Here is a 55,217-nt window from a genome sequence, read left to right on the forward strand (position 1 = left end):
CCCACGCTCTGCGTGGGAATGCAGCCCGTGACGCTCCGCGTCACTGGACGCGGAGCGTCCCTAGAGGCATTCCCACGCAGAGCGTGGGAACGATCGGTACGAGTTAATTAAACTCATCCCCAATCGGATACCGACTGGCATTCAGGCTTTCTTTGATCTTGCGCAAATGCGGCTGGAAATCCACGCCCCGGCGCAGGGTCATGCCGGTGGCGAGCACATCGAGCACGGTCAGCTGAATGATCCGTGACGTCATCGGCATGTAGATGTCGGTGTCTTCCGGCAACGGGATGTTCAGGCTCAAGGTGCTGGCCTTGGCCAGCGGCGAACCCTCGGCCGTCAGGCCCAGCACCGAAGCACCGTTTTCCCGGGCGATGCGCGCCACTTCCACCAGTTCCCGGGTGCGGCCGGTGTAGGAAATGATCACGAACAACTCACCGGTGTGGGCCACCGAGGCAATCATGCGTTGCATCAGCACGTCGGCATGGGCGGTCACCGCCAGGTTGAAGCGGAAGAACTTGTGCTGCGCATCCAGCGCCACCGGGGCCGAGGCGCCGAGGCCGAAGAAGTGGATCTGCCGGGCCTGGATCAACAAGTCAACGGCACGGCTGATCAGGCTCGGGTCAAGCGCCTGTAACGCACTGTCCAAAGAGGCGATGGCGCTGCCGAAAATCTTTTTTGTATACGCTTCCGGATTGTCATCGGCTTCAACCGCCCGGCTGACATACGCCGCGCCACTGGCCAGGCTCTGGGCCAGCTGCAGTTTCAGTTCCGGGTAGCCGCTGACGCCGAACGAGCGGCAGAAACGGTTGACCGTCGGCTCGCTGACCTTCGAGGCCTGGGCGAGGGCGGCAATGCTGAACCGGGTGGCCTGCTCCGGGTTGAGCAGAATCACTTCGGCGACTTTGCGTTCAGCCTTGTTCAGGTCTTCAAGGCGATTCTGGATCTGTTCCAGTAAATTTCGCACGCGATCCATTTCATGTTCCTTAGGTCAGCAGCGCAAATAAGCGTTCGACTAATGCAAATTGGGCCTTTGATACGGCCCATAACGGTGGCCTATCCTACTGATGGCTCCGACCGACCACCACTCGGAATCTGTATTTTGCGAAAATGTTGTGGTTATTACTACATTTTCCCTTGAGTGATGCCTTGAAAAAAGGTATTTGTAGCTTAACTTGATAAAAGAACAAACATCATGCCTTCGATTACGGTTGAACCTTGCACCTTTGCCTTGTTCGGCGCTCTCGGCGATCTGGCCCTGCGCAAGCTGTTTCCTGCCCTTTATCAACTCGATGGCGCCGGCCTGCTTCATGAGGATACGCGCATTATCGCGCTGGCCCGTGAACCCGGCAGCGAGCAGCAGCATCTGGCATTCATCGCCACTGAACTGCGCCGCTACGTGGGCGCCAAAGAGCTGGATGAAGCGGTGCTCGAGCGCTTCCTGGCCCGTTTGAGCTACCTGCACGTCGACTTCCTCAAGGCTGACGATTACGTCGCCCTGGCCGAGCAGGCCGGCAGTGCCCAGCGTGTGATTGCCTACTTCGCCACCCCGGCGGCGGTGTATGGCGCCATTTGCGAGAACCTGTCGAAGGTCGGCCTGACCGAAAACACCCGCGTGGTGCTGGAAAAACCCATCGGTTCGGACCTGGAATCCTCGCGCAAGGTCAACGACGCCGTGGCGCAGTTCTTCCCGGAGAACCGCACCTACCGCATCGACCACTACCTGGGCAAAGAGACCGTACAAAACCTGATCGCCCTGCGTTTCGCCAACAGTCTGTTCGAAACCCAGTGGAACCAGAATTACATCTCCCACGTGGAAATCACCGTGGCCGAGAAGGTCGGGATCGAAGGCCGTTGGGGCTATTTCGACAAGGCCGGGCAGCTGCGGGACATGATCCAGAATCACCTGCTGCAATTGCTCTGCCTGATCGCCATGGACCCGCCGGCTGACCTGTCCGCCGACAGCATTCGCGATGAGAAAGTCAAAGTCCTCAAGGCGCTGGCGCCGATCAGCCCGGAAGGCCTGACCACTCAAGTGGTGCGCGGCCAGTACATCGCCGGCCACAGCGAAGGCAAATCGGTACCCGGGTATCTGGAGGAGCCTAATTCCAACACCCAGAGCGACACCGAAACCTTCGTCGCCCTGCGTGCCGACATTCGTAACTGGCGCTGGGCCGGTGTGCCGTTTTACCTGCGGACCGGCAAGCGCATGCCGCAGAAGCTGTCGCAGATCGTCATCCACTTCAAGGAACCGTCGCACTACATCTTCGCCCCCGAGCAGCGCTTGCAGATCAGCAACAAACTGATCATCCGCCTGCAACCGGATGAAGGCATTTCCTTGCGCGTGATGACCAAAGAACAAGGCCTGGACAAGGGCATGCAGCTGCGCAGCGGTCCGTTGCAGCTGAATTTTTCCGACACTTATCGCAGCGCGCGGATTCCCGACGCCTACGAGCGGTTGTTACTGGAAGTGATGCGCGGCAATCAGAATTTGTTTGTCCGTAAAGATGAAATCGAAGCCGCGTGGAAGTGGTGTGACCAGTTGATCGCCGGGTGGAAAAAATCCGGCGATGCGCCCAAGCCGTACGCGGCAGGGTCGTGGGGGCCGATGAGCTCCATTGCACTGATCACGCGGGACGGGAGGTCGTGGTATGGCGATATCTGAATTGAAACTGCCTCAGGGCGTTAGCGCTCATGAGTTCAAAAGCCCGGTGTTGCTGGCCGAAGGCCTGGCATTGACGGTGGCCAAGCAATTGAGCGACGCCATTACCGCACAAGGCGCCGCGACGCTGGTGGTGTCTGGCGGACGCAGCCCGGTCGCGTTTTTCCAGCACCTGGCCAAGCAGAAGCTGGACTGGTCGAAAGTGGTGGTCAGCCTGGCTGACGAGCGCTGGGTGCCGGTGGAACATGCCGACAGCAATGCCGGTCTGCTCAAGCGTTACCTGTTGCAAGGCCCGGCGGCCAAGGCTCAGTTCCTGAGCCTCTACAGTGCCACCGCCAACCTGGAACAGGCCGCCGAGCAGGCTGATCGCTTGCTCGCCGAATTGCCAGCGATTGACGTGCTGGTGCTGGGCATGGGCGACGACGGTCATACCGCGTCGCTGTTCCCCAACAGCCCGAACCTGGCCGATGCCTTGAAAGTCGACGGCACCCGTCGTTGCTGGCCGATGCTGGCGCCGACCGTGCCCCATCAACGCCTGACCATGAGTCGCGCGCTGCTGGCTTCGGCGAAGCACACCGTTCTATCGATTTCCGGTCAGTCCAAGCTGACCACCCTGAATGCCGCCCTGGCCGGTGACGATGTCGCCGCCATGCCGATTCGGGCGTTTCTGCAACCTACGTTAGAGATTTACTGGTGCCCATGAACCAAGGATCAGCCGCTATGACAAACACATCCCCGACCGTTTCCATGGCGGACAAAGTTGCCCTGATCGACAGCCTTTGCGCCAAGGCGCGGATCCTGCCGGTGATCACCATCGCCCGTGAACAGGACGTACTGCCGTTGGCCGACGCCCTGGCGGCCGGTGGCCTGACGGCGCTGGAAGTGACCCTGCGTTCGCAGTTCGGCCTCAAGGCGATCCAGATCCTGCGCGAGCAGCGTCCGGAACTGGTGACTGGTGCCGGTACCGTACTGGATCGCAGCATGCTGGCCGCTGCCGAAGCGGCGGGTTCGCAATTCATCGTCACGCCGGGTATCACCCGTGATCTGCTTGAAGCCAGTGTCAACAGCCCGATCCCGCTGTTGCCGGGTATCAGCAATGCCTCCGGCATCATGGAAGGCTATTGCCTGGGTTATCGCCGCTTCAAGCTGTTCCCGGCGGAAGTCAGTGGCGGCGTCGCGGCCATCAAGGCCCTGGGCGGCCCGTTCGGCGAAGTAAAATTCTGCCCGACCGGCGGCGTCAGCCCGGCCAACATCAAGAGCTACATGGCGTTGAAAAACGTGATGTGCGTGGGCGGTAGCTGGATGCTTGACCCCGAGTGGATCAAGAACGGCGACTGGGCCCGCATCCAGGAATGCACCGCTGAGGCGTTGGCGCTGCTGGACTGATTAACCGGATTTACCAAACACTTCGTTGTGTGTTCTACGGCTTTACGGTGCGCTTGGTCGGCGCACCGTTTTTTTTTGCCTGAAATAAACCCCTTATGGCTGCAACCCCTTTTTTGCCAAAAAAATCCTACAAGAAAAAAAGCGATACATAGTTACCGCATCTCGTCGCCCGTCCAGCGTTAACCTGCGTTCATCTTATGGAAGAGAGAACGTCATGGACGACAATACTGCAATGACATCCCCACCTCCGGCTTGCCAACTGTCACCCGAACAGATCGCCGGCCCGTATTTTCGAAACCCGAAACTGATCCGGCGCAACATCAGCGAAGGCGTGGACGGCATCCCCTTGGTGCTGCGGCTGACGATCGTCGATGCGATGACCGGTCAACCGGTCACCGGGGCGGTGGTCGATATCTGGCATTGCAACGCGCGCGGGGCGTATTCGGGGTGGAGCAAGATCAACCCGGACAAGAAAGTCAGCGTCGGTGATATCGGGTCTATCCCGCGTACCGATGATGATACCTACCTGCGTGGTGGGCAATTCACGGACAAAAACGGCATCGTCCGGTTTACCACGATCTATCCGGGGTTTTATGCCGGCCGAGCGCTGCACATACATGTCGCGGTACGCATCACAGCCGGCAACAACTATCTCGAAGAACGCCATGTCGCCTGGGTTGGCCAACTCTACTTCCCGGACGTAGCGTCGAGATCGGTGCTTGATACCAGAGAATACGGCGGGCGCACGGTATCAGCGCTGACAAACGATGAAGATTTTCACTACAAACACCGAGGCGGCGAAGCCTCGACCTTGAATGTCCATGCCATCGGTCGAGACTCGAACGACGACGGCTTTTTCGGGTACATGACCATCGGCGTCGACACGTTTGCAGTGTCATCGCAAATCAAGCCCGAGGACTTCGACAAATACACCGTGTGACCTCAGCGCAATTCAGTCAGCGCCCGTGCCAGCCGATCCATGTCGGCTGCGGTGGTGGTGAGGCCCGGCGTAATGCGGATGCACGGGCCACACGCTGCACCGCTGCGCATCACGGTAAACAGGTTGTAGTCGTTGAGCAGGCGCTCGACCATCACCTGCTGATCGGCATGCCGGGTAAAGCGCATCGAGGTGATGGCGCAATACAGGCGCGGGTCATCCGGGGTCATGATTTCGATCCCCGGTAACCCCCGAACGGCATCGACCCATCGGTTACGCAGGTAATTGAGCCGCATGCCCTTGGCAACGGAACCGCCCATGGCGTGATGTTCTTCGAACACCAACGGCAGGGTCAGCAGGGCCGGAATATTGGGCGTGCTGTAGGGCGTGCGGGCGCGAATGTCGGTGACCGGGAAATGCATCTCGCCCATGTCCGGGTCAATATCGGCCAGGCGCTCGGGGGCGATGTAAATGAAGCCCAGCGTCAGCGGCGCACCGATCCATTTGTGCAAGTTGTAACCAGCAAAGGCGATGCCCAGTTTCTCGAGATCGAACTCGATCTGACCGAGGGCATGGGCGCCGTCGAGGATCACATCGATCCCGTGTTCCCTGGCGGCAGCGGCAATCGCCTGCACCGGCATGACCAGTCCGGTGCGATGGGTGACGTGGGTCAGCGCCATCAGCTTCAGGCGCGGATAACGCACGAAAGCTTCGCGGTAAGCGGTGAGTAAACTGTCGAAACTGGCGGGGTAGGAGTGTTCGATCTCGATCACTTCCACGCCTCGATAACGTGCCAGCCAACGCATTGCGCCCTTGACCGTGTCGTACTCCAGATCGCTTATCAGCACCTGATCGCCCGGTGCCAGGCGATTGTAGTTGCGGATCAGCGATTGCAGGCCATCCGAAGCGTTGCGGGTGAAGGCAACGGCTTCGGCGGGGGCACCGATCAGCTCGGCCAGTTGCTCACGAATCTTGACGCTTTCGCCCTGTTCGAAGCGCTGGCGCACATGCACCGAGTTGCCGCGGTTGATGAGTTCGATGTTGCGCTGATACTCCTCGACCACGGTGCGCGACATGCGCCCGAAATAACCGTTTTCCAGGTTCAGGGGGCCGGGTTCGACAGCGTAGCGGTCGGCAAAGGTCTGCCAAAAGGCTTCATCGCGGGTACGGCGGGTGTTATCGGGCATGAGCAACTCGGTGAGGTAGGGCGGGTCAGTGGCGAGGCGCGGGTTTGCCGTGTTTGGCGCGCAGGGGTTCGAGCAGTTCCGACAAGCCGTTGTGGTCGATTTCCTGCATCAAAGCCAGCAAACCGCCCAGTTCACCGTGGGGGAAACCTTCGCGAGCGAACCAGTTCAGGTATGGGCCGGGCAGGTCAGCGATGATGCGGCCCTTGTATTTGCCGAAGGGCATTTCGCGGGTAATCAGCAGTTCGAGCTTTTCGGGATTCATCATCAGTCATCTTGATTCAAGGCAGTCTGGAAAATACAGGCATTCTGCATGCAGGCCAAATGACAGATCATGCAAAAAAAGCGGATACAGATTCCTCGTTAAAACCTAACCAATTGAAATATAAGTAAAAAGTTATAAATTCAAAGCTGGCATGCAGGCTGCAACTACTTATTGCATCTTTCATCAACCGCAAGGAATTGAAAAATGACCGACATTAATAAAGAAGCGATTTCTGTACTCAACGACCTGATTGAAACCAGTAAAGACGGTCAGGAAGGGTTCAAGACTTGCGCTGAAGACATCAAGAATCCAGAACTCAAAAACCTGTTCATGCAGCGCTCCGCCGACTGCGCTACTGCCGCTGCCGAACTGCAAGCCACTGTGCGTTCCCTGGGCGGTGATCCGGAAACCTCCACCAGTGTCAGTGGCGATATGCACCGTCGCTGGGTCGATGTGAAGGCGATGTTCACCGGCAAGGATGAAGAGGCGGTGCTGAACGAAGCCGAACGCGGTGAAGACCACGCGCTGAAGGCGTACAAGGAAGCGCTGGAAAAAATCAACAAAGACAACCTGGTGAGCATTCGTGACATCGTTGAACGCCAGTATCACGGCGTGCAACGCAACCACGATCAGGTGAAAGCCCTGCGTAACCAGGCTCGCGCACGTTCATAAGCGTTCGTAACTGTCAAAAACGCCAGCCAGTCTGGCGTTTTTTTATGTTCGGGATTTAATACTGGACGGGATATAGATAGCTAGCTAATAATTTGTCATTCAAATCATCTCGCCTAACCGGTCTATCGTTAAACCGTCCTTTCAAGAGTGTCCTCCGTGCCTATCACTTTGCAGGCTTTGTTCGCGCCTGACCGCCGCGCCTTGCAGTTCGCGATCAAGACTTTGATCGGCGGCGGCCTGGCACTGTGGCTGGCGTTGCGCTGGGGGCTGGAGCAACCGTCGTGGGCGTTGATGACGGCATTTATCGTCGCCCAACCGTTGTCCGGGATGGTGGTGCACAAGGGTTTGGCACGGCTGTTGGGTACGCTGGTCGGGACGATCATGTCGGTGGTGTTCATGGGCCTGTTCGCTCAGACGCCCTGGCTGTTTTTGCTGGCGTTGGCGTTGTGGCTCGGGTTGTGTACGGCGAGTTCGACCTTGCTGCGCAGTGCCTGGTCCTATTCCTTCGTGTTGGCCGGTTACACGGTGGCGATCATCGCATTGCCAGCCATTACCCATCCGCTGACAGTGTTCGATCAAGCCGTGGCGCGCTGCACGGAAATCTGCCTGGGCATTCTCTGCGCCACCGCTGCCAGTGCGTTGCTCTGGCCTTTGCGGGTCGAACGGCAACTGGCGGACCAGGCCCGGGCAGCCTGGCAAAGCGGCATGAATGCCGCGCGTGCGACGTTGGCCGGCGACGCTCAGGCGCGTAAAGGCTTACTGGAAATACTCGGGAAAATCGTCGCGGTCGATGCCCAGCGCGAGCATGCCTGGTTTGAAGGTAGCCTCGGTCGGCAACGAGCGCGGGCCATCAGCGGTTTGAGTCAGAAGTTGTTGATGCTGTTGCGCATCGCCCGTTCGGTACGCCGCCAATGGAATCAATTGGAACTGCTCGAAGCCGAGCAACTGATGCCATGGATGACCGAGGTTCAAGAAGCGATTGGCGCTTGTGATACCGCCCAGTTGCAAGCCTTGCGCCCGAGGTTGCTCGACGCCTCTCACGATCCACACATCAGTGCTGCGCAAAGTTACTGTCTGGCCCGTTTCACTTTGTTGCTCGATACCGCCATGGCGGCCTGTACCGCATTGAAAGCGGTGCAGGAGGGGCGTGAAACGGCCGACCCGCCGAGAACCCTTACGCCGCATCGCGACCTGTCATTGGCGCTGGTCTTTGGCGCGCGCAGTGCGCTGGCGTTTCTGGTGGTGTCGGGTTTCTGGCTGGCGACGGCATGGCCTGCGGCGTCGGGCGCTCTGGTGCTGACGTGTGTGGTGTGCAGTCTGTTTGCCAGCCGCGAGAATGGGGCGCAAATCGGCATGAGTTTTCTACGGGGCATCCTGCTGGCGATTCCATCGGCGTTTATCGTCGGGCAGTTTCTGCTGCCGCAATGGAGCGGGTTTGCGCTGCTGTGCGTGGGCATGGGCGTGCCGCTGTTTCTCGGCGCGCTGGGCATGGCCAAACCGCAGATCGGCGCCACGGCCACTTCCTTCTGTCTGCACTTTATTGTGCTGGTTTCGCCGCTGAACACGATGAAGTTCGATGTCGCGAATTTCTTCAATAGCGCTCAGGCCATGTTGATCGGTGTCGGCGCTGCCGTATTGGCGTTTCACTTGCTGATCATGCGTAACCCGACATGGCATGGCCGACGCTTACTGGCGGCGACCCTCGCCGATCTGGTGCGCCTCACCCGACGCAATCTGCGCGGCGCCGAAAGCTGGTTCGGCGGGCGCATGGCCGACCGTTTGCTGCAACTGGCGCGGCATTATCCCGAGTTGCCGGAGCCGGCGCGCAGCCGCTGGGATGACGGCTTGCTCGGCCTGGACATCGGCGATGAGTTGCTGCATTTGCGCTTGAGCCTGGCGGCCGCACAGGTGCCGGTCAGTGCGCCCCAGCAGCGTTATCTCGAGCAACTGGAAAAAGTCCTCGGGCAAGGCCCGGCCGGCAGTCGCGCCGAGGCGCTGGCGCAACCCAGCGAAGCGTTATTGAAAACCTTGTACGCGTTGCCGCCCAGCGACGCGGTGAAACTCGCCCAGGGCGCTGTGCTGCAATTGCAAAGCAGCTGGCGTGCCTGGTGTCACCAACAGGAGCAAAGCCATGGGCTTGCGTGAGTGGTCGGTGGGCGGCGTGCTGCTCAGTCCGTTTCTGATTGATGTGTTGCTGGCGTTGCTGGTGACCGGAGCGTTGCGCATGGTATTGCGCCTGACCCCGGTCGGTCGCTGGATCTGGCACGAAGCGTTGTTTGATTGCGCCTTGTACGTCTGTGTATTGACCTTGATCACCGTCGTACTCGGGCCTTTATAAAGGAGTTGAATATGCGTACATCCGTACGTGTCGCGATAACCCTGAGCCTGACGGCGCTGGCGATTTTTGCCGGCTTCCATCTGTGGCAGTACTACATGTTGACGCCCTGGACTCGCGACGCGCGGATCCGAGCCGACGTCGTAGTCATCGCCCCCGACGTGTCTGGCTGGGTGCGAGAGCTCAAGGCTTTCGATAACCAACAGGTCAAGGCTGGCGATGTGTTGCTGAGTATCGACCGTGATCGTTTCGAAGCCGCGCTGGAGAAGGCGCAAGCGGTGGTGCAGACCCGTCAGCAGCAACTCGGTTTGCGTGAACACGAAGCCAGCCGCCGAGCCAGTCTCGGGCCGCAGGCGATCAGTGCCGAACTGCGCGAGAACGCGCAAATCAATGCCGGCATCGCCCGGGGCGAACTGCGTGAAGCTCAGGCTGAAGCCAAGGTCGCGCAACTCAACCTGACTCGCAGCGAGGTGCATGCGCCGCGCAGCGGTCACGTCACCAACCTGCGTCTGGCCCAGGGTAATTACGTGAATGCCGGGCAACCGGTGATGGCGTTGATCGACGATTCGACCTTTTATGTGCAGGCGTATTTTGAAGAAACCAAACTGCCGCGAATTCGCGTCGGCGATCCGGTCAAAGTCTGGCTCATGAGCGCCGGGGAGGCGTTGCAGGGGCACGTCGAAAGCATCAGTCGCGGGATTACCGACCGCAATACCACGCCCGATGGGCAGTTGCTGGCCGAGGTGGAACCGACGTTTAACTGGGTACGCCTGGCGCAGCGGATTCCGGTGCGGATCAAGCTCGACACGTTGCCTGAAGGGATCAGTTTGAGCGCGGGGATGACGGCGAGTGTGCAGGTGCAGGAGGAAGGTAACTGATCATTCCCACGCTCCGCGTGGGAATGCCGCCCAGGACGCTCTGCGTCTTGCCGTTGGTGACGCGGAGCGTCACTGGATGCATTCCCACGCGGAGCGTGGGAATGATCATGCGGACTTGCAAATCAGCCGATGCTGATCGCCGGCAACGTCGGCAACGTCACGGTCTGTTGCTTGCGCGGCGCCAGAATTTCCGCCTCGCCATCCACGACCAACTCATCGCGCTGGTTGAACACCCGGGTGGCGATACGTACACGAAACTTCGGCAGTTTCTCGAGAATTTCCAGGCGCACGGTCAGTGTGTCGCCAATTTTCACCGGCTTCTGAAAGCTCATCGTCTGACCGATATAAATCGTCCCCGGCCCAGGCAACTCGCAAGCCACCGCCGCGCTGATCAATGCGCCGCTGAACATGCCATGGGCAATACGCTCCTTGAACATGCTGGCGGCGGCGAACTCGGCGTCCAGGTGCACCGGGTTGTGGTCGCCGGACATCGCGGCGAACAACTGAATGTCGCGCTCTTCGACGGTCTTGCTGTAGCTGGCGGTCTGGCCGACTTCAAGGGCTTCGTAAGGCGTGTTGGTAACCTGGGTCATCTGTCTCTATTCCTGTGACGAATTAAAAAAAATCCACAAAAAAACTATTCGGTTCTGGGTGGCCGGCGAGCGCTCAAGTCCTGGGCGATCCAGTTCAGCACATCGGCAGTCACTTCATCGCGATTGATTTCATTGAACAGTTCATGCCGGGCCTGCGGGTAAATAGTCAGCTGCAGGTTCTGGCAGCCAGCGTCGCGCAGGGCGTGGGCCAGATCTTTCAGACGTTTGCCTTCGCTCACCGGATCACATTCGCCGCCGATCACCAGCAGCGGCAGGCCCGGATCGATCTGGGCGAGATTGGACGCTTTGCTGATTTGCTGCAAGCCGCCGAGCAAATCGATCCACAGTTGATTGGTGCAGCGAAAGCCGCAGAGCGGGTCATTGGCGTATTTGTCGACTTCAGTCGGGTCGCGACTCAGCCAGTCGAACGGCGTGCGCGCCGGTTTGAATTTCTTGTTGAATGAGCCGAACGACAGCCATTCGATCAGCGCACTGAGACCCTTGGGCCCTTGGCGCAGGCGTTCGAGGCGAGCAATCTGTCGCGCTGCGCGATAGAGCGTTACGGGCTGGAAGTTCGAGCCGCTGAGAATCGCCCCGTGCAGGCTGGCGCTGTGGTGCAGCAAATAAGCCTGGGCGATGTAGCTGCCCATGCTGTGGCCGAGCAACACGATCGGCACGCCGGGATGCTGTTGGCCGATATGTTGGTTAAGGCTGGCCAGGTCGCCGACCACTTTGCACCAGCCATCATCATCGGCGAAATGGCCCAAGGTGCCGTTTTCGGCAGTTTTGCCATGTCCACGCAGGTCGGGCGCATAAACGCCGTAATCCTGATCACAGCATGCTTGCGCCAGACGGGCGTAACGGCCGCTGTGTTCCGCCATGCCGTGGGCCAGCAGGATCACCGCCTTGAGCGGCGCGGCCGGCAGCCACTGGTTGACGAAGAGGCTGCTGCGGTCACTCGCGGTCAGCCAGAAAGTGTCGTGGATCATGGCGATTCCTTTGCGTTGGGCTGCATGAGGCTGCCGGGTGGGAAACAGCCTCGATGCATTGTATAGCGCATCCCGTCGCCTACTGTCTGATCAGGCCACGGCGGGGCAGCAAGATTCACGCAATCAATGACGACCGTACGCATATTTGCCTGATTCGTTATAGCTGCTAGTGTCCGGGAAGCACCGTTTTTCGCTTTCTGTTTTTGAGAAAGGACAGAAAGCGGCCCCGGATAGGCTCAGGTAAAGAGGACAAGAACAATGCAACCTGATTTCTGGAATGACAAGCGCCCGGCTGGCGTGCCCCTGGATATTGATCTTGGAGCCTATAAGTCGGTGATCGAGGTGTTCGAGCGTTCCTGCAAGAAATTTGCCGACCGCCCGGCGTTCAGCAACATGGGCGTGACCCTGACCTACGCCGAACTGGAACGCTACAGCGCCGCGTTTGCCGGGTACCTGCAAGCCCACACCGACCTCGTGCCGGGGGATCGCATCGCAGTGCAGATGCCCAACGTCCTGCATTACCCGATTGCCGTGTTCGGCGCCTTGCGCGCCGGGCTGATCGTGGTCAATACCAACCCGTTGTACACCGCGCGGGAGATGCGTCATCAGTTCAAGGACTCCGGTGCCCGGGCGCTGGTCTACCTGAACGTGTTCGGACAGAAGGTCCAGGAAGTGCTGCCCGACACCGACATTCAGTACCTGATCGAAGCGAAGATGGGCGACTTGATGCCCACCGCCAAGGGTTGGCTGGTCAATACCCTGGTGAGCAAAGTCAAGAAGATGGTCCCGGACTATTCCTTGCCGCAGGCTATTTCCTTCAAGAGCGCGCTGCGTCTGGGCCGGGGCCTGGGCATCAAACCGCTGTACGTCGGCCTCGACGACATCGCCGTGCTGCAATACACCGGCGGCACCACCGGGCTGGCCAAGGGCGCCATGCTGACCCACGGCAATCTGGTGGCGAACATGCAGCAGGCGCGGGCGTGTCTGGGGCAATTTGGTGCAGACGGTCAACCACTGCTGCGCGAAGGTCAGGAAGTGATGATCGCGCCGCTGCCGCTGTACCATATCTATGCCTTTACGGCGAACTGCATGTGCATGATGGTGACCGGCAACCACAACGTGCTGATCACCAATCCACGGGACATTGGTAACTTCATCAAGGAACTGAAGAACTGGCGGTTTTCGGCGCTGCTGGGGCTCAACACGCTGTTCGTCGCGCTGATGGACCATCCCGACTTCAAGACCCTGGATTTCTCCAGCCTCAAACTCACCAACTCCGGCGGCACCGCGCTGGTCAAGGCCACGGCCGAGCGCTGGGAGCAGCTCACCGGTTGCCGCATCACCGAAGGTTACGGCCTGACCGAAACCTCGCCAGTGGCCTGCACCAATCCCTACGGCGACAAGTCGCGCATCGGCACGGTCGGCCTGCCGGTGCCAGGCACAACCCTGAAAGTGATCAACGATGAAGGCGTCGAGCAATCGCTGGGCGAGCGTGGCGAACTGTGCATCAAGGGCCCGCAGATCATGAAGGGCTATTGGCAGAAACCCGAAGCCACCGCCGAAGTGCTGGACGCCGACGGCTGGTTCAAGTCCGGCGACATTGCGGTGATCGACCCGGACGGTTTCGTGCGCATCGTCGATCGCAAGAAAGACATGATCATCGTCTCGGGCTTCAACGTGTACCCGAACGAGATCGAAGACGTGGTGATGGCTCACCCGAAAGTCGCCAACTGCGCGGTGATCGGCGTGCCGGACGAGCGTTCGGGGGAGGCGGTGAAGTTGTTTGTGGTGGCCCGCGAATCCGGGGTGAGCCTTGAAGAGCTGAAGGCCTACTGCAAGGAAAACTTCACGGCGTACAAAGTCCCCAAGCACATCGTCTTGCGAGAGTCGTTGCCGATGACGCCGGTGGGCAAGATTCTGCGGCGGGAGTTGCGAGAGATCGCCTGATCGTTGAATGGCCGCGCTTCGCGCGGGTCGCGGGCAAGCCACGCTCCCACATGTTCAGTGTGCACAAAGAATGTGTACGACGCGGACCTTGTGGGAACGGGCTTGCCCGCGATGCTTTTCAGGGAAGAGGCCCAAAGTACGGGGCTTTTAAGGCTATATAGAATTTTTGCTCTAAAATGACCGTTTGTTTGTCTTGAGTCATTAAAGTGACTATAGAGGCCGTTTTTGGCTCTGGTCGGCCCTTGGCAAAGCTGCTACTCTCGGCGCGCTTTGTGACTTCTCGGCCTTGTTAAAAGCCAGACTCACCAATAATCAAACACCAATAATAATCGCATCAAATGCGGTATTTGAATTCGCGTTGCTGAGGAGTGGGCTTCCATGATCGAAGACTTTTGGAAGGATAAGTACCCAGCTGGAATTGCTGCCGAGATCAATCCAGACGAGTATCCGAATATTCAGGCAGTGTTGAAGCAATCCTGCCAACGCTTCGCTGACAAACCGGCATTCAGCAACCTGGGCAAGACAATCACCTACGGTGAGCTGTACGAATTGTCCGGTGCCTTTGCTGCTTACCTGCAACAGCATACCGATTTGCAACCCGGCGATCGAATCGCCGTGCAACTCCCCAACGTGCTGCAGTACCCGGTCGCCGTTTTCGGTGCCATCCGCGCCGGGCTGATCGTGGTCAATACCAACCCGCTGTACACCGCGCGGGAAATGGAACATCAATTCAACGATTCCGGTGCCAAAGCCCTGGTCTGCCTGGCCAACATGGCGCATCTGGCCGAGACCGTCGTGCCGAAAACCGGCGTCAAGCATGTGATCGTCACTGAAGTGGCCGACCTGCTGCCGCCGCTCAAGCGTCTGCTGGTCAACAGCGTCATCAAGTACGTGAAGAAGATGGTTCCGGCGTATCACTTGCCCAAGGCCATCAAATTCAATGACGTGCTGCGCAAGGGCCATGGCCAGCCAGTGGCGGAAGCCAACCCGGCCAGCAGCGACGTTGCCGTGCTGCAATACACCGGTGGCACTACCGGCGTGGCCAAGGGTGCGATGCTGACCCATCGCAATCTGGTGGCGAACATGCTGCAGTGCAAAGCGCTGATGGGTTCCAACCTCAATGAAGGTTGCGAGATCCTGATCACCCCGCTGCCGCTGTACCACATCTATGCGTTCACCTTTCATTGCATGGCGATGATGCTGATCGGCAACCACAACATCCTGATCAGCAACCCGCGCGACCTGACGGCGATGGTCAAGGAACTGTCGAAGTGGAAGTTCAGTGGTTTCGTCGGCCTGAACACGCTGTTCGTCGCGCTGTGCAACAACGAAGCGTTCCGCAAGCTGGATTTCTCCAGCCTGAAAATCACTCTGTCCGGCGGCATGGCCTTGCAACTGGCCGCGGCCGAACGCTGGAAAGAGGTTACCGGTTGCCCGATCTGCGAAGGTTACGGCATGACCGAAACCAGCCCGGTGGCCACGGTGAACCCGAGCCAGAACATCCAGATCGGCACCATCGGTATTCCGGTGCCATCGACGCTGTGCAAAGTCATCGACGATGCCGGTGTTGAACAGCCGTTGGGCGCCATCGGTGAGCTGTGTGTGAAAGGTCCGCAAGTCATGAAGGGCTACTGGCAGCGTCAGGACGCCACCGATGAAATACTCGACAGCGAAGGCTGGTTGAAGACCGGTGACATCGCGCTGATCCAGCCTGACGGTTACATGCGCATTGTCGATCGCAAGAAAGACATGATCCTGGTGTCCGGTTTCAACGTTTATCCCAATGAGCTTGAAGACGTGCTGGCGACTCTGCCGGGCGTGCTGCAATGCGCGGCCATCGGTGTGCCGGACGAGAAGTCGGGCGAGGCGATCAAGATCTTTATCGTCGCCAAACCGGGTGTGACCCTGACCAAGGATCAGGTGATGGAGCACATGCGCGCCAACGTCACCGGCTACAAAGTGCCGAAAGCCGTGGAATTTCGCGACGCGCTGCCGACCACCAACGTCGGCAAGATCCTGCGCCGCGAACTGCGCGACGAAGAGCTGAAGAAGCTGGGCGTGAAGAAAGTCAGCGCCTAGCCAAACAAAAGCCCCGCAGATGCGGGGCTTTTTGTTGCCTGACTGATCGTTCCCACGCTCTGCGTGGTAACGCAGCCCGGGACGCTCTGCGTCCCAGCATCGGACGCGGAGCGTCCGTGGCGGCATTCCCACGCAGAGCGTGGGAACGATCAAAGCTTTTAGCTTTTGCTGTTACTGACGGAACTGCACGAAGTTGACGTTGGTACCGGCCGGGCGCATGTCCTGCAGGTAGGAGTCCTTGTCGGCGCTCAGTTCCAGGCTCAGGGCTGCCTTGCGCTTGCCTTGGTTGCGCACCACCAGGCCTTCGAGTTTCTCGCGCAGGAACACCGTCGGCACTTTAAGGTGCAACAGTTCGTCGGTATCCGGGGTGTGCATCAGCAAGTGAATCCATTCGTACTGACCAACGGCCAGGCGCGCGACCGGAATATCGAACCAGAAGATATTGCGGTTGCGGTTCAATTCGGTGAAATGGCAGTTGTTGACACCAAGCACAGCACCGCCGAGTTCCTGGTTTCTGCGGGCAATGGCCTGCTTTTTATCGAGTTTCATAACGTTCCTACGGGAATGGATCTTCAGCGCCATGGCCTGAATACGTTGCGCATTCTCGGGGCAAAGGCTGCAAACATAAAGCCTAACCTGCGAAATGTCCGGTTAATAAATAAATGAAACTCCGCGCACAGGCCCCCGGTCAATCCTTGTGTAACTACTTTCCCCGTTGAAATGTTCACAGGAGAAATACCATGAGCAGCACTGGCGATAAAGTTAAAGGCATGGCAAATGAAGCGGCCGGCAACGTCAAGCAAGGCGTCGGCAAGGCCACCGGCAACGAAAGACTGCGCTCCGAAGGCGTGGCGCAGGAGAGGAAAGGCGAAACCCAGCAAGCGATCGGCAAAGCCAAGGATGCTCTCAAAAAAGGCATCGATAAGGCGTAATCCGGCATTTGCCGAGTAACAGAAACGGCCATCCGAAGATGGCCGTTTTTATGTTGGATAGGCGAGATATACCCTGTGATTGTTTCAAAGTCGCCAAGTAGGCTACTTTGTTGTAGAAAACGGCCCCTGAGTCGCCATGACTTCAACCTTTTTGCGGCGAAAGGAGACGCTAATGTTTTTTCCAACCATGAAAGGTTTGCCCCTGCATCGGGTGATGATGCGTACGGTCACTGAGTTCATCGACGATGAGATGTCGACCTATGCCTCGGCGCTGGCCTATCAAATGCTGTTCTCGCTGTTCCCTTTTATCCTGTTCCTGATCGCCCTGATCGGTTTTCTGCATTTGCCGGACTTCTTCTCCTGGCTGCGCCTGCAATCGGAACTGGTCCTGCCCCCCCAGGCACTGGAACAGGTGAACCCGGTGATCGACCAGCTTCAGCAATCCAAGGGCGGCTTGCTCTCGGTGGGTATCGTGATTGCCCTGTGGACCGCATCTGCCGGTGTGCGGCTGATGATGAGCGCGATGAACGCCGCGTACGACGTGGTCGAACGCCGTCCGGTCTGGAAGCGCTTTCCGCTGTCGATTTTCTACACCATCGGCATCGCCGGCATGCTGCTGATCGCCGCAGCGCTGATGGTGCTCGGGCCGCAGGTGATGAGCTGGATCGCCGCGCAAGTGGGCCTCGAAGATTTCATTGTGACCGTCTGGACCATCGTCCGCTGGCCGGTGGTGGTGATTCTGCTGATGATGGCGGTGGCGCTGATTTACTACGTCATGCCCGACGTTAAACAAGAGTTTCGCTTCATCACCCCAGGTGCGGTGTTGTCCGTGGTGGTCTGGATCATTGCTTCGCTGGGCTTCGGTCTCTACGTCAAAACCTTCGCCAATTACAACGCCATGTATGGCAGTATCGGCGCGATCATCGTGTTGCTGCTGTACTTCTATATTTCCGCTGCAGTGCTGTTGCTCGGCGCGGAAATGAATGCGGTGATCGAGCACATGTCATCTGAAGGCAAGAAACCTGGCGAAAAAGTGCCCGAAGAACCCAAACATCACGTTTCGGGATTGGGACGGGACCACTCAATCAAGCCGACCACTGACGAAGCCCTGAAATGATCCGTGAAATTCTGAAAATGGGCGATGAACGCCTGCTGCGCATTGCCCCACCGGTGCCGACAGAAATGTTCGACAGCCCTGAGTTGTGGCAGTTGATCGACGACATGTTCCAGACCATGGAAAGCGTCGGCGGGGTCGGCCTGGCGGCGCCGCAGATCGGTGTCGACCTGCAACTGGTGATCTTTGGTTTCGAACACAGCGAACGCTATCCGGACGCCGAAGCGGTGCCGCAGACGATTCTGATCAATCCACTGATCACTCCATTGAGTCCGACCCTTGAAGAGGGGTTCGAAGGCTGCCTGTCGGTGCCGGGCCTGCGGGGTGCAGTGGATCGTTATCAGCAGATTCGTTATGAAGGCTTCGATCCCAAGGGCGAGCCGATTGTACGCATTGCCTCGGGATTTCATGCGCGGGTGGTGCAGCATGAATGCGATCACCTGATCGGCCGGCTATACCCGTCGCGCATCAGTGATTTCAGCAAATTCGGGTTTACCGAGGTGATGTTCCCGGACCTGGACCCTGCGGCGGACGACTGATTCGAAAACACCTCAAAACCAATGTGGGAGCGAGCCTGCTCGCGATGAGGCTCTGACAGTCAACATTGATGGTGACCGGTACACCGCTATCGCGAGCAGGCTCGCTCCCACAGGTGATCTCCATAAGCCTTTTAGGGCTTTATCTGGTCGGTTCCAAACCCATCGCAATCATCGGTTTGCTCCGCGCATAACGGCTCAACCGTTCAGCCATGGCGTAGGGCAGGGGCGGGTCGAATGTAAAACCTCGACGTTCATAAAAACCACGCAGATCCGGATGGCAGAACAACCAGACTGGTTCTTCGAGGTGCTTGATGGCGTGGGCGATCAACGTCGCGGCGATCCCTTGCTCGCGACAGCGCGGGTCGACGAACAACCCGGTCAGCCAATGCCCGCCGGCCACTGGCCGCAAACATAACGCCGCAATGATCTCATCGCGTTTCGCGACCCACAGGCGAGCGTCGCGGACTGCTTTCATCGACGATTGGTGGGCGCGGTAAAACTTGTTCATCAACGGCCATAACGGCTCGTCGAGCAAGGTGTACTGGGTGTTGGGCATGGGCCTGGACTGTCAGTGCGCAAAGCGGGTGATTATAAAAGAACGCGGGCGCCGCGATAGGTGTATACCTGATCTCACGTCCCGTATGAGTGGAGTATGTATCATGGCCAAAGGCATGGATTCAAAGAAAGCGGCAAAGAAGAAACCGGCTAAAACCGCCGATGAAAAACGTGCGGACAAGAAGGCCAAGAAGGTGGGCGTGTTCGGCCACTGATCCCGCGTCAACGGAGCCCGAGTCCTCGGGCTCCTTGTTTTTCAGGCCTATCGAAATAACCAGATAATCTGCAAGAAATCCCTGCGCCATTGCACAGAGGGGGACTGGTTCCCGATCTGAGCAAAGCCATGCCCCATTATTTTGATGCTGCCCACCGTGAAGAAATCGAAACCCTGCGCCAACGCTTGACCGCTCGCACCGAGTGGCCGACCTGGCTGCTGTTGGTCGGCGTGTATGTCGGCTGGTTCAGCATTGTCCTGGGCAGCGCTCGATTGGGGCTCTGGTGGAGCGCGTTGTTGCTGATTCCACTGTTGGTGTTGTGGTTGTCGGTGCAGCACGAATTGCTGCACGGCCATCCCACCCGTTGGCAAACGCTGAACAAAATCCTCGGTTATGCGCCGTTCGCGGTCTGGTATCCCTACACCTTGTACCGCGACAGTCATTTGTTGCATCACCGCGATGAAGACCTGACCGTTCCCGGTCGCGATCCGGAAAGCCGTTACCTGAGCGCTGAACAGTGGCAGCGCAGTTCTCTGTTCGAAAAGGGCCTGCACTGGCTGAACAAAACCGTGCTCGGGCGCTTTGTCCTCGGTGCGCCACTGGCCTTGCTGGCGCTGGCCCGGGATGAGTTGCAAAGGCTAAAAGCGGGTCAGCGCCAAGCCTGGTTGATGTGGCTTACCCACGGTGCGCTGACGCTGCTGATGCTGACGTTCATCGCCCGCTACAGCGTGCTGCCGGTCTGGCATTACCTGTTGCTGATCAGCGTGCCGGCGCTGTCGATTGCGATGATCCGCTCTTACTATGAACACCGTCCCCACGTGCAACCCGAGCAACGCACCGTCATCAATGAAGCGGCATGGCCGTGGCGTTGGCTATTCCTGAACCTCAACTTGCACCTGGTGCACCACGACTTGCCGGGCCTGCCCTGGTACGACCTGCCGCGGGCCTATCGCACGCGCCGCGAGCAATGGCTGACGCGTAGTGGCGGGTTTGTGGTGCAGGGTTATGTTCAGTTGATGCGCGAGCATGGGGTGAGGGCGATCGACAGCCCGCGGCATCCGTTTCACTGATTGCGAATGAGTTCCCCTGTGGGAGCGGGCTTGCTCGCGAAGGCGGTGTGTCATTCAACATCAATATTGACTGATATGACCCCTTCGCGAGCAAGCCCGCTCCCACAGGGTTATTTGTTGCTTAGAGGGTTTCAATGACACAACACCTCGCTGAATTACTGATGTACGTCGCTCCCGAGTCGATCCGCCAAGCCAACGAGCGTTGGCTAGCGCGGATTCTCGAACAGCTCGGCAGCACTCGCCTCGATGCCGAAGGGCTGTCGCTGATGGACCTCTGGTTGTCCCCGCGCCTGCTGCTGACCCAGACTTGCGGCTATCCCCTGATGACGGCTTTACGCGGTCGTGTCCGGGTTATCGGTCGTCCTCGTTACGAACTTCCGGACAGCAATGGCGGTAACCATTGCAGCCTGTTATTGACTCGCGCCGACGATCCTCGATGGACCTTGTCAGCCTTGCGAGGCAGTCGCGGTGTGATCAACGGCGAAGACTCCAACAGTGGCATGAACCTGTTGCGTCACCGACTGGCGCCACTGCACCGCGACGGGCAGTTTTTTGCCAGTGTGGCCATCAGTGGCAGCCACCGCGAAAGCCTGCGTTGGCTGCGTGATGACCTGGCAGACCTGGCCGCCATCGACAGCGTGACCTTCGCCTATCTGGTGCAGCATGCCCAAGCAGAAGTCGAAGGCCTGCGCGTGTTGGCACGCACGGCGTTCAGCCCGACGTTGCCCTACATCGCGGCCGCTGGCACCACCGATGAGCAGGCTGAACAGCTTCGACGGGTGATGAATCAGACGTTGAAGGAACTGCCCGAAGTCGCGGAAATCCTCGGCCTGCAAGAAGTGCTGCCGGCCACCGAAAGCGACTATCAAGTCATTCTCGATTATCAACAGGAGGCCGAAGCGTTGGGGTACGGGCGGTTGCGCTGAGGCTTGAGGCTTGTGCCAACAATCCCATCAATCGCGGGCAAGCCACACTCCCACAGCATTTCGGTGGATTTGTGGGAGCGTGCCCGCGATAGCGATGTATCAGAGGCCGCTTATTTAAATCCATTTATGGAATATAAAAATTCATTTTAAGTATTATTAATGAATAAGGCTCCTTGCTAGGATCGCGCCACCGGATCACCGGACATTCAGCGACCCCTAACTCATGGAGCCTCTATGTCCGGCGCCGACCTTTCTCATCGCAACGACGTGGGCGGATTGTTCCGCGCCCACTATGCCTGGCTGTGTACACGGCTGCGCCGATACCTGGGGGCCAGTCCCAGCGTCGAAGACATCGCCGCCGAGACCTTCGTGCAGTTGCTCGAATCGCCAGGTCTGACGCCAATTCGCGAACCTCGCGCCTTGCTCACCACCATTGCCCATCGGTTGATTTATCAGCTGTGGCGTCGTCGCGACCTGGAACGCCAACACCTCGATCAGCTATCGCCGATTGACCCGTTCGGCGGACCATCGCCTGAAGATCTGGCGCAGTTTTCCCAGGCCCTGACACGCCTTGATCAAACCCTCGAGCGCCTGCCGGGCAAGGTCAGGGCAACCTTCCTGTTGTCGCGAATCGACGGCCTGACCTACCCCCAAATCGCCGCCGAACTGGGCATTTCCCTGCGCTCGGTCAGCGTCTACATGACCCGCTCCCAGGCACTGTGCGCCCGGCACAGTGCCAACGAACCCTTGAACCGATTACCCCTGACCCAGAGGTCTGCATGAGATCGATCAAAACCCTGCTCGGCAGTTCGCTGCTGGCCCTGAGCCTTGTGGCTGGGCACGTTCCGGCTGCAGAAAAAACCACGCCCATCCACTTCGGTGACATCACCTGGGAAAGTGGCAGCCTGATCACCGAGATCCTGCGGTTGATCGTCGAGAAAGGTTATGGCTACCCGACCGACACCTTGCCGGGCAGTACTGTCAGCCTCGAAGCAGCCTTGGCGAAGAACGATATTCAAGTGATCGGCGAAGAGTGGGCCGGGCGCAGTCCGGCCTGGGTCAAGGCGGCATCGGAGGGCAAAGTGTTTGGTTTGGGCGACACGGTCAAAGGCGCCACCGAAGGTTGGTGGGTGCCGGAATACGTGATCAAGGGCGACCCGGAACGCGGCATTAAACCTTTGGCGCCGGAGCTGAAATCCGTCGCCGACCTGGCGCGCTACAAGGACGTGTTCCGCGACCCCGAAGACCCAAGCCGCGGGCGTTTCCTCAACAGCCCGACCGGCTGGACATCGGAGATCGTCAACAGCCAGAAACTCAAGGCCTATGACCTGACTGCGAGCTACGTCAACTTCCGCACCGGTTCCGGCGCGGCGCTGGATGCCGAGGTCGCTTCATCGATCCGCCGTGGCAAACCGGTACTGTTTTACTACTGGTCGCCGACGCCACTGCTGGGTCGATTCAAACTGGTGAAACTCGAAGAGCCGCCGTTCGATGCGCAAGCCTGGAAGACCCTGGCCGATGCCAACAACCCGAACCCCAAGGGCACACGTTCGATGCCGGCCAGCCTGGCCATCGGTGTGTCGGCACCGTTCAAGGCGCAGTACCCGGACCTGGTGGCGTTCTTCGAAAAGGTCGATTTGCCGATCAATCTGCTGAACCAGACCCTCGGGCAGATGAGCGAAAAACGCCAGCCACCGCGTCAGGTGGCCGAAGCGTTTTTGCGCGATCAGCCGCAGGTGTGGAAGGCCTGGGTGCCGGGGGAGGTGGCTACGAAGGTGAGTGAGAGTTTGTAGTTTTTGTCTGATGTTTCTGTAGTGTCTGAACTGCCGCCTTCGCGAGCAAGCCCGCTCCCACATTTGATCGCATTCTTACAGTAAGAACTCGGTTAAATGTGGGAGCGGGCTTGCTCGCGAATGATTTCAAGCCTTACGGCAACTCCGCAGCCAACGCCGCCTTCACGGCTGGCCGCGAATCAACCCGCGCCTGAAACCGCGCCAACGCCGGCCATTGATCCAGATCGATGCCAAACACCTGCGTCCAGCGCAACACCGTAAACAGATACGCATCAGCAATACTGAATCCGCTAGCCATCAGATAATCCTGCCCCTCCAGCGTCTGACTCAACACGACAAAACGCTTGAACAGCTTCTCTTTGATGAGCGCTTTCACGTCATCCGAAAACTGCGAATTGAACAGCCAACCCAGCCCGCCATGAATCTCGGTCGAAACGAAATTCAGCCATTCCTGCAAACGCACCCGCTCGAACGTCCCGTTCTCCGCTGCCAGGTTGGCCTCGGGCCGCAAGTCCGCCAGGTACTGCAGGATCGCCGGGCCTTCGGTCAGCACATCACCGTTATCCAGCTGTAACGCCGCGACGTAGCCTTTGGGGGTTATGGCGAGGAAGTCCTCGCCGGTGGCGGTTTGCTTGGTGCTGTTGTCGACGCGGACCAACTCGAACGGCAGATCCAGTTCGCGCAGCACGATGTGCGGCGCCAATGAGCAGGCTTGCGGGGCGTAATACAACTTCATGGGCAGGGCTCTGGTTGCAGGTTTGCGCCAGTGTCATAGTGCGCGGCACCCTCGGTAAAATTAATCTTTCAGAACACTGCCATTAGGAAAGCTACTGCCATGATGAACCTGATGCATTGGCGAATGGTGGTGGCGGTGGCCGACACCGGCAACATCACCCGGGCGGCCGAGCGGGTCGGGATGACCCAGTCCGGTGCCAGTCAGGCGCTGGCACTGATCGAAGAAACCTTGGGCGTTCAGCTGTTCAGCCGGGAAAACCGTCAGACCTTGCCGACCGCCATCGGCTTGCCTGTGATCGAACAGGCGCGAACCATGCTCGGCGCCCTCGAGAACATTCGCAGTACCGTCGATGCCGCTAAGGACATCCAGCGCGGGACGATTCGCCTGGCCAGTTTTCCGTTGGTGTTGGCGACCTTTCTGCCGCCGCTGCTGCGCCAGTTCAATAGGCTGTATCCCGGCATTCAAGTGGTGGCGCTGGAGGTCAGCGACGATGAAGTGGAAACATTGCTCAGTACCGGGCTGGTGGATGTCGGCGTGGTATTGAACCCGGTACCCGCGCGCAGTGCCGGTCGTCTGGGGCGTGATGCCTGGGTGGCGGTTCTGCCTGGTGGCCACCCCTTGGCGCGCCGCTCGAATGAGGAGGGCGTTTCATTGGCTGAACTGGCGGAGCAACCCTTTGTGCTGGCCACTGGCGGTTGTTCGACCAATGCCCGCAGCCTGGCCGCCGACGCCGGGCTGCAACTGCTGGATGTGCGAGCCGAGGTGCGAGAGTGGAGCAGTGCGTTCACTCTGGTGCGGGAAAACATCGGTGTGACTTTGGTGCCGGAAATGACCTTGCCTGCCAATCGCCGAGGCTTGCGAGTAGTGCCGGTGATGCCGCATATCGAGCGGGAGTTTGCCTTGGTGGTCGCGCCTCACAAAGAACCTTCGGCGGCGGTGCGGGTGTTGTTGGGGATGCTTGCAGACCGCAATCCATGTGGGAGCGGGCTTGCCCGTGATGGCGGCGTCACATTCAACACATTCGTTGACTGACATTCCGCTATCGCGGGCAAGCCCGCTCCGGCAGGTTTCGCGCTTGAACTGGGCCGGGGGTGAAATCAAGGCACGCCGTTGCAAGCGTGTTCCATAAACCCCGACCGCAACGCCAGCCGCTGGCAATAGGCGTCGACGGCGGGGTAGTCCGGGCGTTCCATCGGGGTCATCCGCCAGCGGTTGACCGACAATCCGATGAGGATATCGGCCAGTGTGAACTGCGGTCCGGCGACATATGCACCGGTTGTCGCGAGTTGCTGTTCGAGGATGCCCATTTTTGCGTTCCAGCCGCGAACGCCATCAGCAATCCGCTGCGAGTCCTGGAAGTTCGGCAATTGCCTGACCAGCGCAAAAAAAGCGTAGCCCCACGACGGGTTGAGTTCGGTGGCTTGCCAGTCCATCCACTGCTCCACGCGAGCGCGCGCCGCCGGTTCGATGGGCAACAGATCAGTGTTCTGGTGTTTGCCGGCCAGGTACCGGCAAATGGTATTGGACTCCCACAGCACGCCGGCTTCATCAATGAGGACCGGCACTTGTGCATTGGGGTTGAGCTGGAGAAATTCCGGGCGCTGGGTTGATGCGAAACCGCTGCCCCAGTCTTCGCGTTCGTAGGAAACGCCCAGTTCGTCGCAGGTCCACAGGACTTTTCTGACGTTGATTGATGAGGCCCGACCCAAAATCTTCAGCGTATGTCCCATTGAGCTTCTCCGTTTGCTGTTCCAGGTATCGGAATCTAGCACGCGGAGCATGGGAATGGTCGTGCATCAGGTGCTCTCGCGCACCTTCAATTCAAACCCCATATCCTGCACCGGTTTGGTCACTGAATTGCCGGCCAGCAAGGTCAGCATCAGCTCTGCGGAGCGACGGCCAATGGCTTCGCGCGGAGTGCTGATACTGCTCAGGCGCGGCACCATGTGCTCGGATGCCGGCAGGTCGTTGAAGCCGAGGATCGCCACGCGCTCGGGGATCTTGATTCCATTGCGCAACGCTTCGAGCAACGCACCCTGGGCCAGGTCGTCGTTGCCGAAGAAGATCGCATCGACGTCTGGATGGGCAGCGAGCAGTTGCAGGAATAATTCGCCGCCCAGACCCACCGAAGAGGCTCGTGGTGTCAGCACTTCCAGGGCTGGATCATACAAACCGGCCTTTTGCAGCGCGCGGCGGAAACCTTCGCCACGCAGTAGCGTTCGTTGATCGAGTTGCGCGCCGATGTAGGCCAGGCGTTTGCGACCGCGTGACAGCAAATGCCCGGCAGCGGTTTCGCCGGCAGCGACTTGCGAAAAGCCGACGCAATTGAGCCCCGCCGCGCTGTCCAGTTCCATCATGTAGACGCAGGGAATGTTGCTGGCCTCGATCATCCGTCGCGAACTTTCGGTGCGGTCGAAACCGGTCAGCAACAGGCCGCGAGGCTGATAAGCCATGTAATTGCGCAGCAGGTTTTCTTCTTCATCACGTGAGTAATGGAAGTTGCCGATCAGCACTTCGAAGCCCTTTGGTCGCAAAACCTGATGAATGGCTTCCAGCGTGTCGATGAACAGCAGGTTGGACAATGACGGCACCAAAACCACCACGGAATGGCTCTGGGCCGAGGCCAGGGCGCGGGCGGCGGGGTTGACCACATAGTTCAGGTCGAGGGCGGCCTTCTGGACTTTTTCCACCAGTTCGGTGGCCACCGTGCTGACGCCGCGCAGCGCGCGGGACGCTGTAATCGGGCTGACACCGGCCAGGCGCGCGACTTCGTTGAGGGTAGGGCGGCCAGTGGTGCGAGTATTTTTATCGTTTTTAGGGGTATTCATCGGATGGCTTGCCAAACAAAATTCAAGGCACTAAGGTAGCGCTGTCTCGATGCAGCTGCAAATGCGTGAACGAGGTTTGCCTGATCCTCGCTTTTTGGCCTCGAGAACGAACATGCTGCAACCCACAAAAATGACAAGAAGGCGTCGGCAACTTCTGCTTTTGCACTTGAGTCTTACGTCGCAAAGGTAGCGCTGTCTGCGCGCTGAGGTGTTACATGAATCATCCCATCACCGCCCTGGTCATCATGGGCGTTGCCGGTTGCGGCAAGACCTGCGTCAGCCAGTCCCTGTGCCAGCTTAGCGGCGCGACCGCCATTGAAGGCGACACTTTCCACCCTGCCGCCAATATCGAAAAGATGAGCGCGGGTATCCCCCTGAACGATGAAGACCGTGCCGGCTGGCTCGACAGCCTGTGCGATGAACTGCGCCGCGTCGATGCCAAGGGCGAGCGCCCGGTGCTGACCTGTTCGGCCCTCAAACACAGTTACCGCGAACGCTTGCGCAGTGCCTTGCCGGGCCTGGGCTTCGTTTTTCTTGAGCTGACCCCCGAAGTCGCCGCCGATCGTGTGTCTCATCGGCCGGGCCACTTCATGCCGTCGACCTTGATCGACAGCCAGTTCGCCACACTTGAATCGCCCGTTGGTGAGCCCCTGACCCTGGCTCTGGATGCGTCCAGCCACAGCGTCGATGAATTGGCGAAGCAGGCTCATGCATGGTGGCTCGATCATGGCTTGAAACTCGCCAGTTGAGTTTTGCTCCAAGAGATAGCGCTGTCCTGACGGCATTTGAATAATTGCTTTCATAACAACAACAAACAACGGAGACACCCCCCATGTTTGGCATGTCCCACGAGTCATTCCTGCTGCTAGACGCAGTGGTCACGGTGATCGGGCTTATCGTCCTGATCACCAAGTTCAAGTTGCACCCATTCCTCGCACTGATCATCGCCGCCGCCTTCCTCGGGCTGACGTCCGGCATGCCGATCGGCACTATTATCAAGGCGTTCCAGGATGGCTTCGGTGGGGTACTCGGTTTCGTCGGGATCATCCTGGCGCTGGGCACGATGCTCGGCAAAATGATGGCCGAATCAGGCGGTGCGGATCAGATTGCGCAGACGTTGATCCGCGCCTTCGGCAAGGACAAGGTGCAGTGGGCGATGATGTTCGCCGCGTTCCTGGTCGGCATTCCGCTGTTCTTCGAAATCGGCTTCGTGCTGCTGATTCCGCTGGTGTTCATCGTGGCTCGTCGCACTGGCGTGTCGATTATCAAGATCGGTATCCCGCTGCTGGCTGGTCTTTCCGCGGTACACGGCCTGGTGCCGCCGCACCCGGGGCCGCTGCTGGCCATCGGTGTGTTCGGTGCCGACATCGGTAAAACCATTCTGTACGGCCTGATCGTTGCGCTTCCAACGGCCATCATCGCTGGCCCGATCTTCGGTACGTTCATTGCCAAGCACATTCCCGGTCATCCGAACCAGGAGCTGGTGGATCAACTGTCGCGCGAAACGGATTCGGCTGAACTGCCGAGCTTTGGCATCACTCTGGTGACCGTGCTGCTGCCGGTGTTCCTGATGCTGCTCAAGACATTTGCCGACGTGGTGCTGCCCGATGGCAACATCTTCCGCACTTTCATGGATCTGATCGGTCACCCGATTTCGGCGTTGCTGCTGGCATTGCTGCTGTCGCTGTATACCTTCGGCTACAAGCAGGGCATCGGTTCCAGCCAAATGATGAAATGGCTGGATGCCAGCCTTGCGCCGACCGCCGCGATCATTCTGATCATCGGTGCCGGTGGTGGCTTCAAGCAGATGCTGGTGACCAGCGGTGTGGGTGACGTGATCGGTCACATGGCGGTGAACGCACAGATCTCGCCGATCCTGCTGGCCTGGCTGGTGGCGGCGGTGATCCGCATCGCGACCGGTTCAGCGACCGTGGCGACCATTACTGGCGCGGGCATCGTGGTGCCGGTGGTGGGGATGATTCCGGGCGTGAACCGTGAGCTGCTGGTACTGGCCACCGGTGCCGGTTCGTTGATCCTGTCCCACGTCAACGACGCCGGTTTCTGGCTGGTGAAGCAGTACTTCAACATGACCGTGGCGGAAACCTTCAAGACCTGGACCGCGATGGAAACCATCCTGTCCGTGGTGGGCCTGGGCTTCATCCTGCTGTTGTCGTTGTTCGTTTAAGCACACTGCACTGATCGTTCCCATGCTCCGCGTGGGAATGCATCCCGTGACGCTCCGCGTCACAGTGGACGCGGAGCGTCCATGGCGGCATTCCCACGCAGAGCGTGGGAACGATCAAGCAAAAAAAAACCGCAGCAATGCGGTTTTTTTGTGGGAACGATCAATGTGTCAGGCGTTGGTTTTGGTTACTAGCCCATCCGCCCGGAACATCCCGCGAATCCCGCGCACGGCCTGACGAATCCGGTCCTGGTTTTCGATCAGCGCGAAGCGCACATGATCATCCCCATACTCGCCAAATCCCACGCCCGGCGAGACACAGACCTTGGCCTCGGCCAGCAGTTTCTTGGCGAATTCCAGCGAGCCCATGTGTGCGTAAGCCTCGGGAATCTTGGCCCAGACATACATCGATGCTTTCGGGTTTTCGACCATCCAGCCCAGTTCATGCAGGCCTTTGACCAGCACGTTGCGACGCTGCCGATATTGATCGGCAATGTCTTTGACGCATTGCTGATCGCCTTCCAGCGCCGCGATGGCCGCGACCTGCAGCGGGGTGAAGGTGCCGTAATCGTGGTAGCTCTTGATCCGCGCCAGGGCGTTGACCAATTCCGGGTTGCCGACCATGAAACCGATGCGCCAGCCGGCCATGTTGTAGCTCTTGGACAGGGTGAAAAACTCCACCGCGATGTCCTTGGCGCCGGGCACTTGCATGATCGACGGGGCTTTCCAGCCGTCGTAGACGATGTCGGCGTAGGCCAGGTCGTGCACCACCAAAACATCGTACTGCTTGGCGAGGGCGATTACCCGCTCGAAGAAATCCAGCTCCACGCACTGGGCGGTGGGGTTGGACGGGAAGCCGAGGATCATCATTTTCGGTTTCGGGATCGAGCCGCGAATCGCCCGTTCCAGCTCGGCGAAGAAATCCACGCCAGGAATCAGCGGCACCGAGCGCACCTGGGCACCGGCAATCACGGCACCGTAGATGTGAATCGGGTAGCTTGGGTTCGGCACCAGCACGGTGTCGCCCTGATCGAGGGTGGCCAGCATCAAATGCGCCAGACCCTCCTTGGAACCGATGGTGACGATGGCTTCGGTTTCCGGGTCGATGTCGACTTCGTAGCGATCCTTGTACCAATTGGAGATCGCCCGGCGCAGGCGCGGAATCCCTTTGGACGTGGAATAGCCGTGAGTGTCTTCACGCTGGGCAACAGTGACGAGTTTTTCGACAATGTGCGGCGGCGTGGCGCCGTCGGGGTTGCCCATGCTCAAGTCGATGATGTCTTCGCCACGACGACGGGCGGCCATCTTCAGCTCGGCAGTGATGTTGAAAACGTAAGGGGGGAGTCGATCTATGCGCGCAAAGCGGCGCGGCGAACCTTGTTCGGCCATTGTTGCCTCGGATAACGTAAGCGCCCGGAACCGTCCGAGCGACGCTGGCCACTGCGGTGGCCTGTGCGGAATGTAAGGGCAGCTGTGGCAGACTGTCCAGCGTCTATGTAAACAATTTTTGCGAAGGAAATCGGTTGATGGAATTTACCAGCGGCTTTTTGCTGAGCCTTTCGCTGTGCCTGGACATCGGTGTGGCCAATATCGCAATGATCACGTTGGCGATGCAGCGCGGCTATTTCCAAGGCTTTGCCCTGGGGCTGGGGACGTGTGTCGGCGACCTGATTTACGCCGTGCTGGCATTGGCCGGGATGACCGTATTGCTGCAATACGAAACCGTGCGATGGGTGTTGTGGATTGGCGGATCGGCGCTGCTGCTGTATTTCGCGGCGAAGATGATTTATTCGGCGATTCACCATGAAGCGCTGTTGGCGCAAACCCCGGAGGTGGGGCATAACTCGCACCGTCGCGAGTTTTTCCGCGGGATTTTTCTTGCCATGTCATCGCCCAGTGCCATTCTCTGGTTCGCCGCGGTAGGCGGAACACTGATCGCCCGTTCCGGTGGTGGTGGCACGGTCAGCTCGGCGCTGTTTCTTGGCGGTTTCTTGTGCGCCGGGGTGCTCTGGTGTGTCGGCCTGTGCTTCGCTGCGAGCCACGGCGGCAAGTTGCTCGGTGACAAATTGCTGCGTTATTCCTACATGGCATCGGCAGCGATCTTCTGCTATTTCGCGGTCTACGTGATCCTATCGGGGTATAACGAGTTTATCGGTCCAGGCGCCATCGAACAGTTGCATGCACTGTAATTTGGCGAATCGGGTTTGGCTTCTATACTCCCAGCCGAACCCACCTTTTGTACCAGGAGTTGAGTCATGGATGAGCAAACAGGCGTCGAAACGGCCGAACCACGCTTCGAAAACGGGCACTTCATGCTCATCGCAGGGCTTGGCGGACGATTTACCCAAGAGACGGCCCCAAAGCAGATTCCCAAGCTGTGGGAAAAATTCGTCCCCCACCTTGGCAATGTGCCCGGCCAACAGGGCGAAGTGACCTACGGTGTTTGCTGTAATCCCGACGGCAAGGGTGGTTTTGAATACATCGCCGGCGTCGAGATCAGCAAGCTCGACGACCTGCCCGAGAAATACCGCTGGATCGAGATACAGCCCCAGTATTACGCGGTGTTCGAGCACAAGGGCTCGCTGGATACCCTGCCGCAAACCTTTCAGTACATCTGGAAAACCTGGCTACCGCAGTCCGGTCGCGAGGCGGCGGATGCCCCGGATTTCGAACGCTATAGCGAAGATTTCAACCCCAAGCTCAATACCGGCGTGCTGGAAATCTGGCTGCCGCTAAAAGTGTAATGAGCGGGTCAAGCGGCGGATCGTCGGTTCGCCGCTCTGATCGATATCAACACCTTATTGATTTATGATCCCCAACCTTTCCCACGCCGATTCCGAGCTGCCATGAACACCGTCATCCGCCACGTCAGCCCCGCTGACCTGGACCGTTGCTATGCCATCGAAACCGTTGCCTACGAAGGCGATGAAGCCGCTACCCGCGAGAAAATCGCCACCCGCATCGCCACCTGGCCCGAGGGCTTCATCGTTGCTGAAGTGAATGGCGTTGTCGCCGGTTTCATCAATTCCGGTGCGGCATTTCAGGTGGAGATGTCGGACGAAGCGTTCAAGGAACTGATCGGCCACGACCCGGCCGGCCCGCACGTGGTGATCATGTCGGTGGTGGTGCATCCGGACTATCAGGGGCAGGGGCTGGCGAAACGCTTGATGAGTGAGTTTATCCAGCGCATGCGTGCACTGAACAAGGCCAGTATCCACCTGATGTGCAAAGAGCGGCACATTGCGCTCTATGCCGGGTTTGGTTTTGCCTACATCAAGCCCTCGGCGTCCGACCATGGCGGGATGGCGTGGCATGAGATGGTGTTGACGCTGTAACCAGGGCCGGCCCAGATTCAGCATGGGCCGGTTTGATCATAATACTCAATCGATCCCGACAAACCCGCCGGTCTGGTGCTGCCACAACCGCGCATACAAGCCGCCATGGGCCAGCAGTTCGGCGTGGCTGCCGGTTTCGGCAATTTTGCCGTTTTCCAGCACCACCAAACGGTCCATCCGCGCGATGGTCGAGAGGCGGTGGGCGATGGCGATCACGGTTTTGCCCTGCATCAGGGTTTCGAGGCTTTCCTGAATCGCTGCTTCGACTTCCGAGTCCAGTGCCGAGGTGGCTTCGTCCATGATCAGGATCGGCGCGTCCTTGAGCAGCACCCTGGCGATGGCAATCCGCTGACGCTGGCCGCCGGAGAGCTTCACACCGCGTTCCCCGACATGAGCATCAAAACCGGTGCGGCCTTCAGAGTCCGACAGCAACGGGATGAACTCGTCGGCCCGGGCCTTGTGCACCGCTTCCCAGAGTTCGGCATCGGTGGCGTCGGGTTTGCCGTACAGCAAATTGTCGCGGATCGAACGGTGTAGCAGCGAGGTGTCCTGGGTGATCATGCCGATGCGTTCACGCAGGCTTTCCTGGCCAACTTCGGCGATGTTCTGGCCATCGATGAGAATCCGCCCACCCTGCACGTCATAGAGGCGCAGCAGCAGATTGACCAACGTCGATTTGCCGGCACCGGACGGGCCGATCAAGCCGATTTTCTCGCCGGGTTTGATCGTCAGGTTGAGGTCGCTGATGATCCCGCTTTTCTTGCCGTAGTGGAAATCGACGTGATCGAAACGCACCTCGCCACGCGCCACCTTCAAAGGCTTGGCCTGCTCGCGGTCGGTGATGCTGACTGGCTGGGAAATGGTCTGCAAACCGTCCTGAACCATGCCGATGTTTTCGAAAATGCCCGTCACCACCCACATGATCCAGCCAGACATGTTGACGATGCGGATCACCAGGCCCGTGGCCAAGGCAATTGCACCCACTGAGATCAACGACTGCGTCCACAGCCACAGCGCGAGGCCGGTGGTGCTGACGATCAGCAGGCCGTTCATGCTGGTGATGGCCACGTCCATGCTGGTCACCACACGGCCGGCCAGTTGGGCTTTTTCGGTTTGTTCCTTGATCGCTTCGCGGGCGTATTGCTGCTCGAAGTTGGTGTGGGCGAACAGCTTCAGGGTGGTGATGTTGGTGTAGCCATCGACGATCCGTCCCATGAGTTTGGAGCGCGCATCGGACGACACCACCGAGCGTTCCTTGACCCGTGGCACGAAGTAGTAAAGGGCGCCGATGAAGGCGGCGATCCAGGTCAGCAGCGGGATCATCAGGCGCCAGTCGGCTTCGGCGAACAGCACCAGTGAACTGATCGCGTAGATCAGCACGTGCCATAGCGCATCCACCGCTTGCACAGCCGAATCGCGCAACGAGTTGCCGGTCTGCATGATGCGTTGGGCGATGCGTCCGGCGAAGTCGTTCTGGAAGAAATTGAGGCTCTGTTTGAGCACATAACTGTGGTTTTGCCAGCGGATCAGGCTGGTCAGGCTGGGGCTCAAGGTCTGGTGCACCAGCAAGTCATGCAAGCCGACGAATATCGGGCGCAGGACCAACGCCACCACCGCCATCCAGGCCAGTTCGATGCCGTGTTCCTTGAAAAAATCGACGTTGGGCGTGCCTTGGGCGAGGTCGATGATGCGGCTCAGATAGCTGAACAGCGCCACTTCGATCAGCGCGCCGAACAGGCCGACGATCAGCAGGACGGCGAAACTCGGCCAGACCTGCTTCAGGTAATAGGTATAGAAGGGGAGAACCCGATCCGGCGGAGCCGCCGTCGGTGCATCGCGGAAAATGTCGATCAGTTTTTCAAAACGACGATAAAGCATCAGTTCTCCGCCCGCGCACGGGCTCTCCTTTAAACGATATGAGCGGCGCCGGCAGAACCGGCGGCCGCTCAAGACTCCCTGTCCAGCTTACTCTCAGTCGATGCGCTTGGCCGACTTGATGAACACGGGATCGGCCGGCACGTCTTTCATGCCGCCACGGGTGGTGGTTGGCGAGTTGACGATGATGTCCACCACGTCCATGCCTTTCACGACTTTACCGAACACCGCGTAGCCGTCGCCCTGATCGAGGAAGTCATTGTCTTTGACGTTGACGAAAAACTGGCTGGTGGCTGAATCAGGCACGGACGTACGAGCCATGGACAGCGTGCCACGCACGTTATGCAGGCCGTTTTTGGATTCGTTCTTGATCGGCGCCTTGGTTTCTTTTTGCTGCATTTGTTGAGTGAAACCGCCGCCCTGGACCATGAAGCCAGGAATCACACGGTGAAAAATCGTGTTGTTGTAGAAGCCGCTGTCGACGTACTCAAGGAAGTTCTTGGTACTGATCGGCGCCTTGACCGGGTCCAGTTCGATTTCGATCTGGCCGTTGGTGGTTTCCAGCAGCACGTGCGGCGCCTTGGCGGGCGTGGCGGCCATCAGGTTGGCGGCAAACAGAACGGAGCCGGCGACGAGGGCAATTTTTTTCAGCATGGGTCAGTGATCCTGAGTGGTGGTGTCGACTGCGGTGAGAAACTCGAGCAGCGTTTGGTTGAAGCGTTCGGGTTGGTCCAGCGGGGTGGCGTGGCGCGAATCGGCGATCACCACCAGCCGCGCATCGGGCAGCAGTTTTACGTAAGTTTCCTTCACCGAGACCGGTGTGTAATCGTGGTCTGCGCTAACGATGAGGGTTGGACAGGTGACTCGCGAAAGTCGTTCCTGAACCCCCCAGCCTATGAGGGCATCGAAGCTGGCGAGATAAGCATGTTTGTGGTTCTTTGCCCAGCGCACGGCAATTTTTTGCCGCAAATCGGCTTGGTCGGGTTTGGGAAACAGCATGCGCCCCAAGGCTTTGCCGATTGTTTCCATGCTCAGCAGTCGGGCCATGCTCCAGCGTTTGATTAGCCACCAGTAGTCACTGGGCTTTTGCATTTTGACTTGCGGCTGGCTATTGACGATGCACAGACTTTTGAGCAATTGCGGCTGATCCACCGCCAGTTGAAAGCCGATTATGCCACCCATGGAAAGCCCTACATAATGTGTCGGGCCGAGGTGCAAGTGTTCAATGAGAGCGATCAGGTCGGCGCTGAATCCGGCGATGCTGTAACGCTCACGGGGTTTGTCGGAGCGCCCGTGGCCGCGTACGTCCGGGACGATCACCCGGTAGCGGGCTGACAGCGCCGGGATCTGCATTTCCCAGTCCAGGGTGCTGGAGCCCAACCCGTGAACCAGCAGCAACGGCGTGCCGTGGCCATATTCCTCATAGTGCAGGTTGCAACCTTCATGTTCGAAATAGGCCATACGTACACTCCATGTCAGGCTTGTTCAGGGGCGGCGAAAGGTGCATCCAGCGGCGCGGTATCGAAGGTGCGCAGCAGTTCGATGAGAATCTGCGTGGCCGGGCCCAAGGGTTTGTCCTTGTTCGAATACAGAAAGAAGCTCGGGTTGCGGCTGCCACCCTGGTCCAACGGTAGCACTTTGAGCGTACCTTCCTTGAGTTCGCGCTCGATCATGTGCCGGGGCAGCCAGGCGAAGCCCAGGCCGCTGCTGACGAAGGTCGCGGCGGTGGCCAGGCTGCCGACGGTCCAGCGCTGCTCGGCGCCGAGCCAGCCGACGTCTCGTGGTTGCTGGCGGCCGGAGTCGCGGATCACCACTTGCATCTGGCTTTCCAGGTCCTGGAAGCTCAGTTCGCGGTTCAAGCGATGCAAGGAATGCTCGGGGTGGGCGACCGCGATGAATTCGACGTCGCTCAATTCTGCGCCCAGATACCCGGGAATACTGAACCCGGTGATGGCCAGATCGGCCACGCCTTCAAGCAACACTTCCTCGACACCCGATAACACTTCTTCGCGCAGACGCACCCGGCAACCACGGCTTTGCGGCATGAACGCAGTCAGGGCGCGAACGAGGCGGGCGCTGGGGTAGGCGGCGTCGACGACCAGCCGCACTTCCGCTTCCCAGCCTTGCTCCATGTGATGGGCCAGGTCTTCCAGTTGGCTGGCCTGTTTCACCAGTTGCCGGGAACGGCGCAGCAGCACGCCGCCGGCTTCGGTGAGCACCGCTTTGCGGCCGTCGATGCGCAATAGCGGTACACCGAGCTGGTCCTGCATGCGCGCTACGGTGTAGCTGACCGACGATTGCGAGCGGTGCAGCACTTCGGCGGCCTGGGCGAAACCGCCGTGATCGACCACGGCTTGCAATGTTCGCCATTGATCAAGGGTCACGCGGGGCGCTTTCATGTTGAGCTCCTCTTGTCCTAAGCTGGCAGTCCTTATTGGAGACTGCTGAATGAAAAAACTTTGTTGTGTGATGGCGGGTTGTGCGGCGTTGGCGATGTTGCCGCTGACTGCGTTTGCCTATCCGATCGACGTTCAAAAGCAATTGAACGGCTTGAGCATCGACTACAACGCCTTTGATACAGATGCCGACATCGCCTCCATTCAAGTGAACAACTACGGCAGCACTGATGCGATCTGCAAGGTGGTTTTCAACAATGGCCCGGAAGCGCCGCGTAATCGCACAATCGAAGTGCCCGCCGGTAAACATAAAAACGCCACTGCCAAGTTCACCCGCACCATCATCAAGATGCGTATCAACCTCACCTGCACCCCGAAATGACATCGAGCGGAGCAGCCCAGCTGGGACATGCTCCGCTTGTAAACGAATTTATCGATGCTTTATAGCAGTTATTTGCGCTTTTTCATCGATATGACTCTGTTTAACCTTCACTCCATCGACCTACAGCATTCTCAGATGGAGGCTACATCCCATGTCCCGCGTTCTGATCATCGAAAGCAGCGCCCGTCAGCAAGACTCGGTTTCCCGCCAGCTGACCCAGACCTTCATCAACCAATGGAAAGCCGCACACCCGGCCGACCAGATCACCGTCCGTGACCTTGCTACAACCCCGGTGCCGCACCTGGACATCAACTTGCTGGGCGGCTGGATGAAGCCTGCCGAACAACGCAACGAGATCGAGCAGGCCTCGCTGGAGCGCTCCAACCTGCTGACTGATGAACTGCTGGCCGCCGACGTACTGGTAATGGCTGCGCCGATGTACAACTTCGCCATTCCGAGCACCCTCAAAGCCTGGCTCGACCACGTGCTGCGTGCCGGTGTGACCTTCAAGTACACCGAAACCGGCCCGCAAGGACTGCTCAGCGGCAAGCGTGCTTATGTACTCACCGCTCGCGGCGGGATCTACGCCGGCAGCACTGCCGATCACCAGGAACCCTACCTGCGCCAGGTCATGGCCTTCATCGGCATCCACGACGTCACATTCATTCACGCCGAAGGCATGAACCTGGGCGGTGACTTCCAGGAGAAAGGCCTGAACCAGGCCAACGCCAAGCTTTCCCAGGTCGCTTGAGCCGTTAATCGCCAGATAATCGCTGGATGGTCTAGTGACCTGGCGCAACCCTTCAAGCCTGCATGCGCATCGAACCTCCCTTTGCACTTGTTGCTCCTGAGTGCTCTAGCCCGATTGAACGCATTAGCGAGATCGGGCTTTTTTTTGCCTGCGATTTAGTGAATGAGCACACAACCCCCTGTGGGAGCGAGCCTGCTCGCGATAGCGGTGTGTCAGCCAACATCAATGTTGAATGTAACGCCGTCATCGCGAGCAGGCTCGCTCCCACAGGGATTTGTGTTGCCTGACTGTTCGCGATGAAAGGGAAAACCCGCTATCGTCGCCGCCATTCGAAATGAGGCGACCATGGGCTATCTACTTTTTGTCACGCTGATCCAGGCGTTTTCCTTCAGCTTGATCGGCGAATACCTGGCCGGGCATGTCGACAGTTACTTCGCGGTGCTGGTGCGGGTGCTGCTGGCGGGGCTGGTGTTTATTCCGCTGACGCGCTGGCGCTCGGTGGAACCGGCCTTCATGCGCGGCATGTTGTTGATCGGCGCGTTGCAGTTCGGCGTGACTTACGTCTGCCTGTACCTGAGCTTCCGGGTGCTGACGGTGCCGGAGGTGTTGCTGTTCACCATCCTCACACCGTTGCACGTGACCCTGATCGAAGACGCGCTGAACCGGCGCTTCAATCCATGGGCCTTGATCGCGGCATTAGTGGCGGTACTCGGGGCGGCAGTGATTCGCTTTGACCGGATCAACCCGGATTTCTTCATGGGTTTCCTGTTGCTGCAATTGGCCAACTTCACCTACGCCGCCGGGCAGGTGCTCTACAAACATCTGGTGGCCCGCCATCCGAGTGATCTGCCGCATTACCGACGCTTCGGCTACTTCTATCTGGGCGCGTTGGCGGTGGCGTTGCCGGCGTTTCTGTTGTTCGGCAAACAGAACTTCCTGCCCGAAGCGCCGCTGCAATGGGGCGTGCTGCTGTTCCTCGGCCTGGTCTCTACCGCGCTGGGTCTGTACTGGTGGAACAAGGGCGCGTGCCTGGTGAACGGCGGAACGTTGGCGGTGATGAACAACCTGCATGTGCCGGTGGGGTTGCTGATCAACTTGTTGATCTGGAATCAGCATGAAGAGCTGGGGCGGTTGTTGTTTGGTGGGTCGGTGATTTTGATGGCGGTGTGGATTAGTCGGTTGGGCATTCGGCGCGCAACTAAGTTCGTGTAGGATCCGCCGCAGCCTGCGGAAGATGGACCGGCAAGCAGAGGTTCAGCTGGTAAGTAATGGACAACAAAACTAAGGGAATGCCTGCATGAAATCCGCGTACAAAAAAAAAGCTTTGGCTGCCTGCCTGTGGGTCGGCTTGACTGGTCTTGGTTATATGGGGCTCAAGCACCAAGACACCAGGAATACCCCTGAATCCAAATCGACTGTTGTTCAGGCTGCAAAACCGGTCGTTCAAGCCGAAGTGCCGACACCAGATGCTGCACACACTTCGTCAGTACCGGCTATCAACCTGCTCGTAGCTTCGCACCCTCTTCATACGGTAACGCGGCTCACCGTTGACACAATAGCCGACGTTGAAATCTTTAAATACCTCCGAGGGTAAGCCCAGCCTCTCTTTTGTGGGCTCTTATTCCGAGGAACGCTACAATCAGAACAATTCAAAAGATTTTAATTCAACGGAAATAGGATTAAAACTATCAATCCCTCTATTTGAAGGATTTAGGAATAGTGCCAGAGTCGCGGAGGCAAATGAGGACATACATCTGCAGGAAACGCTACTGAAACAGGCTGAATTAAACGTGACCAATGCTATATGGATAAATTACTCGGATCTTAAAACAGAAATAGATAGTATTAATATATCTAAAAGTTTGGTGCGCTCGGCTGAGGAGTCTTCTGGGGTAGCTAAAGGAAGATACAGAGCTGGAGTCGGTTCAATTATTGAACTATTGAACTATTGAACTATTGAACTATTGAACTATTGAACGCTCAGACCGCATTAGCCAATGCTAATCAGCAGTATGTGCAGTCTCTTGCTCGATGGAGAGCTGCTCGTATACGGTTAGCAGCGAGCGTTGGCGTACTGGTACGCAATGATCAGATGATATCTATGTGACCATCATTCATCTAGTTTTTTGGTGTTTTAAATGACTTGTAGTGCTAATGTGTTTTTTTTCAGAAACTTATGTCTGATACTTTTTGTTGTTTTGTCTTATTTTGTGCTGGCTGAAAAACTGCACGCGCAGGATTGGAAAGATTTAACTGTCAATGATCTTTTAGTGATGCGGAAACTGATAGTTGCTTCTCATCCAGGCGCTTTAGATAGTAATAATGAGTCTTTTGCAGACTGGGTTGAACGAGGTTATTTGGAAGCGAGTCAGCTGTCCAAGCGTGTCAACTCAAGGAAGGATTCTCAAGCCGTTCTTAATTTTTACATTGCGGGCTTCAAAGACGGACACGTTGGGCTGAATCAAAATAACCCTGGGAATTCTTCTTGGGCAGGTTTTATTTTGGACATGCAGGGGCAGAAATTCGTTGTAAAACACGTCGCTCAAAATTGGCCTATACCGTTACCGCCGATGAATTCCACTGTTGTATCGTGTGATAGCAAATCAGTCCACGAGATACTAAAGAATGAAATATCTCCTTATGTTGATCGCAGACTTAATCTGAAATCCACTTGGTTGCATTTAGCTAAGCAGTTGACTGTCGATGATGCCAACTATCCCGTGCTGGCGAGGGTCTTATCAAAAAGCTGTTTGGTTGTTCTCCCTAATGGAGCAAGACAAAACTTTACTTTATTATGGCAAGAGGATCGCGGGCAATTGGAGGCTTTTCTGCGCCAGCCTCAACCGCCCCAAACTCTCCAAAATTTGGGAGGCGGGCGATATTGGATACATGTGTCAAACTTCATGCCATCAGCAGCCGAGAATGCTTCCCTCGATAAAATGCTCGACGTCATCAAGAGTATCAATGATGCCAAGCTGGTTGTGCTTGACACACGAGGCAATCGCGGCGGTAACAGTTTAGTGGGTGCTGAAATACTTTCTGCTCTGTTAGGCTCGCCATTGGTAAAAGGCTTGGATGGGCCATCTCGTGCGTATGCGATGTGGCGAGTTTCTCCTTTTGCACTCTCAACGCTCAATAAAGCTCTAACTACCATGGAAAGCGACTATGGAAAAAATAGTGAAGCTTATAGATTTGTTTTTGGTTTAACCCAGTCAATGGAACTCGCGCTTCACGAGAAGAAAGACTGGTTGCGCCAGCCGAGCACTTCCTCGGTCGATCAAGAGGGTTCGAGAGGAGTCAATGCCCAAGGTTTTAAAGGTAAGCTTGCACTGGTGACTGACTCATTTTGCGCTAGTGCCTGTCTAGACTTTGCGGACGTCGTTCTTGCTGTTCCGGGGGTTGTCCATTTGGGGTTATCAACGAGCGCTGATACACTTTATATTGATATAGGCTCTCAAACACTGCCGAGTGGTGCCCAGTTCTGGCTACCGTTAAAGGTATGGAGAGGCCGAACACGAGGAAATAATCAAAGTTATGATCCCCAGTTTGTTTTTGATGGGGATATAAACGATACAGCGGCAGTTCAAAAGTGGGTTCTTGATAACTTATGATCGGATCGGCGCCATTCCTCAAGTGCGCCGAAACCGGTGTTTACATGACGTGTTTTTCAGGCTCGGGAATATGGCTTGCACCGAGGACCGCCGGCAGTAAGCCGGCGCGTAAATCCCCACCGCTCGGCTGCTGATAAAGGCTCAAACCAAACTCCGGCAGTACCGCCAGCAGGTAATCGAAAATATCCCCCTGAATCCGCTCGTAATCGGCCCACACGGTGGTGCGGGTGAAGCAGTAGATTTCCAGCGGAATGCCTTGAGCGGTGGTCTGCATCTGGCGAACCATGCAGGTCATGTTCGGCTGGATTTCCGTGTGACTCTTCAGGTATGCCAGCGCATAGGCGCGAAAGGTGCCGATGTTGGTCATCCGTCGACGGTTGGCCGACATCGCTGCGACGTTGCCCTGAGCTTCGTTCCAGGCCTTGAGTTCGGCCTGTTTGCGGTTGATGTAGTCGGTCAGCAGATGCACCTGGGACAGCTTCAGCTCTTCGTCATCGCGAATAAACCGCACGCCGCTGGCATCGATGAACAGGCTGCGCTTGATCCGGCGGCCACCGGACTGCTGCATGCCGCGCCAGTTCTTGAACGACTCGGACATCAGGCGCCAGGTCGGGATCGACACAATCGTCTTGTCGAAATTCTGCACCTTGACCGTGTGCAAGGTGATGTCCACCACGTCACCGTCGGCACCGACTTGTGGCATCTCGATCCAGTCGCCGACCCGCAGCATGTCGTTGCTGGTCAGTTGCACGCTGGCAACGAACGACAGCAGGGTGTCTTTGTAGACCAACAGAATCACCGCCGACATGGCGCCCAGACCCGACAGCAGCAACAGCGGCGACCGGTCGATCAGCGTGGCAACGATGATGATCGCGCCAAACACGAACAACACCATTTTCGCCAGTTGCACGTAGCCCTTGATCGAGCGGGTGCGGGCGTGTTCGGTGCGGGCATAAATGTCCAGCAGGGCATTGAGCAATGCGCTGACGGCCAGCACCAGGAACAGAATGGTGAACGACAGCGCCACATTGCCGAGGAAGTTAAGGGCAGTTTTGCTCAGGTCCGGCACCAGATGCAGACCGAACTGGATCACCAGCGAGGGCGTCATCTGCGCCAGGCGATGAAACACTTTGTTGTGGCGAAAATCGGTGATCCAGTGCAGCGACGGCTGGCGACCGAGGATTTTGGTCGCGTGAAGAATGAGGTAGCGCGCCACTCGTCCGAGCACCAGCGCCACCACCAGCAGCAACATCAGCGCGAGCGTGGAATGCAGGAGCGGGTGCTGATCGAGAGCACCCCAGAGGTCTTGGGCATTGAGCCAGAGCTGTTTGATATCCATGGGTGAAAACGGTTCTTCTGTAGGACGCGACGGGGCGATTAGAGCATTTAAGACGTTCCGGATGACGTTTTGAGGCAAAACAGGCAACAAAAAAACCACTGTTTGCAGCCGTTTGTATAAAGAAACTCGGCCTTCGCGCTCGAAACCGTTACCCTATGCAGCTGTTTTTTTGTATTTCTTCGAGGTAGCACCCGTGTTTTCCCAATTCGCCCTGCACGAACGCCTGCTCAAAGCCGTGGCCGAGCTTAAATTTGTCGAGCCAACGCCTGTGCAAGCAGCGGCTATTCCGCTGGCGCTCCAAGGGCGTGACCTGCGGGTGACGGCGCAAACCGGTAGCGGCAAAACCGCTGCATTCGTTTTGCCGATCCTCAACCGCTTGATCGGCCCGGCCAAAGTCCGCGTCAGCATCAAGACCCTGATCCTGCTGCCGACCCGCGAGCTGGCCCAGCAGACCATCAAGGAAGTCGAGCGCTTCGCTCAGTTCACCTTCATCAAGTCCGGCCTGATCACCGGCGGTGAAGACTTCAAGGTCCAGGCTGCCATGCTGCGCAAGGTGCCGGACATCCTGATCGGTACGCCGGGCCGGATGATCGAGCAACTGAACGCCGGCAACCTCGACCTCAAAGAAGTCGAAGTGCTGGTGCTCGACGAAGCCGACCGCATGCTCGACATGGGCTTTGCCGAAGACGTGCAGCGTCTGGTGGAAGAGTGCACCAACCGTCAGCAGACCATGCTGTTCTCCGCCACCACCGGCGGTTCGGGCCTGCGCGAGATGGTCGCCAAGGTTCTGAACAACCCTGAACACCTGCAGTTGAACAACGTCAGCGATCTGAATGCCACCACTCGTCAACAGATCATCACCGCCGACCACAATCAGCACAAAGAACAGATCGTGAACTGGCTGCTGGCCAACGAGACCTATCAGAAGGCCATCGTGTTCACCAACACCCGGGCCATGGCCGACCGTATTTACGGCCGTCTGGTGGCGCAAGAATACAAAGCGTTCGTGCTGCACGGTGACAAGGACCAGAAAGACCGCAAACTGGCCATCGACCGTCTGAAGCAGGGCGGTGTGAAGATCCTCGTGGCCACCGACGTAGCCGCCCGTGGCCTCGACGTGGAAGGCCTGGACCTGGTGATCAACTTCGACATGCCGCGCAGCGGCGACGAATACGTTCACCGCATCGGTCGCACCGGCCGCGCCGGCAATGATGGCCTGGCCATCTCGCTGATCTGCCATGGCGACTGGAACCTGATGTCGAGCGTCGAGCGCTACCTCAAGCAGAGCTTCGAGCGCCGCACCATCAAGGAAGTCAAAGGCACCTACGGCGGACCGAAAAAGGTCAAGGCCTCGGGCAAAGCCGTTGGCGTGAAGAAGAAAAAGGTCGACGCCAAAGGCGACAAGAAGAAAACCGGCGCCAAGGCCCCGACCAAGCGCAAGATCGCCAACCGCCCGAAGACCGACGCCCTGTCGCTGGTCAGCAAGGACGGCATGGCGCCTTTGAAACGCCGCAAGCCGGAAGCGCCAGCGGCTGAATAAAGCGCTGTAGCGTTCCCATAAAAAACCCGGACAGTGTCCGGGTTTTTTTACGTCAAAAAATCGCATCAGCTCTTACAGCTGCACGCTCAAACCCGTGCAGGAGCTGCCGAAGGCTGCGATCTTTTGATCTTGCGGTTTAACTCTTGGCTTTCATCTCCGCCGATTCCAGCTCCTTGAGACGCTGATCAATCAACTGGCACTTGTCCGGCAAATCCTTGCTGGCCGTCTCCAGGTCCATCTTCTTCAACTCGTCGTTGATCTCCTTGGCCTTGGCCGGGTTTTGCTCCGTGATCTTGGCGACCTCCTTGGCCAGTTGTTCACGCTTGGCGGTGGCTTCGTCGGGCGGGCAGGCCCAAACGGGGAGGGCGCAGGTGAGGGTGGCTGCGAGGGTGAGTTTGAGCAGGGTTTTCATAAAGTCAGGCCTCGGTTCCGGTTAAGGCGGGTTATCCGGTTGAGGGCTGAAGGGCGAAAAAAGTTCAGTGACAGAAACGGGCGACCCACAGGTCGCCCGTTTTCATTCACTCCACAGCCTGCGCCCGCAACCGTCGACCAATCACATCCATCAAATCACAACCATCACGCAACGGTATGGCCAGCAGTTTTGAAAAGTCGGAAAGCACGACCGTGTCGCAACCGATCTCGGCGCGAAAGGCGATGTTCTCCAGCACCTGGGTAACCGTGCGAATGCGGTAATCCGCCATCGCGTGCAGGACGTCGAGTGGCGCTTGGGTATCAATAAGCAGAGAAGCCGGGATCAGGTCGATTCCGGTGAGGGGCATGTATCTATCCATCGTTGAAGCCTCGTTTAGTTTGCTGAGACTGCCAGCAGTTCGTCGCCAAACGAAATGGGGTGGCAGCTGTACGCAGGTTGGCGAACCGGAAACGAGTAACCGGCAGACCCGAAGGTCTCCCGCGCACAACTGCCATAAAAACAGTTTTGCGGATGCGGAGGCGCCTGCAAATAAGCAGACAGCTCTCGCACTCGTTCGTCAGGTCGCCAAACCCGGTCGCCATGTGGACGACGGGCGGACTATAAGCTTCATCGTTCCAGCGGTGCAAGGTGCGTGATTCCGAGGTTGGCGTAGGACTTTTACGATCAACCGTGTCCAGGGCTTACCAGCCAACAGCGTTCAATCCAAACCGCAGAAATACCTGATCGAAACCAACCCGGTACTCACCGACCTCAAGCAATTCATGAGCTCGGACTACCTGCTGTCGAACCTCGGTTACGACCCGGACACCAGCGCCAAACGACTGGGCGACGGCCTCTTCGAACAACGCCTGATCCAGCAAGCGGTAGTGGCCCGCACCGGCCAACGCTTCATCGGTGGCCAGACCTCCGACGAGGGCTTGTTCAAATACCTGATGAACAACGCCGTCGTCAGCAAAACGGAACTCAACCTGTCTCTGGGCGTCAGCCTGACCTCCGAACAGGTCGCAGCGCTGACCCACGATATTGTCTGGATGGAAGAGCACGAAGTGAACGGCGAGAAGGTGCTGGTGCCGGTGCTCTATCTGGCCCAGGCCAACAACCGTTTAGCACCCAACGGCGCGTTGATTGCCGGCAACGACATCACCCTCATCGCCGGCAAGGACCTGAACAACGCCGGCACCTTGCGCGCCTCCAACAACCTGTCGGCCACCGCCGCCAACGACCTGGTCAACAGCGGCCTGGCGGAAGCCGGCAACCGCCTCGACCTGAAAGCCAGCAACAACCTCGTCAACAAGGCCGGCGGCATCATCGCCGGCCGTGACGTCACGCTCACCGCCACCCGGGGCGACGTGATCAACGAACGCACCGTCAGCAGTTACGACGACCAGAACGGCCAATGGTCCTGGTCCCAGGGCTTTGCCGACAGCGCGGCACGAATCGAAGCGGCCAACAGCCTGACCATCGGTGCCGGGCGCGATTTCAACACCATTGGCAGCGTGATCAACAGCCGGGGTGAGCTGACGATTAAAGCGGGCCGGGACGTGAACATCGTGTCGGCGCAGACGGCCAACAGCATCACCGATGGTCGGGATCATAACGATGCGTCGGTGACGCAGCTTGGCTCGCAGGTCTCTGCAGGTCGCGACCTGACCATTGACGCCGGCCGCGACCTGACCGCCATTGCCAGTCAGATCGATGCCAAAGGCGACATCGGAATGGCTGCCGCAAACAATCTGACCCTGGCCTCGGCGGCGGATGAACAGCACTCGTATGAAAAAACCGAGAGTGTCACCAAGCAAGAAGACCATGTCAGTCAGGTGTCCTCGGAGATCACTGCGGGGGGCAGCGTTGCCCTGAAGGCGGGCAAGGATTTGACGCTGATCTCAAGCAAGGTCACCGCCGGGGATGAGGCCTATCTGGTGGCCGGTGACAAGCTCGAACTGCTGGCGGCGCAAGACCGCGACTACACGCTGTATGACATGAAGAAAAAGGGCGGTTTCGGCGCCGAGAAAACCCAGCGTGATGAAGTCACCGATGTGAAAAACATCGGCAGTGCAATCACTACCGGGGGCAACCTGAGCTTGGTCAGCGGTGGGGATCAGCGGTATCAGGTGGCGAAGCTGGAGAGTGGCAAGGACATCATCCTCGACAGTGGTGGCAGCATCACTTTCGAAGCGGTGAAGGACCTGCATGACGAGAGCCACACCAAGAGCGATAGCAACGCTGCCTGGAACTCGATGAAGGGCAAAGGCAACACTGATGAAACCTTGCGTCAAAGTGAGTTGGTGGCCAACGGCGCGTTGGTGATCAAGGCGGTGAACGGCCTCAAAATCGATATCAAGCAAATCGATCAGAAGAGCGTCAGCCAGATCATCGACTCCATGGTGGCGGCTGATCCAAAACTGGTCTGGTTGAAAGAGGCCGAACAGCGAGGCGATGTTGATTGGCGTCGAGTGGAAGAAATCCACAAGAGCTTCAAATACTCGAGTTCGGGACTCGGCGTCGCCGCACAATTGGCCTTGGCAATCTTGCTGGCAGCGGTCACAGGCGGGGCAGGAGCCGGGTTAATTGGTGCTACGGCGGGTACCTTTTCAGCAGGCTTCGCCAACGCGGTATTGATCGCGGTGGAAACCACGGCAGCCAACAGCGCCATCAGTAACAAAGGTAACTTGGGTGCAGTTTTAAAAGACACCTTCAGCAGTGAAAGCCTAAAAGGCTACGTGCTCTCCGGATTATTGGGTGGAATTGGCAGCAGCAGCCTGGGTTATGACCCAAGTAAAATTGGGTTCGACCTGGACAGTCTTGGCCAAGTCGTTCTCAAGACCGGTGCTGACACCGTGGCCCAAACCGTCCTCCAGGGTGGCAGCCTGGGCGATAACTTCGTCGATAACCTGCTGGGTGCCATCGTTAATATTGGCGGCGCAATTGCGGCCAATAAAGTCGGCAACTTGAATCTGATCGACGGCAGCCCGACCAAGATCGCGGCTCACGCACTGGTCGGTGGCTTGAAGTCGATGGCCATGGGCGGTGACTTCAAGACGGGAGCATTGGCAGGGGGAGCTAACGAAGCACTGGTGCAGTACCTGGCGGACTTGGTGCTGCCCGAAGGCTACGATCCGAACATGCCGGGGGCCGACCAGGCTAAAGCCAACTTGTTAGCGATGTCGCAGCTGCTTGGCGTACTCACAGCGGTACTTTCAGACAGCGATCCCACTATTGCCGCGAACATCGCTGCCAATGCCACTCAATACAACTACCTGAATCATTCGGATCTTGAGCGGGCAGCAAATGAGTTGAAGGGCTGCGGGAGTGATTCCGCCTGTATAAACAAGGCGTACACCAACTATCACGAACTGAGCCGTCAGCAGGATATTGATGCGGTCGCACAATGTGCAGCGAATCTCGCCAACTGCGGTTCCATCTCCAAGCGCGTCGCCGAAGCTGAGAAGCAAACCCAGAATCTCAAAGACATCGCCGCCTCGGCGTCGCCCGAAGCCAAAGAGATCTTTGACCTGTTGATTACGGAGAACAACGGTTTCCAGAACATGCTCGCAGGTGTTACCGCCGGGCACACGGTCAATGCGATTGCCGATACCCTTGTTCAAGTATTCGGCATCAGCCACGAGACCGCTGTTGTTGCTATCGAGAATCTTGCGACGCTCGCGACCGGGTTGAATCCGACCATCAAGTCTGTGGGGGCGGGTGGTGGTAAGGGCCCGACCAAAGAAGGCGGTTCGGGGGCACTGGGGGAATCTAATGCCTCGGGTAGTGGGACGGGCGGTCCAAAAGAAATTGAAAATCAGATCATAGGGAAACCAAGAGTCGGAAGCGCAACTAAAATTCCTGATGGTCAGCATGGATTTAATGACATTATTGATAACTATGCTGGTGATGCTACTAAATTTGAAATACCCACCAAAGGTCCTGGTGGTGTGGTGATTAGGGTGTCTGAACTCAGTCAAATTGAAGGTAGTAATAACGGTGTCGAAGGGGTTTTCGAATGGATTGTTGATGAAGGAGATGTCACTCATCGACGTTTTATTCCGGGCGGAAAAGTCACTGGGTTGCCTAACCAAATTCCGAAGAAGTAGGAGGGGATGATGGATCCATTAAAGTGCTTGATCAGTTTAGGTTTGATGGAGTGGTCAACCATTTTGTTAGGGTTTGGTAAAGGTTGGGTGGGACGGGAAGATATTATTGAATATGCTCTCAGTCAGCTTCTGAACGGTAGTGAAAGTGAGGATGTTGCTGTTCTCGCAGGAGGGATGTGTCTAAGTGATGAAGAGTTGCTTGGGCTTGCCTCAAAACAAATAAAAATATCAGATGATGTCGCTGATATGGATAAGTGGCGTTTGGCTTTTTTACTGTGTATTGATTTGTCTGGCGATAGTGACGAACACAAGATTGATAGGCTTCAGGAGGCCTATGCGGATTTTGGTTATCCAGAAGATATGGCTTTATGTAGCATCTACTCTCAAGGTAATGCTTGTCCGCTTGTCGTTATGCGTGAAGTTGTGGAAAAGTTGAAGGCGCAATTTTTTATTGATTAGTTTGCAAAAATTGGAACAGACTGCGAGGGATCCCAACAAATCTACTCCGAGAGAAAAGGGGGCGGATTTATTTGTCTGGCTTGTCCAGAAATTAAATCTGTCCCCTTTTTGCTTGAAGTTATGTATCTAATAATCATGTCCCCTATGCGGACTAGGATGTTCTTATGTCTATAATTCGAGAGGGTATAGTCGTCACTGGTGAGTATTCTGGCTGGCGAGTGCGTATTGATGATGATCGTGGCGGAGATACTGGTGGATATTATCTCTATCTGGAAAAAATTGATGGTCAAGGATTTGATTATTGGTTTGAGCATGAAGCTGGTCTTCAAGCGCAATTGGCTGATTTTAATATTTCCTGGATAAATTAATTGTTAAAGGATAAGGAGGATAAGCGGGGGGCAGACCACGTTTTTCTTGAGCGCGGGCCGGTGCGCCTTTGATTTAAAACGTGGTCTGTCCCCTTCATCGTTCCAGCGGTGCAAGGTGCCATATTCCGAGGTTGTTGTAGGGCATTTGCCCCAGTTGCAGTCAGGCAACCGGCCGCACCTACAGAACACCGCGCAACTTTGTGGGAGCGAGCCTGCTCGCGATAGCGGTGTATCAGTCGACATCAATGTTGAATGTTAGTCAGTCATCGCGAGCAGGCTCGCTCCCACAGGGGATTTGTGGTGTTCATGGGGGCTGTGTCCAGCCTGGACCTGTGCCTCGATCCCTGAGTGTCTACCCCCCATGACAGCAACTGGCCGGTGCCTTGTCCTCATACCGATCGTGATGCCGCACCCAGTCCATGATTTCCTCTTCATTACGCCCCTTGGGCGTGAGATCGAGGTAGTTATAGGCGCCAACCAGCAAATCCAAACCTCGGGCATACGTTGAATAGGTGTGAAAAATCTCCCCCGCTTCATTGCGATAAAACACACTGAGCCCGGGGAGTTCTTCTTCAGCCCCGTCGGTTTTTTCGTAGTTGTAGGTAGCTTTTCCAGCGGCGACGTCTTCGGCCCGGGCTGATACGCCAAAGTCGTAGTTGAAGTCGCAACCTTCAGACGAGACCCAGTCGAATTTCCACCCCATGCGCCGTTTGAAAAGCTGGAATTCGGCGAACGGTGCGTGGGAAACCGCGACCACGGCTACATCGTGATGGGCCAGGTGTTGGTTGGCGCCGTCGATGTGGTCGGAGAGGAACGAGCAACCGGGGCAGCCTTCGTCCCAGCCAGCGGCGAACATGAAGTGGTAGATGATCAATTGGCTGCGGCCGCCGAACAGGTCGGTCAGGCTCAGTTCGCCGTTGGGGCCCTGGAAGCGGTAGGGTTTGTCGATTTTCACCCAGGGCAAAGTGCGGCGTTCGGCGCTGAGTTTGTCTCGTTCCTTGGTGAAGGCTTTTTCGTGGGCCAGGTGTTGTTTGCGGGCAGCGAGCCATTCTTCCCGGGACACGACCGGATGGTTCTGAATGTTCATGGTGATTTCTCCTGCATGCTTTGGCGAAAGTCGATCCGCGCAGAGGGGTAAACCGTCTTACACAGCCTAGTCGTTTGGCCTGTGCCCTATTCGACATACCGCCGGTCGGTAGGGCGAAATAACCAGGCTGAACGGCCGCCCTCCCTGTCGGTCACAACCTATGAAGGCCATTTCACTCACGGGCTCTGGAGGTTGATCAGGATGACGACTTATAACTGGGATTTGATTGAACGCTTGCTGCATGAAGTGCAGAACGGCGCTGGCCACAGTTTCACTCCACGGCCTTATGCCGAGCAGTATGCGGCGGAGAAAGCCTCCGCGGGTGAGCCGTTTGAGAACCTGGATCACCTGAAAACCGTGGCTGGCGAGTACGAAAAGTTACTGCTGCTGCGGGGCTATATCGAGTCTCGGCCAGAAGATCAGGGTGGCAATGGTGAGAACTACATTTTGACGCCTCGGGGCTCGAGTTTATTAAGCCTGATTGACAGCAGCATTCCGGGTAATGAGCATCCGCGCGAGGTGCTGGATGAGCAGGAAGATGCGCTGGAGGAGATGACGTTTGATGAGGTGGCGTCGAAGGCGCAGATTGCCTGAAGATCGCGTTTACCCCCTGTGGGAGCGGGCTTGCTCGCGAATGCGGTGTGACAGTCGACATAGATTTGAATGTTGAACCGCATTCGCGAGCAAGCCCGCTCCCACATTGGATTGTGGTGATCCGTTTAATCCTGCCGCGCCGCTTTCAGGCATTTCAAATCAACGAAATCCTTGCGCACACCTTCAATCTTTTGCAGCAACCGTTCACGTTGAACCGGTGTGCTCTCGGCCATCACGTCCACCAGCAACGCCCGAGCCTGGGCTTCGGTGTTGGCGTAGGCCTCGCGGTAAGCCGGCGTCCACAAACTCTCGCGATTCACCAGAAGTGTCTCGATTCGCTGTGGGAATTCTGGGCTCTGCCGTTGCGCGACTGCCGCGCTGAATTGCTGTTGCCAATGGGCGCGGTTGGCAATCCATTGCTTGTTCTGATCACCCAAGGCATTCGACCAGGCCACGACCCGTTGCTGTTGGCTCGGGTTGAGCGGGCCGAGCCAGTCATTCAGGCGTTTCTCCATGCGCTTGCTCCGCTCTTTGATCTGTTGCTCCAGAGACGGTTTGAGGTAGGCCTCCTGACGTTTGCGTTGGTCCTTGGCGAAGGCATCGTTCATTTCCGCGACTTGCTTGTCATCAAGGCCCTGCAACAACTCGATGGCCGACGGGGTGATTTCCCGGGCGGTATCGGCGATGGCCTGTTTGGCTTCCTGGGTGCGGGTTTGCAGTGCGGCGTCGGTGATCTGGTTGGCTTCGACCATGGCCTGTAAACGATCCAGCCAGTCGAGGTAGCCGGGCAATTGCGTGGTGCAGTGCCAGCTCAAGTGTTCCTTGAGGCGCTCGTTGAACCAGTCTTTTTGCTCGTGATTCATCTCCAGGTAGTCGCTGAGCGTCCAGGGAATGATCACGTCGAGGTTGCGGTAAGCCAGGCCCACGCGGCTGCACGCGGCGACGGTGAGGCTAAGGGTGAGGATGACGCCGATCTGCTTCAACCAGTGCGACATGACGAGTCCTTGCGAAGACCTGGTTTCTTAAAGGGGTCTCTTGTGTGATCGCGGGATAAGCCCGGCAGTTCAGCCAATTAATAGAAGCTGTGCGCAGCCTTGAGCGTCACCAGGCCGTCGCACTGGCTATTGTGGCCAGAATAAGCGGAACAATCGCTGCCGCTCAGGCTTGAATCACTGTAGATCAAGTCCAGATCGATGCCCATGAACGGCCGGGACAATTTCACTGACCAGTCGGTAAAGCTGCCTACATACCCATCGTCAACGGACACCGGTGTGTTGAGTTGATGGGTGGTGTATTTCAGGCTGATCCCGATGCCGAACGGCTGGTTGCCACTGAGGTCGGCGAACAGGGTGCTGTTCTGTTTGTCCGGGTCGTTGCTGAAGGCCGCGCCGAAGCGACTGCCCAGCAGGGTCAGGCCGCCGAAAAGCTCCTGGCTGTCGAGGGTGTCCACTTTCGGGTAGCTGTAATGGATCATGCCCACTTCGTAGCCGAGGGAGTGATCGAAGGGCTGTTTAAAGCCCATGTAGGAATCGACTTCGAGATTGCTCGAGGGACTCAGCCCCATGCTGGGGGACCATTGACCCACATAGAAGCCGCTGTCGTGGCTCAGGTCGAGGCCACCGTGGAACGAGCCGGTCGTCGAGGGTTTGACCAGCCCTTGGGCCATGCTGCGACTGGGCGTGGTGGCGAGTTTAAGATCGAAGTCGCCCAGTTCGCGCTGGAAGACTTGCGCATTGGCGTCTGAACACCACAGCACGCTGCAGAGCAGGAAAAGAGAGGGCTTGAGCATGCGTCACTCCATGAACAGCGAGGAGCAGGTCCTTGAAACCTACTGAAACGCTTGATCTAGACGTGTGCAAGCATACCGGCGAATGCTCGGCATCGAGGGCCGTTCGTCGATTTTTGAAATATTGATTTGTTTGATGGGGTATTGCGGGAGGGTTCCAGTCCAAGCGCTTCGAAGCTCAAAGCGCTTAGGGACCAGTTAACACAGGGGGATTACTTCTTGCCCAATGTGATCTGCTTGGACGGGCCGAACGTCTGGCCGCTGACGCCTTTGGCAATTTGCTGGATCTCTCCGCCGGACTTGAGGAACGCAGCGATCTGGTTGTTGATCGATTCGCTGGTTTCAACGGCTGGAGCTGGCTTTGCTTTGCTGTTGGATGCTTTTACACGCATGGCGGCCATTAACCTGTAGAAATTAACTTGGCCAGGCATCGTACAGGAAATACTTGACAATTGCTTGGTAAATATCCTCCCGAAATACACCTCGGAGAAACGCAATTTATCGCAAGTTATTATTCGCAATGTTCCCGTAAGCTGCTGTTTTAACTAAGAACCCAAGTGAAGAAAAAGCGTTTTTCGGATGGGCAGACCATGGAGCGAGGCACCCAAATGGTCTGACGAGCGGGCAAGCGCACCGGGTAAAACCCAGGAAAATTAAGGCCTTCGACGGATTTTCTTGTGCCACCGGACCGGCCGCCGAACGCGGCCCGCAAAACCGGGTAGAATGCCGCCCACGCAATGAGGGTATTGGACATGGCTTTAGTCGGGCGCTACAACAGTTTGCAAGTGGTTAAACACACTAACTTCGGTTTATATCTGGACGGTGGCGCGGATGGCGAAATCCTTCTGCCTAACCGTTATATCCCCAAAGATATTCCCAGCGAAGATGAAGACTGGCTCAACGTTTTTATTTATCTGGACAGCGATGACAAACTTATCGCAACGACCGAAAAGCCGAAAGTTCAGGTCGGTGAATTCGCCAGTTTGAAAGTTGTTGAAGTCAACAGCATCGGCGTGTTCCTGGATTGGGGTTTGCCGAAGGACCTGCTGCTGCCGTATTCCGAAGAAAAGCGCCAGATGACGGCCGGCGAGTATGTCGTGGTGCACGTTTATCTCGACAAACACACGCGCCGCATCACCGCGACGGCGCGTCTGGACCGCTACCTGGACAAGACCCCGGCCAATTACACCCCGGGTCAGGAAGTTGATTTGCTGGTGGCCGAAGCGACCGATATGGGCTTCAAGGCAATCATCAACAACAAGCATTGGGGTCTGATCCACAAGAACGAAATCTTCAAGTTCATGCGCGCCGGTAAAGAAGAGAAGGGCTTTATCAAAGAAGTCCGCGCCGACGGCAAGATCAGCCTGAGCCTGCAACCGGTGGGCGAGGAAGCTGCCACTAGCCTGAACTCGAAGATTCTTGCCAAGTTGCGCGACAACAACGGCACTCTGCCAGTCAGCGACAAGAGCGACCCGACGCTGATCAGCAGTATGTTCGGCGTCAGCAAGGGCAACTTCAAAAAGGCCATTGGTGCGTTGTACAAGAACGGCCAGATCGTCATTCACGCTGATCGTATCGAACTCAGCTGACCCTACGCCGCCCGTGTAGGAGCTGGCGCAGGTTGCGATCTTTTGACTGTAAAAGATCAAGATCAAAAGATCGCAGCCTGCGGCAGCTCCTACAGGGAGGACGCGACCGCCATATGACGCAAGCAACGATTTAAAGGTCTTTTGCAGACACCTTTTTCTGTCCATCTGGTTAATAATCGACGGCATAATTTTTCGCCCCGGCACTCTGCTCAGCCAGAAGGTCGGGGCTTTGCTTTTACTGTCGAGTCACTGCCATGGATTGTGTTATCGAGGTGTTCCGGTGAGCGCCACCCGGCGTAGCGCCGATGGGTTTGCCCTGCAAGTGATGGTCGGGCTGTGCCTGATCTGGGGCGTGCAGCAGGTGATGATCAAGTGGGCCGCGCCCGACATCGCGCCGGTCATGCAAGCGGCGGGGCGGTCGGGTATTTCCGCATTGCTCGTAGGATTGTTGATCTGCTGGAAGGGCGGTTGGGATCAGGTTGGCACTACCTGGCGCGGCGGCTTGCTGGCGGGTGCGTTGTTTGGCCTGGAGTTTTTCTTCATTTCCGAAGGCCTGCAATTGACCACGGCCGCGCACATGTCGGTGTTCCTTTATACCGCGCCGATCTTCACCGCGTTGGGCGTGCATTGGCTGCTGCCGAGTGAGCGTTTAAGGCCGGTGCAGTGGCTGGGGATTGTTCTCGCCTTCATCGGCATTGCCATTGCGTTTGCCGGTGGCGTGTCGTGGGACAACCTCGACCACCGCATGCTGATGGGCGATGCGTTGG

At 57.6% G+C, this 55,217-nt stretch carries 58 protein-coding genes (1 of these 58 running past the window's edge); 36 read left to right on the forward strand and 22 right to left on the reverse strand.

Going from position 1 to position 55,217, the window contains the following annotated elements; all coding sequences use genetic code 11:
* Nucleotides 1-103: 103 nt before the first annotated feature.
* Nucleotides 104-964 (reverse strand): MurR/RpiR family transcriptional regulator, encoded by an 861-nt coding sequence (locus ACQKPC_RS19890; RefSeq protein ID WP_177319492.1) that lies wholly within the window; start codon nt 962-964, stop codon nt 104-106.
* Nucleotides 965-1,192: 228 nt separating this feature from the next.
* Between ACQKPC_RS19890 and zwf the strand changes: the two genes are divergently transcribed.
* From zwf to ACQKPC_RS19910, 4 genes are all read left to right on the forward strand, one after another.
* Nucleotides 1,193-2,662, forward strand: a complete 1,470-nt coding sequence (gene zwf / locus ACQKPC_RS19895) for a glucose-6-phosphate dehydrogenase (RefSeq protein WP_123495454.1) — start codon at nt 1,193-1,195, stop codon at nt 2,660-2,662.
* Nucleotides 2,649-3,362 (forward strand): 6-phosphogluconolactonase, encoded by a 714-nt coding sequence (gene pgl, locus ACQKPC_RS19900; protein ID WP_427625995.1) that lies wholly within the window; start codon nt 2,649-2,651, stop codon nt 3,360-3,362. The genes zwf and pgl overlap by 14 nt, the downstream gene beginning before the upstream one ends.
* 17 nt (nt 3,363-3,379) lie before the next feature.
* Nucleotides 3,380-4,045 carry a bifunctional 4-hydroxy-2-oxoglutarate aldolase/2-dehydro-3-deoxy-phosphogluconate aldolase gene (locus ACQKPC_RS19905; protein WP_427625996.1) on the forward strand — a complete coding sequence of 222 codons (666 nt, stop codon included), beginning with the start codon at nt 3,380-3,382 and terminating at the stop codon, nt 4,043-4,045.
* A gap of 214 nt (nt 4,046-4,259) precedes the next feature.
* Complete coding sequence (locus ACQKPC_RS19910; RefSeq protein WP_427625997.1) at nt 4,260-4,985, forward strand: intradiol ring-cleavage dioxygenase; 726 nt, start codon at nt 4,260-4,262, stop codon at nt 4,983-4,985.
* Nucleotides 4,986-4,987: 2 nt separating this feature from the next.
* On the opposite strand, the gene ACQKPC_RS19915 is transcribed toward ACQKPC_RS19910, so the two are convergent.
* Both ACQKPC_RS19915 and ACQKPC_RS19920 read right to left on the reverse strand, forming a co-directional pair.
* Nucleotides 4,988-6,169 carry an aminotransferase class V-fold PLP-dependent enzyme gene (locus ACQKPC_RS19915; RefSeq protein ID WP_427625998.1) on the reverse strand — a complete coding sequence of 394 codons (1,182 nt, stop codon included), beginning with the start codon at nt 6,167-6,169 and terminating at the stop codon, nt 4,988-4,990.
* 25 nt (nt 6,170-6,194) lie between these two features.
* Complete coding sequence (locus ACQKPC_RS19920; RefSeq protein ID WP_003213031.1) at nt 6,195-6,431, reverse strand: DUF3820 family protein; 237 nt, start codon at nt 6,429-6,431, stop codon at nt 6,195-6,197.
* Nucleotides 6,432-6,635: 204 nt separating this feature from the next.
* On the opposite strand from ACQKPC_RS19920, the gene ACQKPC_RS19925 reads away from it, so the two are divergent.
* The 4 genes from ACQKPC_RS19925 (at nt 6,636) to ACQKPC_RS19940 (ending at nt 10,316) form a co-directional block, all read left to right on the forward strand.
* Nucleotides 6,636-7,103, forward strand: coding sequence for a ferritin-like domain-containing protein (locus ACQKPC_RS19925; RefSeq protein WP_427625999.1), 468 nt, complete (start codon nt 6,636-6,638; stop codon nt 7,101-7,103).
* Nucleotides 7,104-7,259: 156 nt separating this feature from the next.
* Nucleotides 7,260-9,248, forward strand: a complete 1,989-nt coding sequence (locus ACQKPC_RS19930; protein ID WP_427626000.1) for an FUSC family protein — start codon at nt 7,260-7,262, stop codon at nt 9,246-9,248.
* A complete protein-coding gene (locus ACQKPC_RS19935) occupies nt 9,235-9,441 on the forward strand; it encodes a DUF1656 domain-containing protein (protein WP_008069143.1) in 207 nt (68 codons plus the stop codon). Before ACQKPC_RS19930 ends, ACQKPC_RS19935 begins: the two co-directional genes overlap by 14 nt.
* Before the next feature lie 11 nt (nt 9,442-9,452).
* Nucleotides 9,453-10,316: an efflux RND transporter periplasmic adaptor subunit gene (locus ACQKPC_RS19940; protein WP_427626001.1), complete on the forward strand. Its 864-nt coding sequence runs from the start codon at nt 9,453-9,455 to the stop codon at nt 10,314-10,316.
* Between the two features lie 122 nt (nt 10,317-10,438).
* Here the strand turns inward: ACQKPC_RS19940 and ACQKPC_RS19945 are convergent, their stop codons facing one another.
* The gene (locus tag ACQKPC_RS19945; protein WP_007902410.1) at nt 10,439-10,909 is read right to left on the reverse strand and encodes a MaoC family dehydratase; all 471 of its coding nucleotides are present in this window, start codon (nt 10,907-10,909) and stop codon (nt 10,439-10,441) included.
* A gap of 44 nt (nt 10,910-10,953) precedes the next feature.
* Complete coding sequence (locus ACQKPC_RS19950; protein ID WP_427626002.1) at nt 10,954-11,898, reverse strand: lysophospholipase; 945 nt, start codon at nt 11,896-11,898, stop codon at nt 10,954-10,956.
* A 258-nt stretch (nt 11,899-12,156) separates the two neighbouring features.
* On the opposite strand from ACQKPC_RS19950, the gene fadD2 reads away from it, so the two are divergent.
* Both fadD2 and fadD1 read left to right on the forward strand, forming a co-directional pair.
* A complete protein-coding gene (gene fadD2, locus ACQKPC_RS19955; protein ID WP_427626003.1) occupies nt 12,157-13,845 on the forward strand; it encodes a long-chain-fatty-acid--CoA ligase FadD2 in 1,689 nt (562 codons plus the stop codon).
* 378 nt (nt 13,846-14,223) lie between these two features.
* On the forward strand, nt 14,224-15,924 hold the full coding sequence (gene fadD1 / locus ACQKPC_RS19960) for a long-chain-fatty-acid--CoA ligase FadD1 (protein WP_008069135.1): 1,701 nt from the start codon (nt 14,224-14,226) through the stop codon (nt 15,922-15,924).
* A gap of 171 nt (nt 15,925-16,095) precedes the next feature.
* Here the strand turns inward: fadD1 and ACQKPC_RS19965 are convergent, their stop codons facing one another.
* Nucleotides 16,096-16,473, reverse strand: a complete 378-nt coding sequence (locus ACQKPC_RS19965; RefSeq protein ID WP_063341286.1) for a hypothetical protein — start codon at nt 16,471-16,473, stop codon at nt 16,096-16,098.
* Nucleotides 16,474-16,664: 191 nt separating this feature from the next.
* Here ACQKPC_RS19965 and ACQKPC_RS19970 point away from each other — a divergent pair, with 191 nt between their 5' ends.
* From ACQKPC_RS19970 to def, 3 genes are all read left to right on the forward strand, one after another.
* The gene (locus ACQKPC_RS19970; protein ID WP_095054313.1) at nt 16,665-16,856 is read left to right on the forward strand and encodes a CsbD family protein; all 192 of its coding nucleotides are present in this window, start codon (nt 16,665-16,667) and stop codon (nt 16,854-16,856) included.
* Nucleotides 16,857-17,028: 172 nt separating this feature from the next.
* Nucleotides 17,029-17,973 (forward strand): YihY/virulence factor BrkB family protein, encoded by a 945-nt coding sequence (locus ACQKPC_RS19975; RefSeq protein WP_427626004.1) that lies wholly within the window; start codon nt 17,029-17,031, stop codon nt 17,971-17,973.
* A complete protein-coding gene (def, locus tag ACQKPC_RS19980; protein WP_008069131.1) occupies nt 17,970-18,509 on the forward strand; it encodes a peptide deformylase in 540 nt (179 codons plus the stop codon). The genes ACQKPC_RS19975 and def overlap by 4 nt, the downstream gene beginning before the upstream one ends.
* A gap of 139 nt (nt 18,510-18,648) precedes the next feature.
* Here the strand turns inward: def and ACQKPC_RS19985 are convergent, their stop codons facing one another.
* Nucleotides 18,649-19,065 (reverse strand): GNAT family N-acetyltransferase, encoded by a 417-nt coding sequence (locus tag ACQKPC_RS19985; protein WP_427626005.1) that lies wholly within the window; start codon nt 19,063-19,065, stop codon nt 18,649-18,651.
* 342 nt (nt 19,066-19,407) lie between these two features.
* On the opposite strand from ACQKPC_RS19985, the gene ACQKPC_RS19990 reads away from it, so the two are divergent.
* The 4 genes from ACQKPC_RS19990 to ACQKPC_RS20005 all read left to right on the forward strand — a co-directional run bounded on the left by ACQKPC_RS19990 (nt 19,408) and on the right by ACQKPC_RS20005 (nt 23,068).
* Complete coding sequence (locus ACQKPC_RS19990; protein ID WP_427626006.1) at nt 19,408-20,349, forward strand: fatty acid desaturase; 942 nt, start codon at nt 19,408-19,410, stop codon at nt 20,347-20,349.
* 134 nt (nt 20,350-20,483) lie between these two features.
* Entirely contained in the window at nt 20,484-21,275 is a 792-nt protein-coding gene (locus ACQKPC_RS19995; protein WP_427626007.1) for a phosphate/phosphite/phosphonate ABC transporter substrate-binding protein, read from the forward strand.
* Nucleotides 21,276-21,509: 234 nt separating this feature from the next.
* Nucleotides 21,510-22,058, forward strand: coding sequence for a sigma-70 family RNA polymerase sigma factor (locus ACQKPC_RS20000; RefSeq protein ID WP_427626008.1), 549 nt, complete (start codon nt 21,510-21,512; stop codon nt 22,056-22,058).
* Nucleotides 22,055-23,068: an ABC transporter substrate-binding protein gene (locus ACQKPC_RS20005; RefSeq protein WP_427626009.1), complete on the forward strand. Its 1,014-nt coding sequence runs from the start codon at nt 22,055-22,057 to the stop codon at nt 23,066-23,068. The genes ACQKPC_RS20000 and ACQKPC_RS20005 overlap by 4 nt, the downstream gene beginning before the upstream one ends.
* A gap of 133 nt (nt 23,069-23,201) precedes the next feature.
* On the opposite strand, the gene gstA is transcribed toward ACQKPC_RS20005, so the two are convergent.
* The gene (gene gstA / locus ACQKPC_RS20010) at nt 23,202-23,804 is read right to left on the reverse strand and encodes a glutathione transferase GstA (protein WP_427626010.1); all 603 of its coding nucleotides are present in this window, start codon (nt 23,802-23,804) and stop codon (nt 23,202-23,204) included.
* Nucleotides 23,805-23,903: 99 nt separating this feature from the next.
* Here gstA and ACQKPC_RS20015 point away from each other — a divergent pair, with 99 nt between their 5' ends.
* Nucleotides 23,904-24,836: a LysR family transcriptional regulator gene (locus ACQKPC_RS20015; RefSeq protein ID WP_427626011.1), complete on the forward strand. Its 933-nt coding sequence runs from the start codon at nt 23,904-23,906 to the stop codon at nt 24,834-24,836.
* 65 nt (nt 24,837-24,901) lie between these two features.
* Here ACQKPC_RS20015 and ACQKPC_RS20020 read toward each other — a convergent pair whose 3' ends face one another.
* Nucleotides 24,902-25,534: a glutathione S-transferase family protein gene (locus tag ACQKPC_RS20020; protein WP_427626012.1), complete on the reverse strand. Its 633-nt coding sequence runs from the start codon at nt 25,532-25,534 to the stop codon at nt 24,902-24,904.
* A gap of 66 nt (nt 25,535-25,600) precedes the next feature.
* Nucleotides 25,601-26,632 (reverse strand): LacI family DNA-binding transcriptional regulator, encoded by a 1,032-nt coding sequence (locus ACQKPC_RS20025; RefSeq protein ID WP_123501447.1) that lies wholly within the window; start codon nt 26,630-26,632, stop codon nt 25,601-25,603.
* A gap of 215 nt (nt 26,633-26,847) precedes the next feature.
* On the opposite strand from ACQKPC_RS20025, the gene ACQKPC_RS20030 reads away from it, so the two are divergent.
* Nucleotides 26,848-27,381: a gluconokinase gene (locus ACQKPC_RS20030; RefSeq protein WP_007902444.1), complete on the forward strand. Its 534-nt coding sequence runs from the start codon at nt 26,848-26,850 to the stop codon at nt 27,379-27,381.
* 83 nt (nt 27,382-27,464) lie between these two features.
* Nucleotides 27,465-28,817, forward strand: coding sequence for a GntP family permease (locus tag ACQKPC_RS20035; protein ID WP_008069109.1), 1,353 nt, complete (start codon nt 27,465-27,467; stop codon nt 28,815-28,817).
* A 168-nt stretch (nt 28,818-28,985) separates the two neighbouring features.
* On the opposite strand, the gene alaC is transcribed toward ACQKPC_RS20035, so the two are convergent.
* Nucleotides 28,986-30,203: an alanine transaminase gene (gene alaC / locus ACQKPC_RS20040; protein WP_123357886.1), complete on the reverse strand. Its 1,218-nt coding sequence runs from the start codon at nt 30,201-30,203 to the stop codon at nt 28,986-28,988.
* A 137-nt stretch (nt 30,204-30,340) separates the two neighbouring features.
* Here alaC and ACQKPC_RS20045 point away from each other — a divergent pair, with 137 nt between their 5' ends.
* From ACQKPC_RS20045 to ACQKPC_RS20055, 3 genes are all read left to right on the forward strand, one after another.
* The gene (locus ACQKPC_RS20045; RefSeq protein ID WP_427626013.1) at nt 30,341-31,003 is read left to right on the forward strand and encodes a LysE family translocator; all 663 of its coding nucleotides are present in this window, start codon (nt 30,341-30,343) and stop codon (nt 31,001-31,003) included.
* Nucleotides 31,004-31,069: 66 nt separating this feature from the next.
* A complete protein-coding gene (locus ACQKPC_RS20050; RefSeq protein WP_427626014.1) occupies nt 31,070-31,558 on the forward strand; it encodes a GyrI-like domain-containing protein in 489 nt (162 codons plus the stop codon).
* Nucleotides 31,559-31,660: 102 nt separating this feature from the next.
* Nucleotides 31,661-32,149: a GNAT family N-acetyltransferase gene (locus tag ACQKPC_RS20055; RefSeq protein ID WP_427626015.1), complete on the forward strand. Its 489-nt coding sequence runs from the start codon at nt 31,661-31,663 to the stop codon at nt 32,147-32,149.
* 45 nt (nt 32,150-32,194) lie between these two features.
* Here the strand turns inward: ACQKPC_RS20055 and ACQKPC_RS20060 are convergent, their stop codons facing one another.
* The 4 genes from ACQKPC_RS20060 to ACQKPC_RS20075 all read right to left on the reverse strand — a co-directional run bounded on the left by ACQKPC_RS20060 (nt 32,195) and on the right by ACQKPC_RS20075 (nt 36,423).
* Complete coding sequence (locus ACQKPC_RS20060; protein WP_401174062.1) at nt 32,195-34,027, reverse strand: ABC transporter ATP-binding protein; 1,833 nt, start codon at nt 34,025-34,027, stop codon at nt 32,195-32,197.
* Nucleotides 34,028-34,120: 93 nt separating this feature from the next.
* Nucleotides 34,121-34,678 carry a peptidylprolyl isomerase A gene (locus ACQKPC_RS20065; RefSeq protein ID WP_008013582.1) on the reverse strand — a complete coding sequence of 186 codons (558 nt, stop codon included), beginning with the start codon at nt 34,676-34,678 and terminating at the stop codon, nt 34,121-34,123.
* Nucleotides 34,679-34,681: 3 nt separating this feature from the next.
* Nucleotides 34,682-35,485: an alpha/beta fold hydrolase gene (locus ACQKPC_RS20070; RefSeq protein ID WP_218397847.1), complete on the reverse strand. Its 804-nt coding sequence runs from the start codon at nt 35,483-35,485 to the stop codon at nt 34,682-34,684.
* A 14-nt stretch (nt 35,486-35,499) separates the two neighbouring features.
* Nucleotides 35,500-36,423 carry a LysR family transcriptional regulator gene (locus ACQKPC_RS20075; protein ID WP_427626016.1) on the reverse strand — a complete coding sequence of 308 codons (924 nt, stop codon included), beginning with the start codon at nt 36,421-36,423 and terminating at the stop codon, nt 35,500-35,502.
* A 49-nt stretch (nt 36,424-36,472) separates the two neighbouring features.
* On the opposite strand from ACQKPC_RS20075, the gene ACQKPC_RS20080 reads away from it, so the two are divergent.
* The 6 genes from ACQKPC_RS20080 (at nt 36,473) to ACQKPC_RS20105 (ending at nt 41,164) form a co-directional block, all read left to right on the forward strand.
* Nucleotides 36,473-36,802, forward strand: a complete 330-nt coding sequence (locus tag ACQKPC_RS20080) for a 3-phosphoglycerate kinase (protein ID WP_218397845.1) — start codon at nt 36,473-36,475, stop codon at nt 36,800-36,802.
* A gap of 151 nt (nt 36,803-36,953) precedes the next feature.
* Nucleotides 36,954-37,553, forward strand: coding sequence for an FMN-dependent NADH-azoreductase (locus tag ACQKPC_RS20085; RefSeq protein ID WP_427626017.1), 600 nt, complete (start codon nt 36,954-36,956; stop codon nt 37,551-37,553).
* Nucleotides 37,554-37,898: 345 nt separating this feature from the next.
* Nucleotides 37,899-38,765, forward strand: a complete 867-nt coding sequence (locus tag ACQKPC_RS20090) for a carboxylate/amino acid/amine transporter (protein WP_427626018.1) — start codon at nt 37,899-37,901, stop codon at nt 38,763-38,765.
* 85 nt (nt 38,766-38,850) lie between these two features.
* On the forward strand, nt 38,851-39,147 hold the full coding sequence (locus tag ACQKPC_RS20095; protein WP_427626019.1) for a hypothetical protein: 297 nt from the start codon (nt 38,851-38,853) through the stop codon (nt 39,145-39,147).
* Between the two features lie 16 nt (nt 39,148-39,163).
* Complete coding sequence (locus ACQKPC_RS20100; RefSeq protein WP_427626044.1) at nt 39,164-39,505, forward strand: TolC family protein; 342 nt, start codon at nt 39,164-39,166, stop codon at nt 39,503-39,505.
* A 186-nt stretch (nt 39,506-39,691) separates the two neighbouring features.
* The gene (locus ACQKPC_RS20105) at nt 39,692-41,164 is read left to right on the forward strand and encodes a S41 family peptidase (RefSeq protein WP_427626020.1); all 1,473 of its coding nucleotides are present in this window, start codon (nt 39,692-39,694) and stop codon (nt 41,162-41,164) included.
* A 40-nt stretch (nt 41,165-41,204) separates the two neighbouring features.
* Here ACQKPC_RS20105 and ACQKPC_RS20110 read toward each other — a convergent pair whose 3' ends face one another.
* The gene (locus ACQKPC_RS20110; RefSeq protein ID WP_427626021.1) at nt 41,205-42,503 is read right to left on the reverse strand and encodes a mechanosensitive ion channel family protein; all 1,299 of its coding nucleotides are present in this window, start codon (nt 42,501-42,503) and stop codon (nt 41,205-41,207) included.
* 193 nt (nt 42,504-42,696) lie between these two features.
* Here ACQKPC_RS20110 and ACQKPC_RS20115 point away from each other — a divergent pair, with 193 nt between their 5' ends.
* Entirely contained in the window at nt 42,697-44,043 is a 1,347-nt protein-coding gene (locus tag ACQKPC_RS20115) for a DEAD/DEAH box helicase (protein WP_008153197.1), read from the forward strand.
* 136 nt (nt 44,044-44,179) lie between these two features.
* Here the strand turns inward: ACQKPC_RS20115 and ACQKPC_RS20120 are convergent, their stop codons facing one another.
* Together ACQKPC_RS20120 and ACQKPC_RS20125 are read right to left on the reverse strand one after the other, a co-directional pair.
* Nucleotides 44,180-44,455 (reverse strand): hypothetical protein, encoded by a 276-nt coding sequence (locus tag ACQKPC_RS20120; RefSeq protein ID WP_427626022.1) that lies wholly within the window; start codon nt 44,453-44,455, stop codon nt 44,180-44,182.
* Between the two features lie 106 nt (nt 44,456-44,561).
* Entirely contained in the window at nt 44,562-44,834 is a 273-nt protein-coding gene (locus ACQKPC_RS20125) for a hypothetical protein (protein ID WP_427626023.1), read from the reverse strand.
* Between the two features lie 403 nt (nt 44,835-45,237).
* Between ACQKPC_RS20125 and ACQKPC_RS20130 the strand changes: the two genes are divergently transcribed.
* From ACQKPC_RS20130 to ACQKPC_RS20140, 3 genes are all read left to right on the forward strand, one after another.
* Nucleotides 45,238-48,567 carry a hemagglutinin repeat-containing protein gene (locus ACQKPC_RS20130; protein ID WP_427626024.1) on the forward strand — a complete coding sequence of 1,110 codons (3,330 nt, stop codon included), beginning with the start codon at nt 45,238-45,240 and terminating at the stop codon, nt 48,565-48,567.
* 9 nt (nt 48,568-48,576) lie between these two features.
* Nucleotides 48,577-49,026, forward strand: coding sequence for a DUF2247 family protein (locus ACQKPC_RS20135; RefSeq protein WP_008067910.1), 450 nt, complete (start codon nt 48,577-48,579; stop codon nt 49,024-49,026).
* Nucleotides 49,027-49,190: 164 nt separating this feature from the next.
* Nucleotides 49,191-49,394 (forward strand): hypothetical protein, encoded by a 204-nt coding sequence (locus ACQKPC_RS20140; protein WP_427626025.1) that lies wholly within the window; start codon nt 49,191-49,193, stop codon nt 49,392-49,394.
* Between the two features lie 352 nt (nt 49,395-49,746).
* On the opposite strand, the gene ACQKPC_RS20145 is transcribed toward ACQKPC_RS20140, so the two are convergent.
* On the reverse strand, nt 49,747-50,481 hold the full coding sequence (locus ACQKPC_RS20145; protein WP_427626026.1) for a DUF899 domain-containing protein: 735 nt from the start codon (nt 50,479-50,481) through the stop codon (nt 49,747-49,749).
* 201 nt (nt 50,482-50,682) lie between these two features.
* Between ACQKPC_RS20145 and ACQKPC_RS20150 the strand changes: the two genes are divergently transcribed.
* On the forward strand, nt 50,683-51,075 hold the full coding sequence (locus ACQKPC_RS20150; protein ID WP_427626027.1) for a transcriptional regulator: 393 nt from the start codon (nt 50,683-50,685) through the stop codon (nt 51,073-51,075).
* A gap of 125 nt (nt 51,076-51,200) precedes the next feature.
* Here the strand turns inward: ACQKPC_RS20150 and ACQKPC_RS20155 are convergent, their stop codons facing one another.
* The 3 genes from ACQKPC_RS20155 to ACQKPC_RS20165 form a co-directional block, all read right to left on the reverse strand.
* Entirely contained in the window at nt 51,201-52,070 is an 870-nt protein-coding gene (locus tag ACQKPC_RS20155) for a DUF6279 family lipoprotein (protein ID WP_427626028.1), read from the reverse strand.
* Nucleotides 52,071-52,147: 77 nt separating this feature from the next.
* A complete protein-coding gene (locus ACQKPC_RS20160) occupies nt 52,148-52,864 on the reverse strand; it encodes a TorF family putative porin (RefSeq protein WP_008076706.1) in 717 nt (238 codons plus the stop codon).
* A 209-nt stretch (nt 52,865-53,073) separates the two neighbouring features.
* Nucleotides 53,074-53,262 carry a hypothetical protein gene (locus tag ACQKPC_RS20165; protein ID WP_017337097.1) on the reverse strand — a complete coding sequence of 63 codons (189 nt, stop codon included), beginning with the start codon at nt 53,260-53,262 and terminating at the stop codon, nt 53,074-53,076.
* Between the two features lie 351 nt (nt 53,263-53,613).
* Between ACQKPC_RS20165 and ACQKPC_RS20170 the strand changes: the two genes are divergently transcribed.
* Nucleotides 53,614-54,450 carry a CvfB family protein gene (locus ACQKPC_RS20170; protein ID WP_030131899.1) on the forward strand — a complete coding sequence of 279 codons (837 nt, stop codon included), beginning with the start codon at nt 53,614-53,616 and terminating at the stop codon, nt 54,448-54,450.
* A 280-nt stretch (nt 54,451-54,730) separates the two neighbouring features.
* On the forward strand, nt 54,731-55,217 hold the 5' portion of the coding sequence (locus ACQKPC_RS20175; RefSeq protein WP_063341262.1) for a DMT family transporter. It continues 446 nt past the right edge of the window; 487 of the gene's 933 nt are visible here — the first part of the coding sequence; the start codon lies at nt 54,731-54,733; its stop codon lies beyond the right edge, outside the window.

This window comes from Pseudomonas sp. NPDC089918 (genome assembly GCF_050280605.1).
Classification (GTDB): domain Bacteria; phylum Pseudomonadota; class Gammaproteobacteria; order Pseudomonadales; family Pseudomonadaceae; genus Aquipseudomonas.

Coding starts and splice junctions, on each gene's coding strand:
- ACQKPC_RS20090 (WP_427626018.1), top strand. CDS start 37,899: ATGGGCTATCTACTTTTTGTCACGCTGATCCAGGCGTTTTCCTTCAGC.
- ACQKPC_RS20140 (WP_427626025.1), top strand. CDS start 49,191: ATGTCTATAATTCGAGAGGGTATAGTCGTCACTGGTGAGTATTCTGGC.
- ACQKPC_RS20135 (WP_008067910.1), top strand. CDS start 48,577: ATGGATCCATTAAAGTGCTTGATCAGTTTAGGTTTGATGGAGTGGTCA.
- ACQKPC_RS20155 (WP_427626028.1), bottom strand. CDS start 52,070: ATGTCGCACTGGTTGAAGCAGATCGGCGTCATCCTCACCCTTAGCCTC.
- ACQKPC_RS19995 (WP_427626007.1), top strand. CDS start 20,484: ATGACACAACACCTCGCTGAATTACTGATGTACGTCGCTCCCGAGTCG.
- ACQKPC_RS20070 (WP_218397847.1), bottom strand. CDS start 35,485: ATGGCCTATTTCGAACATGAAGGTTGCAACCTGCACTATGAGGAATAT.
- gstA (WP_427626010.1), bottom strand. CDS start 23,804: ATGAAGTTGTATTACGCCCCGCAAGCCTGCTCATTGGCGCCGCACATC.
- ACQKPC_RS20145 (WP_427626026.1), bottom strand. CDS start 50,481: ATGAACATTCAGAACCATCCGGTCGTGTCCCGGGAAGAATGGCTCGCT.
- ACQKPC_RS20000 (WP_427626008.1), top strand. CDS start 21,510: ATGTCCGGCGCCGACCTTTCTCATCGCAACGACGTGGGCGGATTGTTC.
- ACQKPC_RS20150 (WP_427626027.1), top strand. CDS start 50,683: ATGACGACTTATAACTGGGATTTGATTGAACGCTTGCTGCATGAAGTG.
- fadD1 (WP_008069135.1), top strand. CDS start 14,224: ATGATCGAAGACTTTTGGAAGGATAAGTACCCAGCTGGAATTGCTGCC.
- ACQKPC_RS19970 (WP_095054313.1), top strand. CDS start 16,665: ATGAGCAGCACTGGCGATAAAGTTAAAGGCATGGCAAATGAAGCGGCC.
- alaC (WP_123357886.1), bottom strand. CDS start 30,203: ATGGCCGAACAAGGTTCGCCGCGCCGCTTTGCGCGCATAGATCGACTC.
- ACQKPC_RS19915 (WP_427625998.1), bottom strand. CDS start 6,169: ATGCCCGATAACACCCGCCGTACCCGCGATGAAGCCTTTTGGCAGACC.
- ACQKPC_RS19940 (WP_427626001.1), top strand. CDS start 9,453: ATGCGTACATCCGTACGTGTCGCGATAACCCTGAGCCTGACGGCGCTG.
- ACQKPC_RS20110 (WP_427626021.1), bottom strand. CDS start 42,503: ATGGATATCAAACAGCTCTGGCTCAATGCCCAAGACCTCTGGGGTGCT.
- ACQKPC_RS20065 (WP_008013582.1), bottom strand. CDS start 34,678: ATGCTGAAAAAAATTGCCCTCGTCGCCGGCTCCGTTCTGTTTGCCGCC.
- ACQKPC_RS19920 (WP_003213031.1), bottom strand. CDS start 6,431: ATGAATCCCGAAAAGCTCGAACTGCTGATTACCCGCGAAATGCCCTTC.
- ACQKPC_RS20105 (WP_427626020.1), top strand. CDS start 39,692: ATGACTTGTAGTGCTAATGTGTTTTTTTTCAGAAACTTATGTCTGATA.
- ACQKPC_RS19905 (WP_427625996.1), top strand. CDS start 3,380: ATGACAAACACATCCCCGACCGTTTCCATGGCGGACAAAGTTGCCCTG.
- ACQKPC_RS19925 (WP_427625999.1), top strand. CDS start 6,636: ATGACCGACATTAATAAAGAAGCGATTTCTGTACTCAACGACCTGATT.
- ACQKPC_RS20120 (WP_427626022.1), bottom strand. CDS start 44,455: ATGAAAACCCTGCTCAAACTCACCCTCGCAGCCACCCTCACCTGCGCC.
- ACQKPC_RS20035 (WP_008069109.1), top strand. CDS start 27,465: ATGTTTGGCATGTCCCACGAGTCATTCCTGCTGCTAGACGCAGTGGTC.
- ACQKPC_RS20055 (WP_427626015.1), top strand. CDS start 31,661: ATGAACACCGTCATCCGCCACGTCAGCCCCGCTGACCTGGACCGTTGC.
- ACQKPC_RS19990 (WP_427626006.1), top strand. CDS start 19,408: ATGCCCCATTATTTTGATGCTGCCCACCGTGAAGAAATCGAAACCCTG.
- ACQKPC_RS20165 (WP_017337097.1), bottom strand. CDS start 53,262: ATGGCCGCCATGCGTGTAAAAGCATCCAACAGCAAAGCAAAGCCAGCT.
- ACQKPC_RS20170 (WP_030131899.1), top strand. CDS start 53,614: ATGGCTTTAGTCGGGCGCTACAACAGTTTGCAAGTGGTTAAACACACT.
- ACQKPC_RS19985 (WP_427626005.1), bottom strand. CDS start 19,065: ATGCCCAACACCCAGTACACCTTGCTCGACGAGCCGTTATGGCCGTTG.
- ACQKPC_RS19950 (WP_427626002.1), bottom strand. CDS start 11,898: ATGATCCACGACACTTTCTGGCTGACCGCGAGTGACCGCAGCAGCCTC.
- ACQKPC_RS20015 (WP_427626011.1), top strand. CDS start 23,904: ATGATGAACCTGATGCATTGGCGAATGGTGGTGGCGGTGGCCGACACC.
- ACQKPC_RS20060 (WP_401174062.1), bottom strand. CDS start 34,027: ATGCTTTATCGTCGTTTTGAAAAACTGATCGACATTTTCCGCGATGCA.
- ACQKPC_RS19975 (WP_427626004.1), top strand. CDS start 17,029: ATGTTTTTTCCAACCATGAAAGGTTTGCCCCTGCATCGGGTGATGATG.
- ACQKPC_RS20080 (WP_218397845.1), top strand. CDS start 36,473: ATGAAAAAACTTTGTTGTGTGATGGCGGGTTGTGCGGCGTTGGCGATG.
- ACQKPC_RS20045 (WP_427626013.1), top strand. CDS start 30,341: ATGGAATTTACCAGCGGCTTTTTGCTGAGCCTTTCGCTGTGCCTGGAC.
- ACQKPC_RS20030 (WP_007902444.1), top strand. CDS start 26,848: ATGAATCATCCCATCACCGCCCTGGTCATCATGGGCGTTGCCGGTTGC.
- ACQKPC_RS20075 (WP_427626016.1), bottom strand. CDS start 36,423: ATGAAAGCGCCCCGCGTGACCCTTGATCAATGGCGAACATTGCAAGCC.
- ACQKPC_RS20025 (WP_123501447.1), bottom strand. CDS start 26,632: ATGAATACCCCTAAAAACGATAAAAATACTCGCACCACTGGCCGCCCT.
- ACQKPC_RS20050 (WP_427626014.1), top strand. CDS start 31,070: ATGGATGAGCAAACAGGCGTCGAAACGGCCGAACCACGCTTCGAAAAC.
- fadD2 (WP_427626003.1), top strand. CDS start 12,157: ATGCAACCTGATTTCTGGAATGACAAGCGCCCGGCTGGCGTGCCCCTG.
- ACQKPC_RS20125 (WP_427626023.1), bottom strand. CDS start 44,834: ATGGATAGATACATGCCCCTCACCGGAATCGACCTGATCCCGGCTTCT.
- ACQKPC_RS20020 (WP_427626012.1), bottom strand. CDS start 25,534: ATGGGACATACGCTGAAGATTTTGGGTCGGGCCTCATCAATCAACGTC.
- def (WP_008069131.1), top strand. CDS start 17,970: ATGATCCGTGAAATTCTGAAAATGGGCGATGAACGCCTGCTGCGCATT.
- ACQKPC_RS19910 (WP_427625997.1), top strand. CDS start 4,260: ATGGACGACAATACTGCAATGACATCCCCACCTCCGGCTTGCCAACTG.
- pgl (WP_427625995.1), top strand. CDS start 2,649: ATGGCGATATCTGAATTGAAACTGCCTCAGGGCGTTAGCGCTCATGAG.
- ACQKPC_RS19935 (WP_008069143.1), top strand. CDS start 9,235: ATGGGCTTGCGTGAGTGGTCGGTGGGCGGCGTGCTGCTCAGTCCGTTT.
- ACQKPC_RS19965 (WP_063341286.1), bottom strand. CDS start 16,473: ATGAAACTCGATAAAAAGCAGGCCATTGCCCGCAGAAACCAGGAACTC.
- ACQKPC_RS20160 (WP_008076706.1), bottom strand. CDS start 52,864: ATGCTCAAGCCCTCTCTTTTCCTGCTCTGCAGCGTGCTGTGGTGTTCA.
- ACQKPC_RS20130 (WP_427626024.1), top strand. CDS start 45,238: ATGAGCTCGGACTACCTGCTGTCGAACCTCGGTTACGACCCGGACACC.
- ACQKPC_RS19945 (WP_007902410.1), bottom strand. CDS start 10,909: ATGACCCAGGTTACCAACACGCCTTACGAAGCCCTTGAAGTCGGCCAG.
- ACQKPC_RS20005 (WP_427626009.1), top strand. CDS start 22,055: ATGAGATCGATCAAAACCCTGCTCGGCAGTTCGCTGCTGGCCCTGAGC.
- zwf (WP_123495454.1), top strand. CDS start 1,193: ATGCCTTCGATTACGGTTGAACCTTGCACCTTTGCCTTGTTCGGCGCT.
- ACQKPC_RS20085 (WP_427626017.1), top strand. CDS start 36,954: ATGTCCCGCGTTCTGATCATCGAAAGCAGCGCCCGTCAGCAAGACTCG.
- ACQKPC_RS20095 (WP_427626019.1), top strand. CDS start 38,851: ATGAAATCCGCGTACAAAAAAAAAGCTTTGGCTGCCTGCCTGTGGGTC.